Annotated in this window: 55 protein-coding genes and 1 pseudogene (2 of these 56 running past the window's edge); 24 read left to right on the top strand and 32 right to left on the bottom strand. The window is 71.7% G+C overall.

The genetic code is table 11. The annotated features are described in order from the left end of the window. Positions 1-273: the 5' portion of a hypothetical protein gene (locus tag AB0367_RS18095; RefSeq protein ID WP_366227469.1), read on the bottom strand. Its footprint begins 102 nt before the window's first position; the window shows 273 of its 375 coding nt (coding positions 1-273); its start codon is at positions 271-273; the stop codon falls past the left edge of the window. A gap of 210 nt (positions 274-483) precedes the next feature. Between AB0367_RS18095 and AB0367_RS18090 the strand changes: the two genes are divergently transcribed. The 3 genes from AB0367_RS18090 (at position 484) to AB0367_RS18080 (ending at position 2,827) form a co-directional block, all read left to right on the top strand. After that, a complete protein-coding gene (locus AB0367_RS18090) occupies positions 484-984 on the top strand; it encodes a hemerythrin domain-containing protein (RefSeq protein ID WP_366227468.1) in 501 nt (166 codons plus the stop codon). Positions 985-1,086: 102 nt separating this feature from the next. Further along, on the top strand, positions 1,087-1,521 hold the full coding sequence (locus tag AB0367_RS18085) for a DUF6582 domain-containing protein (protein ID WP_366227467.1): 435 nt from the start codon (positions 1,087-1,089) through the stop codon (positions 1,519-1,521). 1 nt (position 1,522) lies between these two features. Then, positions 1,523-2,827, top strand: coding sequence for an NAD(P)/FAD-dependent oxidoreductase (locus AB0367_RS18080; protein ID WP_366227466.1), 1,305 nt, complete (start codon positions 1,523-1,525; stop codon positions 2,825-2,827). Positions 2,828-2,854: 27 nt separating this feature from the next. On the opposite strand, the gene AB0367_RS18075 is transcribed toward AB0367_RS18080, so the two are convergent. Further along, positions 2,855-3,262, bottom strand: coding sequence for a four-helix bundle copper-binding protein (locus AB0367_RS18075; protein WP_366227465.1), 408 nt, complete (start codon positions 3,260-3,262; stop codon positions 2,855-2,857). Positions 3,263-3,440: 178 nt separating this feature from the next. On the opposite strand from AB0367_RS18075, the gene AB0367_RS18070 reads away from it, so the two are divergent. The 4 genes from AB0367_RS18070 to AB0367_RS18055 all read left to right on the top strand — a co-directional run bounded on the left by AB0367_RS18070 (position 3,441) and on the right by AB0367_RS18055 (position 6,780). Next, positions 3,441-4,031 carry an RNA polymerase sigma factor gene (locus AB0367_RS18070; protein WP_366227464.1) on the top strand — a complete coding sequence of 197 codons (591 nt, stop codon included), beginning with the start codon at positions 3,441-3,443 and terminating at the stop codon, positions 4,029-4,031. Between the two features lie 2 nt (positions 4,032-4,033). Further along, positions 4,034-4,987, top strand: a complete 954-nt coding sequence (locus AB0367_RS18065) for a CU044_5270 family protein (protein WP_366227463.1) — start codon at positions 4,034-4,036, stop codon at positions 4,985-4,987. Between the two features lie 260 nt (positions 4,988-5,247). Next, positions 5,248-5,691, top strand: coding sequence for a PPOX class F420-dependent oxidoreductase (locus AB0367_RS18060; protein WP_366227462.1), 444 nt, complete (start codon positions 5,248-5,250; stop codon positions 5,689-5,691). A gap of 291 nt (positions 5,692-5,982) precedes the next feature. Then, positions 5,983-6,780: a class I SAM-dependent methyltransferase gene (locus tag AB0367_RS18055; protein ID WP_366227461.1), complete on the top strand. Its 798-nt coding sequence runs from the start codon at positions 5,983-5,985 to the stop codon at positions 6,778-6,780. Here AB0367_RS18055 and wrbA read toward each other — a convergent pair. Continuing rightward, complete coding sequence (gene wrbA, locus AB0367_RS18050) at positions 6,775-7,386, bottom strand: NAD(P)H:quinone oxidoreductase (RefSeq protein ID WP_366227460.1); 612 nt, start codon at positions 7,384-7,386, stop codon at positions 6,775-6,777. The genes AB0367_RS18055 and wrbA overlap by 6 nt on opposite strands. A 126-nt stretch (positions 7,387-7,512) precedes the next feature. Between wrbA and AB0367_RS18045 the strand changes: the two genes are divergently transcribed. Then, positions 7,513-7,977: a MarR family transcriptional regulator gene (locus tag AB0367_RS18045; RefSeq protein WP_366227459.1), complete on the top strand. Its 465-nt coding sequence runs from the start codon at positions 7,513-7,515 to the stop codon at positions 7,975-7,977. A 55-nt stretch (positions 7,978-8,032) separates the two neighbouring features. Here AB0367_RS18045 and AB0367_RS18040 read toward each other — a convergent pair whose 3' ends face one another. Then, positions 8,033-8,410 (bottom strand): VOC family protein, encoded by a 378-nt coding sequence (locus AB0367_RS18040; RefSeq protein WP_366227458.1) that lies wholly within the window; start codon positions 8,408-8,410, stop codon positions 8,033-8,035. Positions 8,411-8,508: 98 nt separating this feature from the next. On the opposite strand from AB0367_RS18040, the gene AB0367_RS18035 reads away from it, so the two are divergent. Together AB0367_RS18035 and AB0367_RS18030 are read left to right on the top strand one after the other, a co-directional pair. Beyond that, a complete protein-coding gene (locus tag AB0367_RS18035; RefSeq protein ID WP_366227561.1) occupies positions 8,509-9,171 on the top strand; it encodes a HEAT repeat domain-containing protein in 663 nt (220 codons plus the stop codon). 6 nt (positions 9,172-9,177) lie between these two features. Beyond that, the gene (locus AB0367_RS18030; RefSeq protein ID WP_366227457.1) at positions 9,178-10,182 is read left to right on the top strand and encodes a MerR family transcriptional regulator; all 1,005 of its coding nucleotides are present in this window, start codon (positions 9,178-9,180) and stop codon (positions 10,180-10,182) included. 9 nt (positions 10,183-10,191) lie between these two features. Here AB0367_RS18030 and AB0367_RS18025 read toward each other — a convergent pair whose 3' ends face one another. The 5 genes from AB0367_RS18025 to AB0367_RS18005 form a co-directional block, all read right to left on the bottom strand. After that, on the bottom strand, positions 10,192-11,649 hold the full coding sequence (locus AB0367_RS18025) for an oligopeptide:H+ symporter (RefSeq protein ID WP_366227456.1): 1,458 nt from the start codon (positions 11,647-11,649) through the stop codon (positions 10,192-10,194). Between the two features lie 100 nt (positions 11,650-11,749). Beyond that, on the bottom strand, positions 11,750-12,907 hold the full coding sequence (locus AB0367_RS18020; protein ID WP_366227455.1) for a ThuA domain-containing protein: 1,158 nt from the start codon (positions 12,905-12,907) through the stop codon (positions 11,750-11,752). Positions 12,908-12,942: 35 nt separating this feature from the next. Beyond that, positions 12,943-15,762, bottom strand: coding sequence for a PQQ-dependent sugar dehydrogenase (locus AB0367_RS18015; RefSeq protein WP_366227454.1), 2,820 nt, complete (start codon positions 15,760-15,762; stop codon positions 12,943-12,945). Between the two features lie 344 nt (positions 15,763-16,106). Then, on the bottom strand, positions 16,107-17,981 hold the full coding sequence (locus tag AB0367_RS18010; protein ID WP_366227453.1) for a hypothetical protein: 1,875 nt from the start codon (positions 17,979-17,981) through the stop codon (positions 16,107-16,109). Between the two features lie 264 nt (positions 17,982-18,245). After that, positions 18,246-18,578 (bottom strand): YnfA family protein, encoded by a 333-nt coding sequence (locus AB0367_RS18005; protein WP_366227452.1) that lies wholly within the window; start codon positions 18,576-18,578, stop codon positions 18,246-18,248. 156 nt (positions 18,579-18,734) lie between these two features. Here AB0367_RS18005 and AB0367_RS18000 point away from each other — a divergent pair, with 156 nt between their 5' ends. Next, positions 18,735-20,894 carry an MMPL family transporter gene (locus AB0367_RS18000; RefSeq protein WP_366227451.1) on the top strand — a complete coding sequence of 720 codons (2,160 nt, stop codon included), beginning with the start codon at positions 18,735-18,737 and terminating at the stop codon, positions 20,892-20,894. Here AB0367_RS18000 and AB0367_RS17995 read toward each other — a convergent pair. The 3 genes from AB0367_RS17995 to AB0367_RS17985 form a co-directional block, all read right to left on the bottom strand. Then, positions 20,853-21,407: a GNAT family protein gene (locus tag AB0367_RS17995; RefSeq protein WP_366227450.1), complete on the bottom strand. Its 555-nt coding sequence runs from the start codon at positions 21,405-21,407 to the stop codon at positions 20,853-20,855. The genes AB0367_RS18000 and AB0367_RS17995 overlap by 42 nt on opposite strands. Positions 21,408-21,510: 103 nt before the next feature. Then, the gene (gltX, locus tag AB0367_RS17990) at positions 21,511-22,965 is read right to left on the bottom strand and encodes a glutamate--tRNA ligase (protein WP_366227449.1); all 1,455 of its coding nucleotides are present in this window, start codon (positions 22,963-22,965) and stop codon (positions 21,511-21,513) included. Positions 22,966-23,156: 191 nt separating this feature from the next. After that, positions 23,157-23,591 carry a hypothetical protein gene (locus tag AB0367_RS17985; protein WP_366227564.1) on the bottom strand — a complete coding sequence of 145 codons (435 nt, stop codon included), beginning with the start codon at positions 23,589-23,591 and terminating at the stop codon, positions 23,157-23,159. Between AB0367_RS17985 and AB0367_RS17980 the strand changes: the two genes are divergently transcribed. Continuing rightward, complete coding sequence (locus AB0367_RS17980) at positions 23,479-24,747, top strand: helix-turn-helix transcriptional regulator (RefSeq protein WP_366227448.1); 1,269 nt, start codon at positions 23,479-23,481, stop codon at positions 24,745-24,747. The genes AB0367_RS17985 and AB0367_RS17980 overlap by 113 nt on opposite strands. Before the next feature lie 36 nt (positions 24,748-24,783). Beyond that, positions 24,784-24,987, top strand: a complete 204-nt coding sequence (locus tag AB0367_RS17975) for an SAM-dependent methyltransferase (protein ID WP_366227447.1) — start codon at positions 24,784-24,786, stop codon at positions 24,985-24,987. 43 nt (positions 24,988-25,030) lie between these two features. Here the strand turns inward: AB0367_RS17975 and AB0367_RS17970 are convergent, their stop codons facing one another. Further along, a complete protein-coding gene (locus AB0367_RS17970; protein ID WP_366227446.1) occupies positions 25,031-25,213 on the bottom strand; it encodes a DUF397 domain-containing protein in 183 nt (60 codons plus the stop codon). Positions 25,214-25,594: 381 nt separating this feature from the next. On the opposite strand from AB0367_RS17970, the gene AB0367_RS17965 reads away from it, so the two are divergent. Further along, on the top strand, positions 25,595-26,227 hold the full coding sequence (locus AB0367_RS17965; protein ID WP_366227445.1) for a GGDEF domain-containing protein: 633 nt from the start codon (positions 25,595-25,597) through the stop codon (positions 26,225-26,227). A gap of 40 nt (positions 26,228-26,267) precedes the next feature. Here the strand turns inward: AB0367_RS17965 and AB0367_RS17960 are convergent, their stop codons facing one another. Then, complete coding sequence (locus AB0367_RS17960) at positions 26,268-26,675, bottom strand: DUF3224 domain-containing protein (protein ID WP_366227444.1); 408 nt, start codon at positions 26,673-26,675, stop codon at positions 26,268-26,270. 182 nt (positions 26,676-26,857) lie between these two features. On the opposite strand from AB0367_RS17960, the gene AB0367_RS17955 reads away from it, so the two are divergent. Then, positions 26,858-29,713, top strand: coding sequence for an MXAN_6230/SCO0854 family RING domain-containing protein (locus AB0367_RS17955; protein WP_366227443.1), 2,856 nt, complete (start codon positions 26,858-26,860; stop codon positions 29,711-29,713). Positions 29,714-29,722: 9 nt separating this feature from the next. On the opposite strand, the gene AB0367_RS17950 is transcribed toward AB0367_RS17955, so the two are convergent. From AB0367_RS17950 to AB0367_RS17910, 9 genes are all read right to left on the bottom strand, one after another. After that, the gene (locus AB0367_RS17950; RefSeq protein WP_366227442.1) at positions 29,723-29,998 is read right to left on the bottom strand and encodes a hypothetical protein; all 276 of its coding nucleotides are present in this window, start codon (positions 29,996-29,998) and stop codon (positions 29,723-29,725) included. 95 nt (positions 29,999-30,093) lie between these two features. Further along, the gene (locus AB0367_RS17945; protein ID WP_366227441.1) at positions 30,094-30,909 is read right to left on the bottom strand and encodes a GNAT family N-acetyltransferase; all 816 of its coding nucleotides are present in this window, start codon (positions 30,907-30,909) and stop codon (positions 30,094-30,096) included. A 103-nt stretch (positions 30,910-31,012) separates the two neighbouring features. After that, positions 31,013-31,888 carry a glutathione S-transferase C-terminal domain-containing protein gene (locus tag AB0367_RS17940; protein ID WP_366227440.1) on the bottom strand — a complete coding sequence of 292 codons (876 nt, stop codon included), beginning with the start codon at positions 31,886-31,888 and terminating at the stop codon, positions 31,013-31,015. A 91-nt stretch (positions 31,889-31,979) separates the two neighbouring features. Then, complete coding sequence (locus AB0367_RS17935) at positions 31,980-32,432, bottom strand: hypothetical protein (RefSeq protein WP_366227439.1); 453 nt, start codon at positions 32,430-32,432, stop codon at positions 31,980-31,982. Between the two features lie 134 nt (positions 32,433-32,566). Further along, positions 32,567-34,087, bottom strand: coding sequence for an FtsX-like permease family protein (locus AB0367_RS17930; RefSeq protein ID WP_366227438.1), 1,521 nt, complete (start codon positions 34,085-34,087; stop codon positions 32,567-32,569). After that, positions 34,084-34,788, bottom strand: a complete 705-nt coding sequence (locus tag AB0367_RS17925) for an ABC transporter ATP-binding protein (protein WP_366227437.1) — start codon at positions 34,786-34,788, stop codon at positions 34,084-34,086. The genes AB0367_RS17930 and AB0367_RS17925 overlap by 4 nt, the downstream gene beginning before the upstream one ends. Next, positions 34,785-35,321 carry a PadR family transcriptional regulator gene (locus AB0367_RS17920; RefSeq protein WP_366227436.1) on the bottom strand — a complete coding sequence of 179 codons (537 nt, stop codon included), beginning with the start codon at positions 35,319-35,321 and terminating at the stop codon, positions 34,785-34,787. Before AB0367_RS17920 ends, AB0367_RS17925 begins: the two co-directional genes overlap by 4 nt. A gap of 156 nt (positions 35,322-35,477) precedes the next feature. Continuing rightward, a complete protein-coding gene (locus AB0367_RS17915) occupies positions 35,478-35,714 on the bottom strand; it encodes a hypothetical protein (RefSeq protein WP_366227435.1) in 237 nt (78 codons plus the stop codon). 26 nt (positions 35,715-35,740) lie between these two features. Continuing rightward, positions 35,741-36,505: an ATP-binding protein gene (locus tag AB0367_RS17910; RefSeq protein WP_366227434.1), complete on the bottom strand. Its 765-nt coding sequence runs from the start codon at positions 36,503-36,505 to the stop codon at positions 35,741-35,743. Positions 36,506-36,970: 465 nt separating this feature from the next. Here AB0367_RS17910 and AB0367_RS17905 point away from each other — a divergent pair, with 465 nt between their 5' ends. Both AB0367_RS17905 and crcB read left to right on the top strand, forming a co-directional pair. Beyond that, entirely contained in the window at positions 36,971-37,486 is a 516-nt protein-coding gene (locus AB0367_RS17905) for a CrcB family protein (protein WP_366227432.1), read from the top strand. Next, positions 37,483-37,842, top strand: a complete 360-nt coding sequence (gene crcB / locus AB0367_RS17900) for a fluoride efflux transporter CrcB (RefSeq protein ID WP_366227431.1) — start codon at positions 37,483-37,485, stop codon at positions 37,840-37,842. Before AB0367_RS17905 ends, crcB begins: the two co-directional genes overlap by 4 nt. Positions 37,843-37,857: 15 nt before the next feature. Here crcB and AB0367_RS17895 read toward each other — a convergent pair whose 3' ends face one another. Together AB0367_RS17895 and AB0367_RS17890 are read right to left on the bottom strand one after the other, a co-directional pair. Then, entirely contained in the window at positions 37,858-38,277 is a 420-nt protein-coding gene (locus AB0367_RS17895) for a PPOX class F420-dependent oxidoreductase (protein ID WP_366227430.1), read from the bottom strand. A gap of 81 nt (positions 38,278-38,358) precedes the next feature. Beyond that, the gene (locus tag AB0367_RS17890; RefSeq protein ID WP_366227429.1) at positions 38,359-41,211 is read right to left on the bottom strand and encodes an FAD-linked oxidase C-terminal domain-containing protein; all 2,853 of its coding nucleotides are present in this window, start codon (positions 41,209-41,211) and stop codon (positions 38,359-38,361) included. A 146-nt stretch (positions 41,212-41,357) separates the two neighbouring features. Between AB0367_RS17890 and AB0367_RS17885 the strand changes: the two genes are divergently transcribed. Continuing rightward, positions 41,358-43,220: a DUF4118 domain-containing protein gene (locus tag AB0367_RS17885; RefSeq protein WP_366227428.1), complete on the top strand. Its 1,863-nt coding sequence runs from the start codon at positions 41,358-41,360 to the stop codon at positions 43,218-43,220. Positions 43,221-43,288: 68 nt separating this feature from the next. On the opposite strand, the pseudogene AB0367_RS17880 reads toward AB0367_RS17885, so the two are convergent. The 4 genes and pseudogenes from AB0367_RS17880 to AB0367_RS17865 form a co-directional block, all read right to left on the bottom strand. Next, positions 43,289-44,194 (bottom strand): annotated as a pseudogene (locus tag AB0367_RS17880) (transposase); the annotation flags it as partial. Continuing rightward, on the bottom strand, positions 44,195-44,593 hold the full coding sequence (gene tnpA / locus AB0367_RS17875; protein ID WP_366227427.1) for an IS200/IS605 family transposase: 399 nt from the start codon (positions 44,591-44,593) through the stop codon (positions 44,195-44,197). It lies immediately after the preceding pseudogene. A 97-nt stretch (positions 44,594-44,690) separates the two neighbouring features. Next, complete coding sequence (locus tag AB0367_RS17870; protein ID WP_366227560.1) at positions 44,691-45,905, bottom strand: NAD(P)-binding domain-containing protein; 1,215 nt, start codon at positions 45,903-45,905, stop codon at positions 44,691-44,693. Between the two features lie 47 nt (positions 45,906-45,952). Then, the gene (locus AB0367_RS17865; RefSeq protein WP_366227426.1) at positions 45,953-46,501 is read right to left on the bottom strand and encodes an OsmC family protein; all 549 of its coding nucleotides are present in this window, start codon (positions 46,499-46,501) and stop codon (positions 45,953-45,955) included. 93 nt (positions 46,502-46,594) lie between these two features. Between AB0367_RS17865 and AB0367_RS17860 the strand changes: the two genes are divergently transcribed. From AB0367_RS17860 to AB0367_RS17845, 4 genes are all read left to right on the top strand, one after another. Next, positions 46,595-47,803 carry a homoserine O-acetyltransferase gene (locus AB0367_RS17860; protein WP_366227425.1) on the top strand — a complete coding sequence of 403 codons (1,209 nt, stop codon included), beginning with the start codon at positions 46,595-46,597 and terminating at the stop codon, positions 47,801-47,803. Positions 47,804-47,823: 20 nt separating this feature from the next. Continuing rightward, positions 47,824-49,149: an O-acetylhomoserine aminocarboxypropyltransferase/cysteine synthase family protein gene (locus AB0367_RS17855; protein WP_366227424.1), complete on the top strand. Its 1,326-nt coding sequence runs from the start codon at positions 47,824-47,826 to the stop codon at positions 49,147-49,149. A gap of 8 nt (positions 49,150-49,157) precedes the next feature. Then, positions 49,158-49,646: a CoA-binding protein gene (locus tag AB0367_RS17850; RefSeq protein WP_366227423.1), complete on the top strand. Its 489-nt coding sequence runs from the start codon at positions 49,158-49,160 to the stop codon at positions 49,644-49,646. 84 nt (positions 49,647-49,730) lie between these two features. Beyond that, on the top strand, positions 49,731-50,390 hold the full coding sequence (locus AB0367_RS17845) for a 4'-phosphopantetheinyl transferase superfamily protein (RefSeq protein WP_366227421.1): 660 nt from the start codon (positions 49,731-49,733) through the stop codon (positions 50,388-50,390). A gap of 28 nt (positions 50,391-50,418) precedes the next feature. Here the strand turns inward: AB0367_RS17845 and AB0367_RS17840 are convergent, their stop codons facing one another. Beyond that, entirely contained in the window at positions 50,419-50,673 is a 255-nt protein-coding gene (locus AB0367_RS17840) for a hypothetical protein (RefSeq protein WP_366227420.1), read from the bottom strand. A 219-nt stretch (positions 50,674-50,892) separates the two neighbouring features. Between AB0367_RS17840 and AB0367_RS17835 the strand changes: the two genes are divergently transcribed. Next, positions 50,893-52,755 (top strand): DUF4118 domain-containing protein, encoded by a 1,863-nt coding sequence (locus tag AB0367_RS17835; protein WP_366227419.1) that lies wholly within the window; start codon positions 50,893-50,895, stop codon positions 52,753-52,755. A gap of 30 nt (positions 52,756-52,785) precedes the next feature. Here AB0367_RS17835 and AB0367_RS17830 read toward each other — a convergent pair whose 3' ends face one another. Beyond that, positions 52,786-54,327: an alpha/beta hydrolase-fold protein gene (locus AB0367_RS17830; protein ID WP_366227418.1), complete on the bottom strand. Its 1,542-nt coding sequence runs from the start codon at positions 54,325-54,327 to the stop codon at positions 52,786-52,788. 80 nt (positions 54,328-54,407) lie between these two features. Continuing rightward, positions 54,408-55,022, bottom strand: coding sequence for a TMEM175 family protein (locus AB0367_RS17825; RefSeq protein WP_366227416.1), 615 nt, complete (start codon positions 55,020-55,022; stop codon positions 54,408-54,410). A gap of 149 nt (positions 55,023-55,171) precedes the next feature. Between AB0367_RS17825 and AB0367_RS17820 the strand changes: the two genes are divergently transcribed. Next, on the top strand, positions 55,172-55,216 hold the 5' end (the start) of the coding sequence (locus AB0367_RS17820) for a hypothetical protein (protein WP_366227415.1). 189 nt of this gene lie beyond the right edge of the window; the window shows 45 of its 234 coding nt (coding positions 1-45); its start codon is at positions 55,172-55,174; its stop codon lies beyond the right edge, outside the window.

Here is a 55,216-nt window from a genome sequence, read left to right as displayed (position 1 = left end):
CGCCGCGACCGTACCGCCGTCCGGATGGGTCATCCCGCGCAGCACCGCGACCGCGTGCGCGGCATCCCGGGCGACCTGTCCAGCATTGGCGCAGCGTTCGGTCCACGACCTGTCTCGGCGCCGGTGCGTCACCGACCGCCGAAGACCGAGTCCGCCGCGGAGGTCGAGGCTCACGTCGAGGACGGCCTCGCCGTCCACCGCCTCGACCTGTCGCAGCAGCAACGGCCCATGCGCATCGCCGGGGAGCGCCAGGGTGTCGCGGCACTGGATCACGCCGGTGCGGGTAACCCATCGCCGCCCACCGACGAACCTAACCACCGGTGGTCACCGATACCGACATCCCCCGTTTCCCGGCCCGTCGCAGGGGTACGCGTCCACGTATGGGCCTGCACCGTCGATCACCTCGGCCCGCGGCGGGCAGTCACCGCGGACGCCGCAGCATCCGGCCGGACCCGTCCGACCCCGACCCACCGAGGAGAGCCGATGTCCACCGACGCGATCGTACTGCTCAAGGAAGACCACAAGACCATCAAGCGACTGTTCAAGGAGTTCCAGGCGGCACAGGACGGCCCGCCGGCCCGCAAGGCGCAGTGCGTCGAACAGATCCTGCAGGCGCTGACCCTGCACACGTACCTCGAGAACGAGGTCATGTACCCGGAGGTCCGCCGGCTACTGCCCGCCCTTGAGGAGGACATCCTCGAGTCGTACGAGGAGCATCACATCGCCGACGTGCTGTGCCTGGAGCTGTTCACGATGGACCCCGGTGACGAACACTTCGACGCGAAGGTCACCGTGCTCATCGAGACCATCACGCGCCACATTCAGGAGGAGGAGAACGGCTGGTTCCCGAAGGTCCGCGCGGGCCTCGGCCGCAACCAGCTGCGGGATCTCGGCGCGAAGATGCTCGAACTGCGCCCGAAGGCGCCGACGAAGCCCATCGAGCCGGCCGCGCTCAAGAAGGCCCTCGACGCCGTCCGCGCCTGAGCGTGCCGCCAGCAAGGGGCCGGGGGTGTCCGCCGGCCCCTTGAGCTGAGGCGAGCAACGTCCTCCAGGCATGGATCACCTGGTGCGGGGTAACGAGAAAGCATGGCTGCACGCAGACAGAGCACGCACGATCTGGACGCCGCCGATCGCAACGCCATGCCGGACCGCGCGTTCGCGTTCCCCCGGCTGCGCAAGGAACCGCTGAACGACGCGACGCACGTCCGCAACGCGATCACCCGGTTCGATCAGGTCCGCGACGTCACCGACGCCGAGCGCGAGGAGGCGTTCCGCCGGATCAAGCGCGCCGCGAAACGGTACGGCGTCGACATGACCGAGCGGCGCTGGCAGGAGCTGGGCAAACCGACGGCCACGATGAGGTCCTCCGACAAGCCGCGGACCCCGGCGAAGGCCCGGCGCAACCAGCCGCGCGCCGAATGGTCGCGCGACGAGCTGTACGCCGAGGCGAAGCGCCGCAACGTCAGAGGCCGCTCCGCCATGACCAAGGTCGAGCTGGTCAACGCGCTCGAAGGCCGCTGAGGTGGCCCGGCCGCGGATCGTCATCGTCGGGGCGGGGTTCGCCGGCTATCAGGCGGCCCGCACGCTGCTGCGCCAGGCCCGCGGCAACGCCGACGTCGTTGTGGTCAACCCGACCGACTATTTCCTGTACCTGCCACTGCTGCCCGAGGTCGCCGGCGGCGCGCTCGACCCGCGGGCGATCAGCGTGCCGCTACAGGACACCCTGCCCGGGCTGCGGCTGGTGCTCGGCGAGGTCGACGCCATCGACACCCGGGCACGGACCGTCTCGTACACCGGGCCGGAGGACAACCGCGGCACCCTCGGCTACGACCGGCTGGTCCTCGCCGCCGGCAGCGTCACCAAGCTCCTGCCGATCCCGGGCGTCGCCGACCACGCCCACGGCTTCCGCGGCATCCCCGAGGCGCTGTACCTGCGCGACCACCTCATCCGCCAGATCGAACTGGCCGACGCCGCCGACGACCCGGCCGAACGGTCCGCCCGGATGACGTTCGTGGTCGTCGGCGCCGGATACACCGGCACCGAGGTCACCGCGCAGGGACAGCTGCTCACCGCCGACATCGCCGCCCGCCACCCACGGCTGCGCGACACGCCGCCACGGTGGCTGCTGCTGGACATCGCCGACCAGGTGCTGCCCGGCATGGCCAGGCGCATGGCCGCCGGCGCCGAGCGGGTGCTGCGGGGCCGCGGCGCCGAGGTCCGTCTCGGCACCTCCGTGCGGGAGGCCACCGCCGAGGGCGTGCGCCTGACCGACGGCAGCTTCGTGCCCTCGCGGACCCTCGTGTGGTGCGTCGGCGTCCAGCCAGACCCGATCGTCGAAAACGCCGGGCTGCCCACCGAGAAGGGCCGGGTCCGCGTCGACACATACCTGACCGTGCCCGGGCACCCCGAGGTCTACGCCTGCGGTGACGCGGCCGCCGTGCCCGATCTGCACCATCCTGGCCAGCACACGGCGATGACCGCCCAGCACGCCGTGCGGCAGGGCCGGCTCGTGGCGCACAACGTCGCGGCCTCGTACGGGATCGGGCGGCCTCGGCGGTACCGCCACCGCGACCTCGGCTTCGTCGTCGACCTCGGCGGCTGGCAGGCCACCGCCAACCCGCTGCACGTGCCGCTGTCCGGCCCGCTCGCCCGCGTCGTGACCCGCGGCTACCACCTCGCCGCCCTGCCCGCGAACAAGCTGCGCACCGCCACCGGCTGGCTGTTCACCGCGCTCGACTCCCGCCCCGGCGTCCAGCTCGACCTCGTCCGTGGCCGTGCCGTGCCCCTCGACACCGAAGCACCCGAGCTCGCCCGGCACCCCGGGTGAGGCGCGCGTTTCAAGTCGTGGGCGTGGTCAACCGTGCAGCCGGTGCAGGACCTCCCGGCATGCCTCCGCGCACCGCAGCGTCGCCTGAGAACACATCCGGCAGTGGTCGTGGTGGTGAGCGTGCTTGCCGCACAGCTCGGCGCTGTGCTCGCAGGCCATCACGCACGCCTCCAGCATCGAGCTCAGCAGCACGGCATCGGCGCCCCGGCTGACCAGCCGCCGGCCCGCCGCCACCACGTCGGCGCAGTTCAAGTCCCGCACGATCGCGTCCTGCAGCACGCGGACGTCCTCCTCCGCGACCATGGCGGCCGCGCAGGTGGTGACGGCCTCCTCGCACGCCGCCAGGGCGTCGATCACCGCCGCCAGCCGCTCGCTGCTCACCTCCGGGCGAAAACTCACGGCGAACGTGTCAAGGAGCTCCCGGGTCTGCGACATGGCCATCCTCCCGACGTCCGGCAATGACTGCACGCAAGTACCACGCAAGAAACGCCTGAAACCAGACCCCGCCAGGCGCCGGTGCCCTTCTGTGTGAACTCGCTGACCCGGAAGTGGCGAGTATGGGTGCGGGGTGTTCCTGCGGCGTCGGGGCGGATGCGATGGGGCGGGTTGACGGATGGGTGTGCTGAGCTGGCGGTCGGCGGGTGGGCTCGCTGACGGGCAGGCTGTGGAGGCCTCGCTGACCTCGGCGGAGGCGTTCGCTGTGCTGTACGAACGTCATGCCCTGGCGTTGTACAGCTATGCCTACCGGCGCATCGGGCCAGATGTCGCCGATGACGTGGTCGCTGAGACCTTCGCCGTGGCCTTCCGTCAGCGCGCCCGGTACGACCAGCGCCGCCCCGATGCTCGACCCTGGCTGTTCGGCATCCTCACGAAAGAGATCTCCCGGCATCGGCGCACCGAAGGTGCGCGGCTGCGCGCAATCGCCCGGCATGGCGAGCCGCCCGGCGAGGATGGCCACGCGGAGCGCGTGGCGGACGAGGTGACAGCCCGGGCCGCCAGGGCGGCGCTCGCTGCTGCTCTGCGTGGCCTGTCGGCCGGTGACCGCGATGTTCTGCTGCTGATCGCGTGGGGCGGGCTGAGCTACGACGAGGTTGCTGACGCCCTGAACATTCCAGCGGGAACGGTCCGGTCCCGGTTACATCGGGCGCGGCGACAGGTCAGGGCCACATTGGGTGACAATCCGCTACGAATCGGTGAGGAGTAGTCGTGGACCTGCAGAAGGCACTTGATGATCTCGGTGCACGACTTGGCCCGTCGCAGCCTGTGCTGCCAGCCTCGCTGCATGGCCGTGTGTTCGACCGGGCGAACGCGAGCCGGCGGCCCTTGTGGCTGCGTAGCCCTGGCGGGCGGATCGCTCTGGTGGCCGGCGGCGCCGCGGTGATGGTTGCCGCAACCTTGGTTCTGCAGACATCGCGTATCGGTGAACGAGGTCCGGCGGCCAGCGCCGAAGCCACGGAACTGTTACGGCACGCGGCCGCCGTCGCAGGGCAGGAGCCGGGACTGGCTGCCAGGCCCGAGCAGTTCGTTTTCGTCGAGACCAAGAGTTGGTCACCGACCACCAGCGGCCCGGTCGCCGGCCTCACACGTTCCTGGCTGTCGGTCGACGGCAGCCGCGACAACCTGATCTGGAAAGAGCAGGCCGACCCCGATGGACAGCATGAGATGACGCTCCCAGGTTGCCGCAACGGCCGGGCGGCCCAGTGGGGACCGGGGGGAACGCTCGATCGGACCCGAACCCGCCCATGCACACCCGACCCCGGCTACCGGGACCAGCTGCCGACGAGTCCCGAGGCAATGCTGGCCTATTTGCGCCGTTCGGCCGGCAGCGATGACCCTGGACAGGTTTTCGGGCAGGTCGTCACGCTGCTCGGCAGAGGATATGTGCCACCGAAATCACGTGCGGCCCTGTTCACCGCAGTAACTGCACTTCCCGGTGTCACCATCGCCCAGGACAGGGTTGACGCGGCGGGTCGGCGCGGTGTTGCCGTCACCCGCACTCAGGATGAGTTGCGCCAGGAGCTGTTGTTCGATCCCGGCACCTATCGGTTCTTAGGCACCCAGCTCAACAGCGACGATGATCGTGTCTCCATGCTGATGCTGCGTCCGACGGCACTCCTGCGGACGGCGATCGTGGACCAGGTGGGGCAACTGCCGAGCTGACTGGGCGAGCCTTCAATCCGCCGATCGTACGTCGCCGCGCCATCGGGCGTGATGCCCGCTCCAGCCGGCGGCGTCCACGCCGTCGACCGACACCGGCTCGTGAGCGGCATGAACCGCGAGTCCCAGCCGGGTGCGACGCCGAACCGCGGCAGGGGTGGCGGGTCGTCCTCGCACAGCCGGACGGACACGTCGAACGTCAGCCCGCCGGGCGGGTGCTCGATTCCGCCCCGGCTCACCCGGACCGCCGATACGATCCGCGCGTGACGGAGGATCGAGCCATGACCGCACTGCCCGAATCGCTGCGCGACCTTGTCGCGTCCGGTCCGATGGCCCACGTGAGCACCGTCAACCCCGACGGCAGCCCGCACGTCACGGTCGTCTGGATCGGGCTGGACGGCGACGATCTCGTCAGCGGCCACCTCGGGTACTACCAGAAGCTGCGCAACATCCAACGCGACCCGCGCGTGGTGCTGTCCTTCGACGCCCCGCGGGTGCCTGGCAAGTTCTTGAACGACTACGCCGCGTTGCGCACACGCGCCGTCGTCGAGGCCACCGACGAGGCGTGGGACCTGCTCAACCGCCTGGCGAAGGTGTACGTCACGCCGGACACCGAATTTCCGGCGCCGCGCGGGCCCGGCTACATCGTGCGGTACTCCGTCGAGCACATCGGCGGCGTCGGCCCCTGGGCGCCGGCCGCACGCTGAGTCGCATCGCCGCCATCCGCTACGTCGCCAACCCCGACAAGCTCCGCGCGATCGCGGAGGGCTTTCGCCGCGGCCAATGATCGGACCGCGGCGGGCTCGGGGTACGGTTTCGGGCCGTGAGGGGTGGTCCGTTGAGCAAGCCGCTGTGTCAGGCGAAGGCCGAGTCCTTCGAGGCCCTGGCTCAGCTCGCCCGTATCCGGGTCCTGGAGCACGGAGGCCATCGCTTCGCGGGCCGGGCTGCTCGACGACCTGCGTGCGTGCACCCCATGGACCGATAGCCGCGCCGCCGCATTGATACCCAGAATCCTCAAGGTCGGCCGCGCGGCCGGGGCCCTGGCCGACGCCGCCCGGCAGGTGGTGACGGCGCCCGCCGGGCAGGACGCCGCCATCGCCTACGAACTCATCTACGTGACCGCGGCCGGCAAGGACTACCGGACGGAGGCCCACGAGGTCGCGGCGCTGATCCGCCGGCGCAATCCCACCGCCGACAGCCTGCTCGACGTGGCCTGCGGCACCGGCCTGCACCTGTCCCACCTGCGCACGATGTTCACCCACGTCGAAGGACTCGAGGTCTCCGACGCGATGCGTCAGGCCGCCGTCCGGCGACTCCCCGGGATCACGGTGCACGCCGGTGACATGCGCGACTTCCGGCTCGGCCGCACGTTCAGCGCGGTCACCTGCCTGTTCTCCGCCATCGGCTACGCGCAGTCGGTCGACGAGCTGAACCAGACCCTCGAACGCCTGGCGGCACACCTCGAACCGGGCGGCGTGGTGCTCCTCGAACCCTGGTACACCCCGCAGCAGTGGACTCCCGGCACGGTGCACCCGGGCATCGCGGGTGACGGCCATCGGCACGTCACGAGAATGTGCTACTCGCACCAGTCCGGCACCACCTCGACCATGACGATGCACTACATGCTCGGCGAACCCGGCGTCGGCATCCGGCACTGGACCGAGGAGCACGTCATGACCCTGTTCACCAACAGGCAGTACCGCCGGGCGATCGACCGGGCCGGCTTCGGCGACGTCGAGTGGCTGCCCGGCTGGCGCGACCAGCGCCCCCGGATCGTCGCCGTCAAGCGGTCATGATTCGGCCTTGATGCGGCGCGCGAAGCGCACCACCCGCTCGGCCTGCACCCGCGCCGACGCCCGGGTCACGTCGTGTACCGGCTGGGTGCCGTTGGCGTCGGTGTGCGAGGTGCCGTAGGGGTTGCCGTCGGCGAACTTCGCCGGGTCGGTGTACCCCGGCGCGACGATGACACCGCCGAAGTGGTGCACCGAGTTGTACAGGGCGATCAGCGTCGACTCGTGGCCTCCGTGATTGGTGCCGGTCGAGGTGAAGCCGCTGTACACCTTGTCCGCGAGCAGGCCCTGCGCATAGAGCGGGCCAAGGGTGTCCATGAACTGTTTGAGCTGCGCCGAGACGTTGCCGAACCGGGTCGGTGAACCGAAGATCACCGCGTCGGCCCAGCGGACGTCCTCCGGTTCGGCGAGCGAGATGTCCACAGTGGCCCGCACGTTGGCGGCCCAGGCCGGGTTCTGTTCGACGGCCGACTGCGGCGCAAGCTCGGCGACCTTGCGGAGCCGGACTTCGGCCCCTGCCTTCTCCGCCGCGACGGACATCTCCTTGGCGATCTCGGCGATCGTCCCCGTGGCCGAGTAGTAGATCACGGCAAGGTTGACGCTGGTGGGCATCCCCGCTCCTCATGCGTTAGAGCCGAACAATCCAGTGCGAGATATTTTGACACTGAACTACTAGCGCCCCAACCCTACGCGAGATTGTTCAGCGCTGGAAGGTTTAGCCGGTGCTACATTGACGAAATGGACGACCCCCGGTGGCTCACCGACCAGGAGCAGCACACCTGGCAGACCTACATGGTGGCCACCCGTCTGCTGATCGACCGGCTCGAGGAGGACCTGCGCAGCGAGGCTGGCATCGCGCCCGGCTACTACGAGCTGCTGGTCCTGCTCGCCGGTGCGCCGGGCAACGCGCTGCGGATGACAGAGCTGGCATCGCGGTCGACATCCAAGCCGAGCCGGATCTCACACGCCGTCAACCGACTGGAGGAAATGGGGTGGATCCGGCGGGAACACTGCGCGGCCGACCGACGCGGCTGGTCCGCCGTCCTCACCGACGAGGGCCGTCACGTCCTCGAGAAGACCGCGCCAGCACACGTGCGCAGCGTGCGGGCCAACCTCATCGACCTGCTGACCGCGGAGCAGGTCAGGCAGCTCGGCGAGATCAGCGACGTGCTACTCAAACACCTGTCCGCCGACGACACATGACAGTGACGCCACCAACCGGCGCCCGACGCGCTCAAGGCAGGAGAGAATCCGGCGCTCAGGCCCCGGCGTCCCACGCGTCGGCGACGAGCACGACCCGGAAGCCGTCCGGGTCGGCGATGGTGACGCCGACGCGGTCCCAGTACGGGTTGGTGCTGGCGACCGGGGTCGCGCCCGAGCGGGCGACGAGGTCGTCGACGGCGGCGCGGTCACCGAGATAGAGCACGATCAGCTGTTCCTCGTGCGGCTGGGGCGGCGCCAGGTGGGCTGTGGCGGTGAACTCCAGGTGCGCACCGGTGCCGGGCAGGGCGAGCATGACGCCGTCGTAACCGTCGTGACCGGCGAAGCGGCCGATCTCGGGCAGGCCGAGCCGGTCGCGATAGAACTCCACCACCTCGTCGAGCCGCGCCGTCTGCCGAGCGAAACGCACCTGCATGCTGAGACTCTACGTCGGGGCATCTCACAACACGGCCCGCTTGACCTTGACACAGTGACAAGGTCTTCACTGTCGCCGAGGAGGTGGTCCCGATGACCATGCCGAGGCAGGACACGGATACGATTCGAGCTCTCCACGGGCTGGAGCACAGCAGCTCGTCAGTGCGGTTGCGGGCAGCGTTGGCGGTCGGCACGACCCCAGACCCGCGGTTCATCGGCAAGCTCATCGAACGATGCGCGATCGAGCCCGAATTCTCCGTGCGCGAAGCACTGACGTGGGCACTCACCAGACACTCAGCCTCAATGACGGTTCCAAAGCTCATCGATGAACTCCGCTCGGAGCGTGCGCAGGCACGAAGCCAGGCGTTGCACACGCTGTCCAAGATCGGGGATCGACAGGCGTGGCCGGCGATCACCCGGGCGCTGCTGAGCGACGCTGACGACGAGGTGGCGCGCAGCGCCTGGCGAGCAGCGGTCGTGCTCGTGCCCGAAGGTGGAGAATCCGAGTTGGCCGGCGTGTTGGTGACACAGTTCGGGCGCGGCGGGCGTGAGACGCAGTTGAGCCTCAGCCGGGCGCTGATCGCGCTCGGTGAGATGATCATGCCGATCGTGCGCGCCGCGATGACGGATCTCGACCCTCGCGTGCGGCAGCACGCGATCGCCACGGAACGGCTGTCGCTCGACCCGGATGCTGGATTCGAGTTCGCGGTCGAGGAGGCGAAGCGCGTCGTGGCCCTCGGCAGGACCGGCCAGGAGGGATGACAGGCAGTGTTGATCGGTGATGTGGCACGACGGTCCGGGGTCAGCGCCCGCATGCTCAGGCATTACGACTCGCTCGGCCTGGTGCGGCCAACGGGTCGCACCGTCGCCGGCTATCGCGAGTACTCCAGCGAGGACATCCGGCGGATCTTCCATATCGAGAGCCTGCGGTCATTGGGGCTGTCGCTGCTCGAGGTCAGGCGCGCGCTCGAGGATCCCGGCTTCACGCCCGCGGAGCTCGTCGATGACCTCATCCGCCAGACGCGACAGCGCATCGCGGCTGAGACGGAGTTGCTCACTCGGCTCCGTCGGATCGATGCGGCGGAACCCACCGGCTGGGAGGACGTCCTGCAGATCGTCGCACTGCTCCAGGCGTTGGGGTCAGAGAGCGCCGGGAAGCGCCAGCGTGCGGCCTTGTCCTCCGTCACGGAGGTTCCGGTGCCGGTGGAGGCACTGGTCGAGGCAGCGCTGAGCGAGGCGGATCCGAACGTCGCCGGGGCCCTTCGTTGGGCTTTGGCGCAATCGGGCGATGGCGGATTGGCGCTGCTGGCGGAGGGCCTCGTCGCGCCGGCAGCCGAGGTGCGCAGACGTGCCGTCGAGTCCATCGCCGAGATTGCGAGCGGTGAGGCGACCGTACTGCTGCGGGATGCCCTCGCGAACCGCGACATCGTGGTCCGCAGGTATGCGGCTCTGGCGCTCGGGGCGCGTGGAGTGCCCGACGCGGTCCCGACGCTCATCGACATGGTCGTCGAGGGGACGAGCGACGTCGAGGCGGCCGATGCGCTGAGCGCGCTGGCGAGTGATCCCGCGTTGGCGGATCAGATCGCCACCAGGCTCGTTGATCGCCTCGCCCACGGCAGCGTCGCATCGTCCGCACGTCGGCGGCTGGCACAGGCGCTCGCGGATATCCCGGGGATCACAGCGTCGCGTGCCCTCGCGGATCTGTCACGTGACGAGGACCGTGCCGTCGCGCTTACCGCGGCATACATTCTCAAGCTGCGCGACGCACGATGACGTCCGGGCTCAGCGCACGCCGTGCATCAGGCGGCGGATCAGCGGGGTCAGCGCGGCGATGACGGCGCCGAGCAGGATCGCGGCGAGGCCGAGCACCGAGAAGTACGGGATCTCGTGGGCCGGGTCGTATTGGGCGGCGAGCGCGCCGGCGGCGGCGGTGCCGAGGGCCACGGACAGGAAGAAGAGCGCGACCATCTGGGTGTGGAAGGCGCCCGGGGCGAGCTTCGTCGACAGCGACAGGCCGACCGGCGACAGCAGCAGTTCGGCGATCGTGAGCACGAAGATGACCCCGACGAGGCCGGGCAGGGGCGCGCCGCCCCGCCCGGTGCCGGCCATCGGCAGGAACAGCAGGAACGCCACGCCCATGATGACGGTACCGGCGGCGAACTTCACTGGGGTGGAGGGCTGCCGGTCGCCCAGCCGCGTCCACAGCGCCGCGAACACGCCCGACAGGACGATGATGAAGACCGGGTTGATCGACTGCACCCAGGACACCGGCATCTGCCAGCCGAACAGGTCGCGGTTCAGGCGCTTGTCGGCGTAGACGGTCAGGACCGTGAACTGCTGCTGGTACAGCGACCAGAAGCCGGCGCTGGCCACGAACAGCGGGATGAACGCGAGCACCCGGTCGCGCTCGACCCGGTCGACGGCGCGGCCGGTGAGGATGACCGCGAAATAGGCGACGGCCGCCGCGGCGCTGAGCACGACCACGATGGCCGCCAGCCGGCTCGGGGCCAGCACGCCCGAGACGGCGAGCACCGCGACGAGGGCCGCCACGGCCGCGACGATCCCGGCCACCAGCGGCAGCCGGGTGCGCGGCAGCGGGTGCGGCACCTCGTTGGCCTGTTTGGGCAGCCGCTTGCGGCCGCGGGCGTACTGCGCGAGCCCGAGCCCCATGCCCAGGGCGGCGAGCGCGAAGCCGTAGTGGAAGCCCAGCTGCTGCTGCAGCAGCCCGGTCAGCAGGGGCCCGGCGAACGCGCCGACGTTGACGCCGAGGTAGAACAGCGAGAACCCGGCGTCGCGGCGGGGGTTCCGCTCGTCGTAGAGCGAGCCGACCAGCGAGGTGGCGTTGGCCTTGACGCCGCCGCTGCCCAGCGCGATGCTGACCAACCCGAGCCCGACGCCGGTCAGGCCCGGGACCAGGGCGAGGCAGACGTGCCCGATCATGACGAGCACGGCGCTGCCGAACAGGACGCGTTCGCTGCCGACGATCCGGTCGGCGAGCCAGGCCCCGCCGATCGTGGACAGGTAGACGAAGCCGCCGTACGCGCCGACGATGCTCGTCGCGGTCGTCTCGTCGATGCCGAGCCCGCCGCGGGCGGCGCTGTAGTACAGGTAGATCAGCAGGATGCCCTGCATGCCGTAGAACGAGAAGCGTTCCCACAGCTCGACCCCGAACAGGTTGGCCAGCACCCGCGGCTGACCGAAGAACGTGCGCTCGCGCGCCGGCGCGTCGGCTGGGGCCATGCCGGATGGCTACCCAGCTTCGCGCCGCCCACCCATGTCCGGGCCGGCGAGCCGCGGCCGGGACCGGCCCGGGAGCGGTGGCTCCCGGGCCGGGTCGGACTCAGGTGCCGTAGACCTGGAACTGGAACAGCGAGTAGCCCCACGCGGTGCCGCGGGCCGTGCCGTAGATGCGCACGTACCGCGCGGACGCGTTCAGGCCGGTGTTGTCGTCCACGCCGCCGTCACCGCCGGTGACGGACCGGACCGTGGTCCAGGTGGTGCCGTCGGCCGAGGTCTGGATCTGGTACGCCTTGCCGTATGCCGCCTCCCAGAGCAGCCGGACCCGGTTGACGGTGCGGGTGGCGCCGAGGTCGACCTGGATCCACTGCGGGTCGGAGAACGCGCTGGACCACCGCGTGGTCGCGGACGCGTCCACCGCGTTGGAGGCCGGGTAGGAGGCGTTCTCCACGCTGGAGGCCGTCGCCGGGCGGTTCAGCGCCAGGTCGGTCTGCTGCGGAGGCTGGCTGCTGACCGAGCAGTCACCGATGCCCTGCGCGGCGTAGCGGATGCCGCCGAGCAGCAGCGTGCGGATGCCCGCCTCGGAGTAGCTGGACTGGGTGTGCCCCAGACCGGTGTAGAAGGACCGGCCGCCGTCGTATGCCCGGCACCAGGTGTTGGGGTGGTCGGCGCCCATCGTGCCGCCGCTGTACGTGGACTCGTCCAGCGTGGTCAGCACGTGCACCTGGGAGCGGGGGTTGGTGCGGTAGTTGTACCACTCGTCGGTGCGCGACCAGGCGGCCGGCAGCCCGGCGGTGGCCGGGTGCGTGGTGTCGGCGATGCGGACCGTCGCGGTCTGGATCGCCGGGTGGCTGGAGAAGTAAGCCCCGACGAGGCCGCCGTACCAGGCCCAGTCGTACTCGGTGTCGGCCGCCGCGTGCACGCCGACGTAGCCGCCGCCGGCGCGGATGTAGTTCTCGAACGCCGTCTGCTGGGTGGCGTCGAGTACGTCACCGGTGGTGGACAGCCAGATGACCGCCTTGAACCGGGCCAGGTTGGTGGCGTTGAACTGGGTCGCGTCCTCCGTCGCCGTGACGGAGAAGTTGTTCGCCGCACCCAGTTGCTGGATCGCGGTGATGCCGGTCGGGATCGAGTCGTGCCGGAACCCGGCGGTCTTGCTGAAGACCAGCACCGAGAAGTCCGGCGCGGCGTGGGCCGGCACGGCGGTGAGGCCGAGCGCGGCGGTGACGATGGCGAGGCAGAAAGCCAGTCTGCGCAACATGATCGGTATCTCCCTTCCTGTTATGGCGGTACGGTTCAGGAGCCGTAGACCTCGAAGCTGAACAGCGAGTAGCCCCACGCGGTGCCGCGGGCCGTGCCGTAGATGCGCACGTACCGCGCCGGAGCGTTCAGGCCGGTGTTGTCGTCCTCGCCGCCGTCACCGTTGGTGATGGACCGGACCGTGGTCCAGGTGGTGCCGTTGGCCGAGGTCTGGATCTGATACGCCTTGCCGTATGCCGCCTCCCACAGCAGCCGCACCCGGCTGACGGTGTAGGTGGCGCCGAGGTCGACCTGGATCCACTGCGGGTCGGAGAACGCGCTGGCCCACCGCGTGGTCGCGGACGCGTCCACCGCGTTGGAGGCGGGGTAGTTGGCGTTCTCCACACTGGAGGCCGTCGCCGGCTTGTTCAGTGCCAGGTTGGTGGCGACGGGCGGCGCCGAGCCGGTCACGAACGTGAAGCTGTCCAGATCGAACAGGGCGGCCGTGCCGGTGCCGGCGAAGGTGAGGTACAGCGACGTGGTGCCCGCCGGCGCGCCGCTGATCGTGCCGCTCACGGTGGCGAACGTCTCCCACGAGCCGGTCGGCGTCACCGCCGCCGAGCCGATGATCGTGCCGGTCGGTGAGCCGGTGCGCACCTGCAGCGTGCCGCCCGTGCCGCCGGAGGAGACCCGGGCTGTGAACGAGGTGGCGTTGTTGAGCTTGTACGGGTCGAACTCGATCCAGTCACCGTTGTTGATGTCGCCGACGGTCATGCCGCCCTCGGCCGCCGTCTTGGTGTACTTGTTGACCCCGGACGACGTCTTGTAGTGCTCGGCCTGCCGGCGCTTGGGCGCCAGGATGTTCTGCGCGTGGGTCGTCAGGCCGCCGTTGTCGGTGTAGGAGGCGTCGAAGATCGGGAAGATGTTCGCCGCGTCGTCGTGCTCGCCGTCGACCGGGATGGTGATCGTGCCGGAGCAGCCGGTCTGCGAGGTGATCTGGTGCGCGTGCTGGTCGTGGCCGAGCACGTACGCCATCGTCACGCGCGAGCAGTCGATCGTGCCGTCCTCCGGGTCGGTGACGGTGACGCTCCACGGGACGCTGTCGCCGAAGGCCGTCAGCTGCCCGGCCGCCGGGCCGTTGATGATGACCGTCGGGGCCGTGTTGCCGACGCTGATCGGCACGCTGGCCGTGCCGGTGGCGCCCTGCGGGTCGCGCACCGTCAGGGTGGCGACGTAGTTGCCGTTGGTGGAGTACGTCTTGGCCGGGTTCGCCGCCGTCGACGTGGTGCCGTCGCCGAACGCCCACGAGTACGTCAGCGCACCGCCCTCGGGGTCGGACGAGCCGGCCGAGGAGAAGTTCACCGTCAGCGGGGCCGCGCCCGACGTCTTGTTGGCGCTCGCCACCGCGGTCGGGGCACGGTTGGCCCCGGCGCCGACGTAGTCGTAGCGGTAGATCGCCGAGAAGGCGTCACCGTTGAAGAAGCCGGTGCCGTAGTCCAGGACGTACAGCGACCCGTCGGGGCCGAACTGCATGTCCATGACCTGCTTGCCGTTCCACGGGAAGTTGTCGATCGCGCCCGGCGACCCGTCCGCGTTGACCGTGACCGGCTTGATCCAGCCGCGCCCGAACTCGCCGGCGAAGAACTGGCCGTCCAGCGCCTGCGGGAACTTCGTGGTCGACGGGTTGCTCGCGTTGTACCGGTAGACCGGGCCGGCCATCGGCGACTCGGATCCGCCGCCGAACGCGGGCGGGCTGCCGGCGTCGCCGGCGTAGCGGATCCAGGCGGGTTTCGCCGCGGGCAGCGTGGTCAGGCCGGTGTTGCGGAAGGAGTTGTTCGTCGGGCCGCCGGCACAGTTGAACTTCGGGCCGGTCGCGTTGGTCGCGAAGTTCCACTTGTTGTAGGTCTCGGTGGTGGTGTTCGCGCCGGTGCAGTAGGGCCAGCCGAAGAAGCCGGGCCCGGTGATCCGGTCGAACTCCACCTGGCCCTGCGGGCCACGGTTGGCGTCCGTCGTGCCCGCGTCCGGGCCGTAGTCGCCGACGTAGACGATGCCGGTCGCCTTGTCGACGCTCATCCGGAACGGGTTGCGGAAGCCCATCGCGTAGACCTCCGGCCGGGTGTTCGCGGTGCCGGGCGCGAACATGTTGCCGGCCGGGATCGAGTACGACCCGTCGGCGTTGACCTTGATCCGCAGAACCTTGCCGCGCAGGTCGTTGCTGTTGGCGGCGGTGCGCTGCGCGTCGTAGGCCGGGTTGCGGTTCGTCCGCTCGTCGAGCGGCGAGTAGCCGGCCGACTCGAACGGGTTGGAGTCGTCACCGGTGGACAGGTACAGGTTGCCCTGGGCGTCGAAGTCGATGTCCCCACCCACGTGGCAGCACATGCCGCGGCTGGTGGGGATCTCCAGGACGGTGACCTGGCTGGCCATGTTGACCGTGTAGTCGGCGTTGAGCGTGAAGCGTGACAGGCGGTTCACACCCGCCCAGGTCGCCCAGTCCGCGGCGGTACCGCTGGCCGGTGCGTCGCCCGCCGGGGTGTTCAGCGGTGGCGCGTAGTACAGGTAGATGTAGCGGTTGGACGCGAAGTTCGGGTCCGCCGCGACGCCTTGCAGCCCCTCCTCGTCGTGGGTGTACACGGGGATGTTGGCGATCACCGACGTGGTGCCGTTCGCGTCGGTGCGCCGCAGCGTGCCGGTGCGGGCGGTGTGCAGGACCGAACGGTCCGGCAGCACCGTGATGGCCATGGGCTCGCCCAGCGCGGCCACGCCCTTGGCCAGCGTGACCTGCTGGAAGTCCGCCGGGTTGATGGCCGCAGCGGCCGGGCCGGCCGGCGAGGCGAGGACGCCGAGTCCGGCGGCCACCGGGAGCAGCGCGACCGCCATTGGTCGCCATCGATTTCTTGCAGCGTTTTGGTTCACATCATCCCTTCCTGACTGAACTCGCCAGGCAGGGCGCGCGCCGCCGCGCCGTAGCCGGGGGTGGTCGCGAATCGACCTCCGTCGTGAACGCCTCCGCCTCCGCGCCGAGCGGATCATGCAGAGAGCGCGCCCTCGGGCCCGTGCGAGCCACACTAGGAGATCGAGATAGGTGTGTCTAGATGTTTCGACGGATCTGGCAAAAGTTCAGCCGACTCAACCAAAAGCCGAAGCCTCAACCGCACAATCGGCCATGACGTGGTTACGCCGGTCGATGCAGCGGGGCGGCGTCCGGCCCGGGATCGCCGGCCTCAGCCGCAGCCGCTGAAGCCACCGTCCACCGGCTCGTACCGCCACTCGACGCGGGCGAGCTCCTCGGACGTCAGCCGGGTTCGGGCATACGCACGGAACTTGTCCAGCACCTCCGGCTCGGCCGCGACGAAGCGAACCCTGGCGCCGGAAACGGTGCGGAGCTGGTCGAGCCGCCCGCGCAGCTCCCGGGTCAGCCCGTCGAGCCGCGCACGGGCCCGCTCGCCCCACCGCACGGCGGCACCGGACCCGTCATCGTCATCGACGTAGGTGAGCGTGCCCTGCTCGCCGACCCGAACGCCCCACAGCAGCCACGCGTTGCCGCCACCCTCGGCCACGACGAGCACGTGGGTGCCGCCCTCGTTGCGGTACCCGTGGAAGTCACGATCGCCGATCCGATACTCCCGGCCCCGCCGCACGCCGGTGACCTGCTCCTGGTAGGTCTGCCGGTCCCGGGCGGCGACGCGCTCGACGGGGTGCCACTTCCCGGGCCCGCCGTCGGCGCCGGTCGGCTCCAGGCACCGCGGCGCACCGGCCTCGCCGCTCGACGCCGGCGAGGCTCCCGGCCTGTTCGCCGCCGCCGGCCCGGCTTCCCGCCCGTTCGCCGCCGCCGCCCGGCCGAGCCGGCCGATCCGGTCGACGAGGTGTTGGACGTCGGCCTGGACGAACGCCCGGGAGACCGCCTGGGCCCGCGCCTCGATGTAGTAGCTGTGGCCGACCGTCGCGACCGGCAACGTGTAGGTGGCCGAGCATCGCGCGGTGGCCCGCCCGCCGACCGGCATCGACACCAGCTCGGTGCAGGTCTTCAGCGGCCCGCCGTCAATGGTCATGTCGATGGTGACCGCGGCGTGGGCTTGCCGGACCGGGTGGACGTGCGGCGAGCGCGCCGTCACCGTGTTGCTGACCGTGACCACGGCCAGGCACGACGTCTGCCCGCACGGCCCGACCGTGATCTGGCCATCGATGGCGAAGCCGACCTGCGGGTCGGGCGCGTCGACGAGCCCGGCGACGCGCCGCTGGACCGCCTGAAGAAACTCGCCGGTCTCGGCGCGGCTCAGCGGGGCGAGGTCGAGCCCTAGCCCGCCCGAAGGCGCCCGCGCGGGCACGAACGCGGCTCCCCCGCCGTGGTCGTGCCGGCCGCTGCGCGGTGACGGTGCCGCGGAACCGGACGGCGCCGGCACGGAAGGACCCGGCGACGCCGTCGCGGAAGGGGCGGACGCCGCCGGCGCGGATGGATCGGCGCCGGCCGGCTCGACGCGGACGATCCGGGCCGGCTCGGCCGTGCTGATCCAGATCGTGGCGTCGCCGGTGTGCACCCGCCGGGCCTCGACCCCGCCGATCGTGCCCACGTCGCCGAGCCGGGGCAGGTCCGCGGCGGCCGGCTCGGCCCGGTCGTCGACGCCGCCCGGCAGCAGGTCGGCGGCGAGCACCTGCGGGATCAGCGCCCGCGGGTCGAAGCCGAGCGTGTCGAAGTCGATCCGCACCCACGAGTCGCCGTAGGCCCCCGCGGAGCCGGGCGTGCGCGCCGCGGACCAGAACACGGCGTCGCCGCGGCCGAAGGTGCCGTCGTCGCCGAGGTCGAGCAGCTCGCCGCGGCCGCCGCCGACGTCGACGGTGGCCGCGGTGATGCCGTCGCTGGTGACCCGGCCGTCGACCCGCGCCGCCTGCCCGCCCCGGGTGGTCACGGTGCCGCTGTAGTGCTGCGCCGGCGCGGCGCGCAGGTTGCCGGCGGCCTCCACGAGCAACCCGTATGCCAGGCGGCGGGCCGGGTCGACAGCGGACTTGCCCGCGCCCTCGCCCCGCTTGGCGCCGCCGGCCACCAGGTATGCGCCCACACCGATAGCCGTGGCGGCCACCACGACGAGCGCGGCGACCATGACCGGCCAGCGCCGGCCCGGACGCGACGACGGCGACGGCGTTACGGGCCGCGACGGCGGCGCCCACGCGAGCGGCTGCCACGGGTGCCACTGTGGCGGTGGTGCGGGCGGTTCCTCAGGTCCTTGCGGCGACGACATGCCGACCTCCCCCGTGTCTCGGCACGCGTCGATGCTATCCGAACCGGGCCAATCGTCCGGAAGCCGAAGGACTGGTGGCAATGTGACGGTTACGGATCGCCCGCCGGCCGGACCCCGGCATGACCGTCACGACCTCGGCGCGTACATGATGACCGCGACGCCGATCAGGCAGATGGCGGCCCCGAGCAGGTCGTAGCGGTCCGGCCGGAACCGGTCGACGAGCATCGCCCAGCCGAGCGAACCGGCGACGAACACCCCGCCGTACGCGGCGAGGATCCGGCCGAAGGCGGCGTCGGGCTGCAGGGTGGCGACGAAGCCGTACGCGCCGAGGGCCGCGACGCCGGCACCGATCCACAGCAGCCCCTTGTGCTCACGCACGCCCTGCCAGATCAGCCACGCGCCGCCGATCTCGGCGAGCGCGGCGAGCACGAACAGCAGTACGGACCGGATCGTCGTCATGCGTGTATCGCACCATGCCGCCGCAGCCGCAGGTCACACCGGCCGCGAGGTTCGCGGAGCCTGACGGCCGCCCGCGTCGATTCTTGCATCGATGCGACGCAGGCGGTACCAATGGGAAACCTTTCCATCATCGAAAGATTTCCCGAAGGGTGCGTCATGGGATCTCGGATCGCGGCGGCGATCACCGGCCGGGCCGGGGCGGTCCTGGTCCTGCTGGTGGCGGCCGGTCTGACCGCGCTGGCGTTCCTCGCCTCGCCGGCCCAGCCGGCCGCCCGGCCCACCGACGGGCTACCGGCCGGCAAGCAGTCCACCCGGGTCACCGAGCTCGCCGGCCGCTTCCCGAGCGGTCGCACCCAGACCGCCCTCGTGGTGTACGAGCGGGCCGGCGCGGCGCTGACCGACGGCGACCGCGCGGCGATCGAGGCGGCCCGCACCGCGCTGGCCGGGATCGCGCCCGGGGGCCGGGTGGCGCCCGCGGTGCCGTCCGGCGACGGCCAGGCCGCGCTCGTCGCCGTGCCGCTGCCCGACGGCGGCGGCACGGCGACCTCCGACGTGGTCGATCGGGTCCGGGCCACGGTGCGCGCCGGCGCGGCCGCGCCGCCGGACGGGCTGACCGTCCAGGTGACCGGCGGGCCCGCGTTCGGCCGGGACATCGCGGCGGCCTTCGACGGTGCCGACCTCACCCTGCTGGTCGCGACGGCGATCGTGGTCGCGGTACTGCTGCTGGTCACCTACCGCAGCCCGGTGCTGTGGCTGGTCCCGCTGCTCGTGATCGGCGTCGCCGACCAGGTCGTGGCCAAGCTGCTGCCCTGGGTCGCCCGGGTCGCCGGGCAGCCCACCACGGGGCAGGTCAGCGGCATCGTCTCGGTGCTGGTCTTCGGCGCCGGGACCGACTACGCGCTGCTGCTCATCGCCCGGTACCGCGAGGAACTGCGCCGCACCGGCGACCGGCGCCAAGCGATGGCGGCCGCCCTGCGCGGCGCCGCGCCCGCCATCGTCGGCAGCGCCACCACCGTCGTCCTGGCGCTGCTCACGCTGCTCGCCGCGGTGCTGACCACCAACCGCACGCTCGGCGCGGCGGCCGCGCTCGGCGTCGTGGTGGCCCTGCTCTTCGGCCTGGTCGTGCTGCCCGCCGCGCTGGTGTGCCTGCCCCGCGGCGTGTTCTGGCCGTTCGTGCCGCGCGCCGGCTCGCCCGACCCGGCCGAGAGCGGGGTGTGGGCCCGCGTCGCCGGCGGCGTGCGGCGCCGCCCCCGGCTGGTCCTCACCGGTGCGGTGCTGCTGCTGGCCGGTCTCTGCGCCGGCCTGGCCGGCACGTCCATCGGGCTGTCGCAGACCGAACAGTTCCGCGCGAAGGTCGAGTCGGTCACCGGCGCGGAAGCCCTGGCCCGGCACTACCCGGCCGGCGCCGCCCAGCCGGTCACCGTGATCGTCGACGGCGCCGCCGCCGGCCCGGCCGCGACCGCCGCCCGCGGGGTCGAGGGAGTCGCCCGCGTCGGCAATCCCGAACGCTCCGACGACGGCGCGCTGGTCACGTTCGACGTGGACCTCACCGCCGGGTCCGGCACGCCCGCCGCCGACCGGACCGTCCGCGGCCTGCGGGCCGCCCTCTCGGCGCTGCCGGGCGCGAACGCGCTCGTCGGCGGCGCGCCGGCGGCCGACCTGGACGAGCGCGACGCCAACCTGCGCGATGACCGGGTGGTGGTACCGCTGGTGCTCGCCGTCGTCCTGCTCGTCCTCGTGGTGCTGCTGCGCTCCCTGGTCGCGCCGCTGCTGCTGCTCGCCACGGTGGTGGTGAGCTTCGCGGCCAGCCTCGGCGCGGCGAGCCTGGTGCTGCGCCACGTGCTCGGCATCCCGGCGCTGGGCACCGCCGTACCGCTGCTGGCCTTCCTGTTCCTCGTGGCGCTCGGCGTCGACTACAACATCTTCCTGGTCACCCGGGCCCGAGAGGAGGCCGCCCACGCAGGCACGCGGGCCGGCACGATCCGCGCGCTGGCCACCACCGGCGGGGTCATCACCTCGGCGGGCATCCTGCTCGCCGCCGTCTTCGCCGTGCTCGGCGTGCTGCCGGTGATCGTGCTCACCCAGATCGGCGTCATCGTCGGCATCGGCGTCGTCCTCGACACGCTCGTCGTGCGCACGCTGGTCGTCCCCGCCCTGGCGCTGCTGCTCGGTGAGGCGTTCTGGTGGCCGGCCCGGCCCTCGGCCCACGCCGCGCCCGAGTCGCCAGCGCCCGCAACGCCGGCCGACGGGTCGGCCGGCGTTGCGGCGCCCGAGCTACCCGGCGGGGGCCTCGACCACGTCGGTCGCGAGCAGTGACCAGACCTCGGTGTCGTGGCGGACGCCGGCGTACGGGTACGTCTCGCGCAGCACCCCGTCGAGGCGCATGCCCAGCCGGCGTGCCACGTTGGAGCTCGCGGCGTTGTCCGGCCGGCACCGCCACTCGACGCGATGCAGGCCCCGGGTGCGCAGCGCCCAGTCGACGAGCACCCGGGCCGCGCCGGTGACCAGGCCGCGGCCCTGCCCGGCCGGCTCCAGCCAGCAGCCGATCTCGCACACGCCCGCGGCGGCGTCGAACCCGACGAACATCGTGCCGCCGACGAGCGTGCCGTCGAGCCAGATGCCGAAGAGGCGGCCGGCGTCGCGAGCGGCCAGGTCGGCGTAGCGCTGCAGCGTGGCACGGGCCGAGGCGAGGTCGGTGCTGACGGACGCCCACGGGATCCACGGGTCGACGGTGGCCCGGGCGCGGTCGATGTGCCGCAGGAACTCCTCGGCCTGCCACGGCTCCAGCGGGCGCAGCTGCGCCCCGCAGCCGATTTGGACGCTGAACATGATCCTCACCGTACCCAGGTCTACGGGCGTGACCGGTGTGGCGGGGGCGGCCGGTGTGGCGGGGGCTCGGTGACCAGCACCGCCCGCCACACCAGCAGCGTCGTCAGGCTTCCAGCGCGGCGGCGGCCTGGCGCAGGCGGTGGACGGTGCGCTGAGCGCCCAGGGCGATCATGGTGTCGTCCAGCGGCGGCGAGACCGGCTTGCCGACCAATGCCAGGCGGGCCGTCATGAACGAGCGGCGGCGGTTGAGGCCGAGCTCGGCGACGACCCGATCCAGGGTCGCGGTGATCTGGGCTCCCTCGAACGGGTCGAGCTCCTCCAGGTTCTTCGCGAACGCCTCCAGCGCGGTGCGGGCGTCGGGGGCGGGCAGGCCGTGCTTGGCCAGGTCGGCCGGGCGCACCTCGACGGTGTCCGTGGCCAGCCAGTCCAGCTGCTCGGCAAGCTCGGAGAGCTTCTTGGTGCGCTCGCGCAGCGGCACGACCAGCGTGCGGATGTCCTCGGGGGTGAGGTCACCGGGCAGGAACGGCTCGGCGGCGCGCAGGAAGGCGTCGTCGTCCAGCGAGCGCAGGTAGTGCCCGTTGAGCCAGTTCAGCTTGTCGATGTCGAACACCGGGCCGACCGGGTTGATACGGGCGAAGTCGAAGGACTCGACGACCTCGTCGAAGGTGAAGATCTCCTTGCCCTCGGGCATGGAGTAGCCCATCAGGGCGAGGAAGTTGACCAGCGCCTCGGGCAGGTAGCCCTCCTCCTGGAACCACTTGAGGCGGGCGGCCGGGTTCTTGCGCTTGCTGATCTTGGAGCGGTCGACGTTGCGCAGCAGCGGCATGTGCGCGTACCGCGGCTCCTGCCAGCCCAGCCACCGGTACAGCAGCAGGTGCTTGGCGGTGGAGCTGATCCACTCCTCGCCGCGGATGACGTGCGTGACGCCCATCGCGTTGTCGTCGACGACGACGGCCAGGTGGTAGGTCGGAAAGCCGTCCGCCTTCAGCAGGACCTGGTCGTCGGGCTGCGGCGGGGTGATCTCGCCGCGGATGAGGTCGGTGAAGGAGATCCGCGCCTCGTCGGGCACGAGCATGCGCACGACCGGAACCTCGGTGAACCCGGGCAGCTCGGCCCGCTCCTCACGGGTCTTTCCGTAGCACGTGCGGTCGTATCCGGTCGGCATCTTGAGCTGCTGCTGGCGCTCCCGCATCTGGGTCAGCCGCTCCGCGGAGCACCAGCACTGGTAGGCGTGCCCCTCCGCGAGCAGGCGCTCGGCCACCACCCGGTAGGTGGGCAGCCGCTCCGACTGCCGATACGGCGCGGCCGGGCCGCCGATGTCCGGCCCCTGGTCCCAGCTGAACCCGAGCCACCGCAGCGTGTCGAAGACCTGCTGCTCGCTGCCCTCGACGTAGCGCGTGCGGTCGGTGTCCTCCACCCGTAGGATGAACTGCCCGCCGTGCTTGCGCGCGAACGCCAGGTTGAACAGGGCGGCATACGCGGTCCCGACGTGCGGATCGCCGGTCGGCGACGGCGCGACACGGGTGCGTACGGGTGCCTCGGTTCCAGGAGTGCTCACCATCGTGACGATACGACACGGGCGGTGACGATCCGGCGCCGGGCTACGGCCGGTGATCGCGGTCGCGCCAAGCACCGCAACGGCGTGCCCGCGGACCGGCTCCGCACGGTGGTGCGCACGTCGAAACCGCATTCCAGCGGCTCGACGACGCACCACCACCGGCGGCATGTGGCCGGTTTTGCGGCGCGGTCCTACACCGCGGTGAAGAGCACCTTGGTCCAGCTGAGCACCTGCTGGCCGCGCTTGTTGACGGTCGCGCGCAGGTAGTCGTTGGCGTTGCTGGAGCCGTCGACGGTGATCCGGGTCAGGTTGGCGGCCGGCTGGGTGACGCCGTAGAACGTGAGCCAGGTCGAGCCGGCCGCGAGCGGCTGGTCGACGTGGAACACGTGGCTGTCCCCGTTGAACAGGTACACCTGGCCCTTGAAGGCGGCGGCCTCGCGCGCGATCGCGGCGACGATCGTCTGGAAGCCGAAGTAGTCGGCGTAGGACGGGTTGGCCACCGTCGGGTCGAACATGTCGGCCTGGGTCAGCAGCACGACGGCGCGCTGGTGCTCACGGCGGGCGTCGGCGAACGTCTCGTGGATGTGCGCGATGGCGCCGGCGGTACGGTTGAGCACCCTCTTCATAGATGACTCCCGAATCGCTCGGCTGTGCCGGCATCAGCGCTCGGTGCGCCGGCGCGGCATGTGCCCGACCATCCAAGTAGTGCCTGTGAGTCGCGCCCCGTCGTCCGGCTTACGGGCGGTTGACGGCTGCGTGAATGACGGCATCCGTCCGCAACGGACATCGCATTTCGCCCTTTTCCGCCGGTACCGCGCGAACTTCGGCCCGGATAGCCGACCTCAAGGTGTCTGTGCGATGGATATTCGTCTACGGGGTGTTGTCTTCGGCCGATCTGTCGGGGGTATGGTGTGGGCCGGCAGTGCCGGTTCGGTTTCGCAGCGTGCATACAGGGGTGAGAGCGTGCCGGTCACTGGTCAGCGTGTCGTACGCCGCGCCTTGGGCCGCAGGCTGACACGACTACGGTCGGCGACCGGCAGGAGCCGGCGCGAGGTGGCCGAGGCGAAGCTCGGCATCTCCGAGCCGACCCTGCACCGGATCGAGACGGGCAAGGTGCCGGTCACGGTCGCGAACGTCCGGGCGCTGTGCTGGCTCTACGGCGTCGACGAGAGCATCACCGACGCCCTGTCGGACCTGGCGCTCGGCACCTCCCAGGAGGAGTGGTGGGACGCCAACCCCGTCATCCCGGAATGGTTCAAGCTCTACGTCGGGCTGGAGGCCAGCGCCAAGCGGATCTGCACCTATGAGGGTGAGGTCGTTCCCGGCGAGTTGCAGACCGAGCAGTATGCGCGCGCCGTCTACGGCGCCGAGCAGGCGGTGGAGGCCGAGGCGGCCGACCGGCACGTGAAGCTGCGGATGCAGCGGCAGGCCGCGCTCGCCGCGCGCAACCCGAAGCCGCGGCTGATGACGGTCCTCGGCGAAGGGGTGTTCAGCCGCCAGGTCGGCGGCCCGGCGGTGCTGGCAGCGCAGATCGAGCACCTTCGCGAGGCGGCGCTGCAGGAGCACATGGAGATCATGGTGATGCCGTGGTCGGCCGGTGCGCACGCGGCCATGGCCGGGGCGTTTCGGATCATGGACTTCGAGGACCCCGAGGACCCGGACGTGGTCTATCTCGAGTCGCACATCGGCGCCCTGTACCTCGAGGAAGCCGCCGAGGTGGCGGAGTATCGGCGCATCTTCGAGCTGATCTGCCAGGCCGCGGTGCCGATCGCGGATTTCTGACGAACCGGCGCGGTCACCGCCGAACCGGTCTCGGCGGTGACGCCGGGCAGCCAGAACACGCTCGCGGAGGACGCCTACCAGCGGCGCACCGCGACGCCCGGGACGGTGCGCACCCGGGAGGAGGTCGAGCGGCTGTTCACCGGCCTCGACATCCTCGACCCCGGCGTGGTGCGGGCGCAGCCGGCCGGTCCGGACGGCATCCGGGCGGGCACCTGGGCGGGCATCGGCGGCACGCCGTGACCACCCCCGGCCTAGCTTTGGCCGGCTGCTGACCGGCCGCGACTCAGTCGGTCAGCAGCCGGTCGAACTCACCCTTCTTCGCACCGTCGAGGAACGAGTCCCACTCCTCGACGGTGAAGCGCACGGTGCTCTCGCCGGGTCGCTTGCTGTTGCGCACCTCGATCTGCCCGTCGTGCCGGCGCGCCTCCACGCAGCTGCCGCCGTTGCCCGTCGACCGGCTCGACATGATCCATCCACTATCGCCGTGCATTCGTGCTGCTCTCCTTCAACGGGGGCGTCCGACGCCTGCCCCGCACCCCGGAATCCGAAGCACGGATGCACAAAAACATCACGCTCAGTAATGGATTTCGCCATCTTTGGTGGACAATATCGGACAACCTGGCGCATAGAACTGCGTGTGATCATTGTTCTTCGTTCTTGGTGAAATTTTCGCGCACTCAGCGTAAGCGATCAAGATCTATCTTGAAAATTCGCCCAGAAGTCTTCCTCTGTGAAATCTTGCACGGTGGAAGCTGCCGCGCGATGATTGCCACGGCGATGCGGGACGGCAGCCGGCCCGCATATCTCCGTTTACCGTGCCGCCCTGCTGTGGTCAGAGAGGCTATCGATGGATCTCCTCAGCCAGGGCGACTGCAGCACCATGACCCCACCGGACGGCACCGAGGCTGCGAGCACACCGGCCGACGCCGAGCTGGCGCGGCTGCGCGCGCAGGTGGCGCTGCTGGAGGCCGAGCGCGCCGCGCTGTGGTGGGAGACCAACCACGACGAGCTGACCGGCCTGGCCAACCGCCGGCACCTCAACACCGTCGGGCCCGGGCTGCTCGGCCGGACCGGGCAGTGCGCGGCGGTGGTCCTCGACCTCAACGGCTTCAAGCCGATCAACGACCGCTACGGCCACGCCGTCGGCGACGAGGTGCTGCGCACCGTGGCCGCGCGCCTGTCCCGCTGCGTCGGCGACGACCTCGCCGTCCGCCTCAGCGGCGACGAGTTCGCCGCGATCCTCACCGATTCCCCGCCGGCCGGACCCGGCACGCAGTGGTCGGCCGCGGTCGACGCCATCGCCGCCGCCATCACCGAGCCGATGGCGATCGACGGCAGCCAGCTCACGGTCACCGCGTCGATCGGCGTGGCCACCGTGGACGGCGCCCCCACGACGATCGCGGAGCTCATCCGCCGGGCCGACCTCGCGATGTATCGCGCCAAGGCCAACCGATACTGCTCCTACGTCGTCTGGGCCTGACCCGCACGACGCCACGACTGATCCCCCGCAGGCCGGCCGGCTACCCGAGGTCGTAGTCGAACCAGATGCGGTGGATGCCGTCCGCATCGATCATCAGGCCGCCGCCACCGCGGATGCCGGTCAGCTCACCCGTGCCGCTGCCCGGAACGATCGCGAAATACTCCCCCGTCCGGTCACTGCCCGACGTCGACGCCGAGTGCACGAAGTTGAACGTGCCCGCGCGCCCGGCGACGGTGCCCTCGAACGACTCCATCGCGATGTAGGTGCCCGCGCCGGAGGCCTGGTCGAAGGCGGCCGTGAACAGGGTGGCCGACCGGCCGGTGATGTCCCCGTCGAAGGTCTTCTCCATCAGCGAGATGCCGACCGGCAGGGCGGTCGCGATCGCCGGCTCGGGCACGACGGCCGTCGGGACGAAGCTCTTCACGCTGAAGGTGCCGCTCGCTCGCATGCCCGCAGCCTACCCAGAAACCGGCATGCGCGCAGGAACCCCGTGGCCGTAACATCGAACCGGCCGGGGCGGCTCCCAGGTGCGCTTCCTTCTCACCTCTTCTGCAAAAGATCCAGCGTTCCGACTCTCCGCCCCGGCTTTCGCCTGCCCGCCATCCCATCGCCCACCGAGGACACCGTCGCATGGACGCGCTCGCCACAGTTCTCCTGCGCCGGGCCGGCGCTGCGCCGCTGCCCGCGCCCGAGGGGCCGCCACCGGCCGACGGGGAGGCCTGGGTCGGGGCCGTCGAGGCCGACCTGGCCGCCCGCGGCTGGCTGCTGGACCCGCCCCTGCGGCAGCGCTTCGCCGGCCTCGACCCGGCCGCCCGGCTACGCTGGGCCGACTGGGTCTGCGCCGTCGCCGACGAGAGCACCGGCGCCGACCGGGACCACGTGCCGCTGTTCCGCGGATTCCCGGACACGCCCACCGACCCGGGTCGGCTGTACGTGGAGCGGCTCATCGTGCACCTGCTGCAGGCCGACGCCGCGCCGTGCCTGCTGTGCGGCACCGTCGGCAGCGTCCACCCGCTGGACCCGTGCGGCCACCCGGTGTGCGAGGTGTGCTTCGACCCTCAGGCGTACTCGGCCTGCCCGATCTGCGGGCGGCGCCTCACCGCCGGCAACGCGTACCTGCCCGTGGTCGCACCATCGGGCGCCGGTGCGGGCGCCACCCGGCCGGTGCGGCTGAGGCGGCTGCACCTCGAACCTGACCCGGCCGCGGCCGCCGTGCGCCTGCGCGACGACCTCGTCGCCCGCCCGGCCGCGCTCGGCGAGGCCGACCTGGCGGACCTGCGCACGCTCGTCGCCGCCACCGCCCCCGACCGGCTCGACTGGCTGCCAGCGGTGGTGCCGGCCCGCGAAACCCTCGCCGCGGTCATCGCCTGGGCCCTGCACGCGACCGCGCTGCAGCCGTCGTTCGCCCCGGTCGTCGACGCCGCGACCGCCCGCTGGGGCACGGTCACCGACGTGGCGCGGACCCTGTGGGCGTACTCGGGCGGCGACCCTGGCCTCGTCCTGCCCCGCCGGCGGGAGCCGGACGGGCCCAACGAGGCCTGGCGACCGGCCGACGAGCCACGCGTCACGGTCACGGCGCCACGCGTACGCGCGCTGCCCCGCCCGCTGCGCGGCGCCACGCTCGCATTCATCGACGCGCTCGACTGCGCCACCGCGGCCGAGGACGTCGCACGCCACCCGACCGTGTGGAAGCGCCTGGCGGAGCGGCTGCACCCCTTCGAGCGGATCGCCGCGCATCCCAGCGCCGCGGTCGTCTTCGCCGCCCTGCGGGGCACCCGCGCGCCGGCCGGCGGCCCGCTGGGCCGGGCCATGACCGCCGCGAGCCGCCGCGACCCGGACCGGATCGTGCTCATCGAGCACGCCGGCGACATCGTCTCCGTCCGGGTCCGCACGTTCGCCGCCCTGGTCGAGGACGCCGTCGCGGACGGCGACCCGGCGGCCGCCGCCGACCTGCTCGGCCGGCGCCCAGGTGACCTGTGGCGGCGCCTCGACCACCTGCTGCGGCTCGCCGGCGACGACGACGGCGCCCGGGGCCGGGTGCTCGACGCCGCCGCGCGGGTCGCGCCGCGGGTCGCCCCCGGCGTGCTGGCGGCCGCCGCGGCCGAGCTCACCGGTCGCGACGCCACGGTCGCCGTGCCCAAGACGAGCGCCGAGGCTGTCGCCGTGCCCGCGGCGGCGCCCCTCGCCGAGTCCGCCGCCGTGCCGGCGACACGGATCGGCGCCGTCGGCGACGCGATGCGCCGCGTGCTCGGCCTGCGCCCGCCGCCGGTGGCCCAGAGACCGCGTCCTGCCAAGAGCTTCGGGCCGGCGCCCGGCACACCCCGTCGCACGTTCTTCCCGAAGGGCGACGTGGTCCGCACCTGGACCGAGCCCGAGCGCCGCGCCGCGCTGCCGGCCGCCGCGATCGCGGCGATCCGGTCCACCGTGGACGCCGAGCTGGCCGGCCGCGCCGCGCGGCTCGAGCGGTTCGACGTCGCCGTGCTCGACGCGGCGCTCGCCGGGGTGCCCGCACCCACCCGCGAGCGGGCCGGCTCGGAGCAGCTCGCCGGGTGGCCGCGCGGCAGCATCCGGCGACTGGACGCCGCGCCGGTGCTGCGCCTGTTCCTGCACTGGGTCGACAGCGAGCACGACCGGGTCGACCTCGACCTGTCCTGCGCCTTCTACAACGCGGCGTGGGCGCCGGCCGGACACTGCGACTACACGCGCCTGCGGTTCAAGGGCGACGCGGCGATCCACTCCGGCGACCTGACCTCGGCGCCGCCCCCGCTCGGCGCGACCGAGTTCCTCGACCTCGACCGCGACCTGCTGCGCGCCGCCGGCGTGACCTGGGCGGTGCCGGTCGTGCTGAGCTACAACGACGTGCCGTTCGAGGCGCTGACCGCGGCGTTCGCCGGGTTCTCCCTCCCGCAGGAGCGCGGCGCCGCGTTCGACGCCGCCCGGGTCATGCAGCGCTTCGGGCTGCGCGGCGACGCCAGGTCGCTGGCGCCGATGGTGCTGCACGTGCCCACCGGCGCCCTGATGTGGATCGACGCCAGCCTCACCACGAAGGGATACGGACACAACGTCGGGCAGCACGGGGCGCGGCTGGGCCGGGTCGCCGCCGACCTGTGGGAGCACTTCGCCGCCCGCAACCGGGCCACGCTGCTGGACGTCGCCGCCTGGCACGCCGCCGCCCGTGCGGACCGGGTCGTCATCGCCCACGCCGACGGCTCGGCGACCACGATGCCGGCCGCCGCGCCGGCCGAGGTCGTCGCCGCCGTGCGCGCCGCGGCGAGCTCGGGCCGCCGCAGTACCGCGGCAATCCCCGCCTCGGCCCGCGCGTTCGCGGCGGCGGCCGACCCGGACCGGCTCGCCGCCATCGCCGGCGGCGACGTCGCGGAGGGCTCGGTGGCGCTGCTCGCCGATGGCGCCGCCGGCGCGCCGTGGACCCCGGTGTCGGCCGCGGACCTGCTGGCCGGGCTGGTGCCGGTGGACGCGTCCCGGTAGGCGGCCGGCTCAGTCAGAAGTGACCGGCCGTGGCCAGGTTCGGCCGTTCTGCCAGTACTCGTGGATCTCCTCAAGGGTGCGCCCGCGCGTCTCCGGGGCCTGCCGGAACAGGTACAGCCACGACGCGACCGTGACGGCCAGCAGCGCGGCGAACGTGGTCGCGCCGCCGAGCGTGCTCATCCCTCGGTACCCCATGCCCTCGAAGATCCGCGGCGAGAAGTTGCCGACGGCGCTGACCCCGGTCAACTGGACCAGCGCGCCGAGCACGACGACGAAGCCGGTCACGACGCGGTACCGCGGCCCAAACAGCTCCGCGACCACCCCCGGACCGCGCTCGCGCCGCGCGCCGAGCCCGTACCGCCCGCCATTTCCGCTGGGTTTCAGGGAACGATGGCGTACTCGGTGAAGCGGCCGCAAGGTTGGAACCCGAGCCGGCGATAGACGGGTTCGCCATCGGAAGAGGCTTGCAGGACCACCGTGCGGTAGCCCGCGCCGTAGGCGGTGTGCAAGGTCGCCAGGGTGATGGCGCTGCCGTAGCCGCGCCGGCGGTCGCTCGCCAGGGTGGCGATGTTGTAGATCCCAGCGACTCCCGCGTGCAGGAAGACCTCGGCCGAGCAGACGGGACGGCCGTCGACGTAGCCGACGAGGTAGCGAGCGGGGCAGTCGGGGGCGAGGGCCCAGTCGGCGGCATCGGCGAGGAAGCGACGCACCGTGGCGGCCGGTGGGTTCCAGTTCGCCGCCAGGACGGCCGAGTAGTCGGCGAGTTGCCCGGGCGTCCGAACCCGGTGGATGACCAGGTCCACAGCAGGCTGCTGGGGTGGGGCCTCACGGAGGTCCTGCCACATGCCGGTCTCGGTCTCGGACGCCTGGAGACCGGCGCTTTCCAGGAGCGCGGCGAGATCCGCCGGCGTGGAGGCCGGGCCCACCCACCACGAGAAGGGACGCCCGGTGGTGGCCAGCGCCTGAAGGGTCTGCGTGATCCGGGTCGGGGCGGTGCCCGGCGTGAGACGCGCCGCCGCGACGATGTTGAAGGTGTCGTCGTCCAGGCCGCTGTCGGCGATCAAGAGGTCGTTGGTTTCAATGACGGTCGAGCCCGCCACATGCCGGTGCAAGTGACAGGCATGTTCGGCGAGGTTCCGCTCCATGGCGATCATCAGGTCTGAGCGACCGCCGAGGGGCTGCTTTCCTTCCTCCACAGCGGTCCATCACATCATGCCTGTTCGCCTTCGCGCACGGCGGCGGACCCTGACCGTGCGCGGCCGGGGCGAATCCGGCCGCGCTCGCGGAGTCGGTGGCCGGTCAGGTGTAGGCGGGCCGGCGCACCGGCTCGCTCCAGTCGGGCAGCTCGGTGCCCGGCGGGGTGAACGTGGTGAAGTCGGTGCTGTCGCGAAACGCCGGGACCGTGTACAGGTCGCGGGCGTACGCCCACAGGTCGGGGTACCGCGTGATGCCGGTGCCGAGGCGCACCAGCGTGACGAACAGCCGGACGTCGGCCTCGGTGATGTCCGGGCCGAGCAGATACCGGCGCCTGGCCAGGCGTTCGTCAAGGGCGGCGAGCGCCTCGTGGAGCGCGGCGCGGGCCCGCTCGCCGTCGGGGCCGGGCTGTTCGGCGGCCAGCGCGCCGCGGTTGACCGCCGGGTTGAGCCACGCGTCGAGCTCCTCGATCTCCGCACGGTGGGCCTCGGGGTAGGCGTCCACGATCGGCGTCGCGAGGTGCTGGAAGCGAGTGGCGAGGTCGATCCCGATGCCCTTGAAGTCATTGCTGACCACGCGGGCGGTGGCGCGGTCCCACAGCGTCGGCACGCTGACGTGGCCGTCGAAGGCCTCCTCCGTCGCGTCGTACGCCTGGCGCAGCAACGTGAACCCGTTGACCGGGTCCGGCCCGTAGCGCTCGCGGAATGCCCAGCCGCGCCCGTCGCGGGCGTTGTCGACGTACGAAACCGTGACGATGCCCTGGAGGCCGGCGAGGGCGTGGGTGATGATCACGCGCTGCGACCACGGGCAGAACCAGCCCGCGTAGATGTGGTAGCGGCCGGGCTGTGGCTTGTCGACGACGTGGTCGTTGAACCGGTACAACGGCCGGGGGTCGTCCGGTCGCCGGACGATGCGGTACTTCCCGTGGGCCGTGGTGTCGACGGGGCTGGCCAGTCGGCTGGAGCGCGGCAGTTTCGGCATGGGGCCTCCCCCCGGACGGGACACAGTTACCCACTAAGCCTATCTGCGAGATAGGAATTCGTCCACCCGTACGGCGAGCCCGCCGAACCGGCTAGCCCGGGCGGCTCTCCTCGCCCTCGGCGGCCCGCGCCGCCGACTCCTCGCAGAAGCGCTTGAAGCCCTTGAGGTCTGTGCGCAGCCGGGACCGCAACGTGACCTCGAGGACCTCGCCGTACAGCGACAGCTGGCTGTCGTCCACCTCCGTCATGCAGACCACGTCGGTCTGCTCATCCGCGACGGCCTCCAGCCAGAACGACTCGACGATCTCCGAGTGGTCGCGCGCCCGCCACCGCACGAACCGGCCCGGTTCGGCATCCGCGACGACGGCGTCGAACTCGACGCGCCTGCCGCCGATGTCGAGCACGAGACGCGCGGTCTTGCTGTCCAGCGGGGTCAGGCTCAACACCCCGGAGAGGTACTGCGGGAATTCGATGAACCGCACCAGATGTTCGTATGCCGACATGGGTGGCACGCCCACCCTGATCGAGTCTCGCGTGACGATCATGATGCCTCCGTACAGCGCGCACACCTACCGGTGCGTCGTGTGAGCTACGGAGCTCGCGTCGCTTGCTGCGTCGATTCTGATCGTACGCCGCCCGCCGACGCTGCGGAACGCGGCGACGGACGGCGGTGGCGGCCTCACGTCGCCCGGATCTCCTCCAGGTCGGTGCTGCGGCGCAGGAACAGCAGGCCGGCGCCGGTGGTGGCGAGCACCGCGAGAACGGCGACGCCCCCGTCGCGGGACAGCTCCGCCCAGGGCACCGGGACCGCCCGGACCACCTTGGGGTGTTCGGTGGCCTGGCAGTTCTGGCCCGTCGCGTCGCACGTCATCGACACGCCGCCGCCGGCGATGGCCTCGCCGCCGATGGTGCGGATCAGCGCCACGCCGACGACGAGCGCGACGAGGATCGCCGGGACCGCCGGCAGCAGTGCCTGCCACAGCATCGAGCGGCCCAGCGTCGCGCGGGGCACGCCGGCGGCGACCAGCGACGCGTACTCCCGCCGCCGGGTGACCACGCCCTCCGCGACGACGACGAGCATCGCGATCGCGGTCAGCGCCACCGCGGTCAGCAGCGCGGCGTCGACGAGGTCCAGCGTGCGCAGGTAGAACGAGTCGTCGACGCCGCTGGTCGCGGCGAAGCCTGGGTTCTCGATCGCATCGAGCGCGCGCTGGGCTTCCGCGCCGGCGGCGAACTGCGCGCGCAGCGCCGCCGCGCCCCCGCCGAACAACACGCAGACCAGCAGCACCGCGAGGGTCCGGCTGCCGCTCCACGGGTCGGCCACGAGCCGGGCCGCGGCCAGCACGGTCGAGGCGCGGCGGGCACGGCGGTGCAGCAGCCGCCCGGCCGCGTAGGTGACCCAGCCGGTGCCGATGACGATCCCGAGCCCGGCGCACGCGACGCCGACGAGCAACATCGTGGGCACGAACCACTCCGGGACGTGGAGACGCAGGTGTACCCGTAGCGGCGAGGCGGACCCGACCGCGGCGAACGCGAGCAGGCCGAGCACGATGAGCACGCCCGACCAGGGGCGCGGGCCGCGGGTGCGGCGCACTCGCCGTACGACTCCGAACGGCCCGACCGTCACGCGCCGCATGACCACCGCGGCCGCGAGCGCGGCGAGCGCCGGGATGGCGAGCACCGCGACCGCCACGAACCAGGCGGGCGGGGAGACGTCGGTCGGCAGCGGCAGGCGCCCCTCGGCGTCGGGCCGGTGGAGCAATTCGTGCCCGACCAGGAAGACCGCGAGCCCGCTCAACGACCCGGCCAGCGACGCGACGCCGGTCTCGGCGGCGGCGACGGCGACGGCCTGCGCCGGGGTCGCCCCGGCCAGGCGGAAGGCGGCGAGGCGCCGGTCGCGGGCCGGCGCGCCGAGCCGCGCGCACTGCCCGGCCAGGGCGAAGACCGGCACGGTGAGCAGCAGCAGCGTCATGACCACGCCGGGGCGCAGGCCGGGCTCGCGCAGCAGCGCGTTGCTGTACTGCTCGGCCCACTCGTCCGCTCCGACGCCGTGGAGCGTGAGCTGGCCGATCGCGACGACGTTCGCCGCGGTGAGCACGGCGAGGGTGGCCAGGGCGGTGCTCAGCGCGGTCAGCACGACCCGCATGGTGTCGGTGCGGGACCCGGCCAGGCCGAGCCGCAACAGCGTGCCGGTCCTCACCGGCCGTGCCGTCCGGTCGGCAGAGCGATACCGAGCCCGCTCTCGTCGACGGCGCCGTCGCGAAGCACGATCTCGCGGTCGGCGTATCCGGCGACCCGCGCGTCGTGCGTCACCAGCACGACGGTGGTGTGCTGCTCGTGCGCGACCCGGACGAGCTGGCCGAGGACCTGCTCGCCGGTGAGGGTGTCCAGCGCGCCGGTCGGCTCGTCGGCGAAGATCAGCCGCGGCTCGGTGACCAGCGCCCGGGCCATCGCGCAGCGCTGCTGCTGGCCGCCGGACATCTCGCCGGGCCGGCTGTTGGCGACGTCGGCGACGCCGAAGCGCTCCAGCCAGGCCAGCGCCGCGGTGCGCGCCTCGCGCCGCCCGGTGCCGGCGAGCAGCAGCGGCAGGGCCACGTTCTGCGCCGCGGTCAGCTCGGCGACCAGCTGCCCGAACTGGAAGAGCACGCCGAACTCGGTGCGCCGCAGCCGCGAGCGGGCCGCCTCGGACAGTGTGTCGATGCGGGTACCGCGGTAGGCGACCTCGCCGGAGTCGGGCCGCATGATCCCGGCGAGGCAGTGCAGCAGCGTCGACTTGCCGCAGCCACTGGGCCCGGTGATCGCGAGGATCTCCCCCTCGGCGACGTCGAGCGTGACGCCGCGCAGCGCGGGCGTCGCGCCGTATGCGCGGACCACCGCCCTGGCCTGCAGAATGTCTCTCATTCGTGCACCCCCGAGTGCAGGTCGGCGACGCGGGCCAGGGTGGTACGCAGCCACACCAGGTCGGCGTCGAGGTGAGTGATGGCGTAGTCGGCGGCGATGACGTCGCCGAACGTCGCGGCCGGGTTGGTCTTCGCGGCGGTGAGCTCGCGCAGCCGGTCGGTGTGCGCCTTGCGCTGAGCGGCGAGGTATGCCACGGCCCGCTCGGCGTCCGGCCACATCAGCGCCACCATGACCTTGGCCAGCAGCACCCCGCCGACGTGCGGCGCGGGCGGCTCGACGGTGGCGACCCAGCACTCGAGATCGCCGCGCCCGGCGTCGGTGATGGCGAACGTGGTGCGGTCCGGCCCGCCGGCCCGGTCGTGGCCGGCCTGCGCCACCAGGCCGTCCCGCTCCAGGCGGCCAAGCGTGGCGTACACCTGGCCGAACCCGAGCGGTTTGGCGCGGGGCAAGGTGCGGTCGTAGGCGTGCTTGAGGTCGTAGCCGTGCTTCGGCCCACCCCAGAGCAGCCCGAGCAGCACATACGGCGCGGACATGAGAATCACTATTCACCGGATGAATAGCCGCCGTCAAGCCATCCCGTTGTACGGCCGCCGCGCGGGGGGCCGCCCGGTGAGCCGGTCCGGCCGGGCCCGACGTCAGCGCGTGACCGGCAACAGCCCGATGCAGCCGTGGCAGGCGCGGACCAGCCGCTACTGGGCGCCGTCACCAGCCCGATCCTGGTCGAGGGCCGGGTCCGGGGCGCCGAACTGGTCAGTGCCGGAGCCCACGAGCAGCCCGGCCGGGCAGGTGACGAGCACGCCGACACCGACGCCCGGGCTGCGGGTCGGGTTCCACGGCAGCGCGGCGCCAGTCAGTCCGAAGCACGCCAGGGGCGCACTCGCCACGCCCGCGCCGGTGAGCGCGGAACGCAGGTCAGTCCGATGCATGCCAGGGGCGCGCCCTGGGTCGCATCTCAACCTCGGGGCGGGTCCAGGGTGCCCAATGTGGCCCAGACCACCTTGCCAGCCGCGGTCGGCGCCGTCCCCCACGCGCTCGCCGCGCTGGCGACGAGGCGCAGCCCGGCACCCCGCGGCGCGAGTGACGGGCCTTCGCCGGCCCACGGCAGCGTGCGCGGCAGCGCCGGGTCGCCGTCCTCCACCGCCAGGTGCAGCAGGTGGTCCCGGCGCGACACCGTCACGGTGAACGGCGTGCCCGCGTGCTCGACGGCGTTCGTCGCCAGCTCGGACACGATCGCGCGGGCCGGGTGGAGCAGGTGGACGAGGCCCCAGGCCAGGCAGGCGTCGGCCACGTGGTTGCGTGCCGCGCACGGTGACAGCACGTCGGGTTGCAGCTGCAGCGCGGTCCGCTGCGGCGGTGGCAGGTCGTCGGCCAGGGCGGCGAGTGCCTCGGCGAGGTTCGCGTAGATCGCCACCCGCTCGGCGACGCCCCCGGTCCGCAGTCGCTCGTGGATGCCGCCGGAGGCTACCGCGACGATCGGCACCGGCGGATCGAGCCCGGTCCCCCGCCGCTCGGCCAGCATCACCGAGGCGGCCATGGCGCTGTCCGCGTCGGCGAAGCGCTCGAGGTCGAGCAGTATCGCCCGTGGCCGCTCGATCAGCGCCTTGCGCACAGCCGCGACGAGGTCGACTCGCAACCGCCGGGTCCAGGCGCCGACCGCGACGATCTGAACCAGCGCAAGATCGACATCAACGCGCACCGCGATCGCCGACTCGACCATGCAAGCATCCTCCAGCGCACCAGCAAATATTTGCAATATGCCACAGGAAGGCGATGTACTGCGGGAAAAGCGGCCAGGTTTCCTGCGATGTTCGCGGGATGTTGCCCGACAGCCCAGGTCATCGCCCGGTCGGGGAACTCCACCATCACCACCAGCGATACGGCCGTCACCGTCGGGTGGACAGCGCTGCTTGAGCAGCGTGCACGCGCCGCCGTCGGATGCCGGGGGGCCGGCCCGGCCCGGATTGTCGCGAGCCGCGCCGGGAGCGCCAGAGACGCGTCGACAGTTGACGGACACCGCCCGCTGCGGGGCCGGTGCCGGCGGCGTCCGTTACGCTGGTCGCGGCGCCGCGCATGGGCGCCGCCGGCGGTGGGGCCCGCCGACCCTCGGATGCGGGGGTGAACCGCGACGCCGCCAACGGTCCCTGCCAGTGAGCTGCCGTATGCCCTGGTAGGGAGGGAATCGATGGTCGAGCGCGACCCCACACCGGTGGACTCCGATATCGACCTGCACGTGCCCGCGGAACGGGCGGAGTTGCGCCCGAGCCCGGTGCCGGTGCTGGCGGCGATCTCGGCCGGCGGCGTGTGCGGGACGCTGGCCCGCTACGGGCTGTCCACGGCCTGGCCGCATCCGCGCGGCGGATTCCCCTGGGCGACGCTGGTGATCAACGTGTCCGGATGCCTGCTCATCGGCGTGCTGATGGTGATCGTGACCGAGGTGGCCACCGAGCGGCGGCTGCTGCGCCCGTTCGTCGGCGTCGGCGTGCTCGGTGGCTACACCACGTTCTCCACGTACGTGATGGACATCCATCAGACCGCGGGGGCGGGCGCGCCCTGGGCGGCGCTGGCGTATCTGGCCGTGACGGTCGTCGGTGCGCTGCTGGCGGTGTGGGCCGGGGCGGCGGCGACCGGCGCGGTGGTGTCGCGATGGGCCGGGCGGGCGAGCGAGCGGGCGATCGCGAAGGCGGGTGCCGCGCGGTGATGCTGCTGCTGGTCCTGGCGGGCGCAGCGGTCGGGGCGCCGCTTCGGTACCTGACGGACCGGGCGATCCAGGCCCGGCACGACTCGGTGTTCCCGTGGGGCACGATGACGGTCAACGTCGCCGGCTCGCTGCTGCTGGGCCTGGTCACCGGCTTGCCGGCCGACCCGGCGGTGACCGCGCTGCTGGGCACGGGCTTCTGCGGCGCGCTGAGCACCTACTCGACGTTCAGCTACGAGACGCTGCGGCTCGTGCAGATCGGCGCCCGGTTCTACGCGGTCATGAACGTGCTCGCCTCGGTGGTCGCCGGCCTCGGCGCCGGCGCGGTCGGGCTGCTGCTGGCCCAGGCAGTACGGTGACTGGCCTGGCCGCCGCTACAGCAGCGCGATGTCGCGGACCCCGGTCACTCTGTCCATGTGCAGCCGGCACAGTAGGCTGCCGGGGGTGCTGTTGACCTCGCCGTAGCGCTCCGCCTCTTCTTCCGGCACATACCGCCGGGCGATCTTGGTAGTCCAGTCGACCAGGTCCGGCGGGTCCTCGGCGACCTCGACCTGGCCGCGAACGGCGGCGAAGTGGTACGGGAACTGTTCCACGTCCACGGTGAGCGCCGCCCTCGGGTTCTCCCGCAGGTGACGGCCCTTCACCGAGTCCCGGCCGGTGCTGAAGACGAGCTCGCGGCCCTCGACGACGAACCAGATCGGCGCCGTGTGCGGGTCGCCGGACGGGCCGGCCGTGGCGAGCTTGCCGGTGTGCGTCCCCTGCGACAGGAACGCGATCGCCTCGTTGTCGGTCATCGTTGGCACACGTGAAGTCTGGCGCGCCGCCGGGCCCGCGCCGGAGGAGCCCCGGGGTGACCCGGCCGGGCTCGATCCGACCTAGGTCCGCGGGCGCTCCGGCAGGGCCTCGGCGAGCAGCTGGACGAGGTGCTTGCCGGGCACGCCGGCGAGGTCGGCGGCCTGGGTGCGGCACGAGAACCCGTCGGCGAGGAACACGTCGTCCTCCCCCGCGTCCCGCAGGGCTGGCAGCAGCTGCTGCTCGGCGACCTGCACCGAGACGTCGTAGTGGCCCCGCTCGACGCCGAAGTTTCCGGCCAGGCCGCAGCAGCCGCCGAGCCGTCGCACGGTGGCCCCGGCCGCCTTGAGCAGCTTGGCGTCGGCGTCCCAGCCCATGACCGCGTGGTGGTGGCAGTGTGGCTGGGCGACGACCCGCACATCGGCCAGCGACGGCGGCGACCAGTCCGGGGTGCGCGCCAGCAGCTCGGCCACCGTCACGGTCGCCGCGCTGACCTTGCGGGCGTCCTCGGTGTCGACCAACTCGACCAGGTCGCTGCGCAGCACGCCGGTGCACGACGGCTCCAGGCCGACGATCGGCACGCCGCGCTCGGCCGCGTCGCGCAGCTGCTCGACGGTCGCCCCGAGGATGCGGCGGGCCGCGTCCAGCTGGCCGGTGCTGATCCAGGTCAGGCCGCAGCACGCGGACTCGGTGGTGATCTCGGGCGCGTATCCGGCGGCGGTCAGTACCTCGACCGCGGCCTTGGCGATCTCCGGGGCGAAGTGGTCGGTGAAGCTGTCGACGAACAGCACGACCGGCCGGCCCGTGGCGGGCCGCTGCGGCGCGCTGGTGCGGAACCACCGGCGGAAGGTCTGGTGGGCGAACTCCGGGATCGAGCGGCGCTTGTCGACCCCGGCCAGGTACAGCGCGATGGTGCGCACGCCCGGCAGCGAGGTGAGCCGGTTGGCCAGCCGCGGCATCCGGGCGGCCAGGCGCGACCAGCGCGGCAGCCGTCCCAGGGAATAGTGCGAACGGGGCCGGAGCCGCCCCTTGTAGCTCTGGTGCAGCACCTCGGCCTTGTACGCGGCCATGTCGATGCCGGTCGGGCAGTCCGAGGCGCAGCCCTTGCAGGACAGGCACAGGTCCAGGGCATCGTGCACGGCGGGGGCGCGCCAGTCGGGGGCGAGGTCGCCGTCGAGCATCTCCTGCAATACCCGGGCGCGGCCGCGGGTCGAGTCCTTCTCGGTGCGGGTGGCCAGGAACGACGGGCACATGACGCCGCCGAGGACGGTCGTGTCGGCGCGGCACTTGCCCACACCCGTGCAGCGGTGCACGGCCTGGTTGAAGTCCCCGCCGTCGCTGTGGTAGGCCAGGGCCAGCTTCGCCCGGACCGGGCGGGCCGACGCGACGCGGATGTCCGCGTCGACCGGGTCGGGATCGACGAGCACGCCGGGGTTGAGCAGGTTTTCCGGGTCGAAGGCCTGCTTGACCGAGCGGAACAGGTCCATCGCCGCCGGGGAGTACATCCGCGGCAGCAGCTCGCTGCGGGCCCGGCCGTCGCCATGCTCCCCCGACAGCGACCCGCCGTAGCGCACGACGAGGTCAGCGGCGTCCTCCAGGAACGCGCGGAACTTCCCCGGTCCGCCCGGCTTGTCGAGCGGGAAGTCGAGCCGGACGTGGACACAGCCGTCGCCGAGGTGCCCGTAGGGCATGGCGCTCAGCCCGTGCTGCTCGGTCAGGGCGTCGAAGTCGCGCAGGTAGTCGCCGATGCGCTGGGGCGGTACGGCGGCGTCCTCCCACCCGGCGTGCGCGGGCAGGCCGGAGGGGGCACGCCCGGCGAGCCCGGCGCCGTCCTCGCGGATGCGCCACAGCGGCGCGGCCTCGGCGGTGTCCTCGACTACCCTCGCGCCGACCGCGCCGGCCGCCGCCACCAGCCGCCGCGCGCGCTCCCGCGCCTCGCCGAGGTCGTCGCCGGCGATCTCGACGAACAGCCATGACCGGCCGTCCGGCAGTGGCGGTACCGCATCCGGACCCCGCCGGCTGCGGACCACCTCGACGATGCGGGAGTCGATGCCCTCACAGGCCGTCGGGGCGAACTCCAGCACGGTGGGGACGGCGTCGCCAGCCGAGCCGAAGTCCGGGTAGCCCAGGACGACCAGCAGGCGGTGCGCGGGGTCGGCGACGAGCCGTACCGTCGCCTCGGTGACCACCGCCAGGGTGCCCTCGCTGCCGACCAGCAGGCCGCTCAGGTCGAAGCCCCGCTCGGGCAGCAGGTGCTCGACGGCGTAGCCGGAGACCTGCCGGCCGAAGCTGGCGAATTCGGTGCGGGCGACCGCCAGGTTGGCCCGGGTGATCGCCTGCAGCGACTCGGCGATCGCCTTGGCGCCCTCCAGGGTGGGTCGCCCCTGGTCGTCCCGCCCGGTGGACAGCCGCTCGCCGTCGATGGTGAGTGCGTCGAGGCCGAGCACGTTGTCCGAGGTCCGGCCGTAGCCGAGGGTCCGCGACCCGCACGAGTTGTTGCCGATCATGCCGCCGATGGTGCAGCGGGTGTGCGTCGACGGATCGGGGCCGAAGCGCAGGCCCAGCGGCCGTGCGACGGCCTGCAGGGTGGCGTGCACGGTGCCGGCCTGCACCCGCGCGGTGCTGGCATCGGCGTCGACGTCCAGCACGCGGTTCATGTGCCGACTGAAGTCGAGCACGACGCCGCGGCCGATGGCGTTGCCGGCCACCGACGTCCCGGCTCCGCGGGCCGTGATCGGCACGCCGAGGTCGCGGCAGACCTCGAGGGTGGCGGCGACGTCGTCGTCGGAGCGGGGCCGGACCACCGCCCGGGGCACGACCCGGTACAGCGAGGCGTCGCTGGAATACGCCGCCCGATGCGCCGCGTCGGCCAGCACGTCACCCACGCCCGCCCGGCTGAGGCGACCGACGAGATCATCTCCAGTGCCGCCGGTCATGTCCCTCTTCCCACTCGCGCCGTGTCGACGGCGATCTTATACCGCCCGGGCCGTGGCACTCTCGCCGCGCCGGATGGCGCCCTCCACATCCGTATCACGATCACGTAAGAACCGAGGAAACGCCTGAACACGGATAAAATGGCACTGTGGGTGCGAGTCCACTGTTGCTGCTGGTGCGCCCGAGGCAGCCGCGTCGCGCGTGGGGGATCGCGGTCGCCGTCTTCATGATCGTGGTTGAGACCCTCCTCGTGTACCCCCTGCTCGCGGTCACGACGACAGCCGCCGTGGATGTGATCTATCTGCTCGGTGTGCTGGTGGTCTCGACGCTGTGGGGACTCTGGCTGGGCGTGGCGACGGCGGTGGCCAGCACCCTCGCGTACGCGTTCTTTCACACCTCCCCGGCCGGGCGTTTCACTGCCACCGACAGCCGGGACTGGGTCCAGCTCGCGATCTTCCTTGTCGTCGCCGTGCTGACCAGCGCCTTGGCGGACATGTCCCGATCGAGGGCTGTCGAGGCGCAGGAGTCCGATCTCACGGCCGAGATGGCCAGCCTGCTGCTGAACGTCGACGACGTCGCCGCGGCGGTGCCCACGGTCGCGCACCGCATCGCGCACGCCCTCGATCTGCCGGCCGCCGCGGTTGAGGTCGAAACGCTCTTCGAGGGAGAACCTCCCCCCGGCGGCGCTTCGCGCGATGTGCGACACACGTTTGCGCTGTACGACGGTGGCACCGCGCTCGGCACCCTGCAAGTGCGTGCTGTGGTGTCCGCCGAGCAGTTGCAGCGTCTGCGGCAGCGCGTCGTGCCGTCGCTGGCGTCGCTGCTGCGCGCCGCGCGGGAACGCGGGGCCATGCTCAACGCGCTGGAACTCAGAGGGGAAGCATTCCAGCGGCTGGCACGGCAGCAGGCCGCGTTGCGACGGGTGGCGACGCTCGTCGCGCGTGGCGCCAGTCCTGCGGAGGTCTTCGACGCGGTCATGACGGAGGTCAGCCGGCTCCTGGACAACCGTCCCACGACACTGGTGCGCTACGAGTCCGACGACAGGTTCACGATCCTCGCGACCAACCAGCCCGGCCTGCCGAAACTGATCGGCAGTGGCCGGCCGATCGAGGACGCCGCCACCGTTGCACGGGTGTGGCACACCGGCGGCGCTGCCCGGATCGATGACTACGCCGAAATCCCCGGCACAAGCGGCGCCCTCGGGCGCGTGTTGGGCGTCCACGCCGCGGTCGGCGTGCCGATCGTGGTCGAGGGCCGGCTGTGGGGTGCGGTGGCCGTCGCGTCCATGCGGCCGGAGCCCCTGCCCTCCGACGCGGAGGCGAGCATCAAGGACTTCACCGACCTCGCCTCCACCGCGATCTCCAACGCCGACAACCGCGCCCAGCTCTTCGCCTCCCGCGCCCGCATCGCCACCGCCGCCGACGAGGAACGCCAACGCATCGAGCACGAACTGCACGCCGGCGCACAACAACAACTCGTCGCCATCTACCTCGAGCTGGGCGCGTTGGGCGCGGCCGAACAGGCCGACACGATACCCCCGCCGGTGCGGGCACAGCTGGCACGAGCAACGGGAGAGCTCAAAGAGGTCGTGCAGCACCTACGGGAGTTCGCACAGAGCATTCATCCCGCGGTCCTCACCACCGGCGGCCTGAAGCCGGCCCTCAACGCCCTCGCCCGCCGGTGCCCGGTCCCGGTCGACCTGCGCATCCACGCTGAGCACCCGCTGCCCGCGGGAGTCGAAACGACCGCCTATCACGTCGTGTCGGAATCCCTGAAGAACGCGGCCAAGCACGCGCACGGGTCGGTCGTGCACGTCGAGGTGACAACACAGCACAAGACACTGCGGCTCGCCATCCACGACGACGGGGTCGGAGGCGCCGACCCCGAGCGAGGAGTCGGACTCATCGGCCTCAAGGACCGTGTCGAGACACTCGGCGGGCACATGACGATCACGAGCCCTCCCGGCGCAGGGACATCGCTACTGGCCACCATCCCGATCGACCACGAATGACCAGCGTCGGCCGGCTTCAGCGTCAGGGCGGCGCGGCGCCTTCGGCAGGGTGATCCGCTTGACTTCCGGTTCAGCCCCGACTTCTGGCGGACGTTGCGGCCGGGCCGCTCGACGGTGCCCTTCGCGCTGGCCGTCATGTTCTTGACCCGCAGGTCTTCCACGGCGACCAGGCCGTGGCTGCGGACGAGCGCCACGGCGGTCTGCGCGGCGAAGTCGGCTCGGCGTGCCCGGATGCGCGCGTTGAGTCGGCCAAGCTGGGCGCGGGTCGCATCGCGGCGCTTCGACCGACGGTTACGTCCGTGAGTGCACAGGGACCGGGACAAGCGTTGCTGCAACCGCTGCAGCCGGCCCACCTCGCCAGGGGTGTTGAAGGCACGGTCGTGCAGGTCGCCATCGGAGGTGGCGACCGCAACGGCCACGCCTCGGTCAATGCCGACCGGCGGCTTCCCGCTGGGGGCGACCTCGGTGATGCCGTCCTGGACGCAGAACGAGACGTACCAGCATCCGCCTTCGCGCAGCACCGTGGCGTTGCGGATCGTGCCGCCGATGGCGCGCGTCCAGCGGAACCGGACTGGGCCGAACTTCGGCAGGCGCACCTCGCCCCAACGCCGGTTCAGGCGCCGCACCGTGATGTGCTTCGGGTCGGGAAACCGGAACGACGGCACCGTGCGCGTCCTGGACCGCCACCGCACCTTCCAGGTGCCGTGCTCGCGGCATGCCCGGTCCAGGTCGCGCAGGGTCTGCTGGAGCGTGTGGGACGGGGCGTCGGCCAGCCACGCGCAGGCCGGGTCCTTCTTGGCCTCGGCCATCTGCCGGGCCTGCTCCACATAGGAGATGTACGCGCCGCGGCGGCGGTACTCGCGGCGCTGCTCCAGGCCGGTGTTCCACACCGCCCGACAGGCTGCGCCGACCTGCTCGGCGTAGGCGGCCTGCTCCGGCATGAAGGCAAGGAGGTAACGGCGACCAGTCAGCATTCAGCGGCTCTTCTGCTGCTCGACGTACCGCTTGACCGCCGCGAGCGGTGCGCCGCCCGTGGTGGCCACGAAGTACGAGTTCGTCCACAGCGTCGGCAGCCGGGACTTCAGCGAGGGGAACTCCTCGCGCAGGACACGCGACGTGCGGCCCTTGATCGCCTTGACCAGCTTGTGGACGCCGTACTGCGGGTCGACCTCGACGAGCAGGTGGACGTGATCGGGCATGACCTCCAGGGCTGCCAGCCACGCCCCTCTCTCCTCGACAACTTCGCGGACGAGCTGCTTGAGTCGTTCCTCGATCCGGCCGCCGAGTACCCGACGCCGGTACTTCGGGCACCACACCACGTGGAAGGCGCACTGGAAGACGACGTTGCCGTTCGACCGCAGCGAAACGGACATATGGACACTTAACAGCAGGCGGCTATCTACTGTTCATGCGGGGTTGATGCGCTAACCCCACGGCTAAAGCCGGGGGTCTGCGCGCTACGCACTTCGATCAGCGCCCGGCCAGGTGCCGGGCGAGATGATCGACCACCTCGCGCGCGTCGTCCTCGATGCCGTGGATGAACGTGGACTTGCGGCGCCGCAGGACGGGCAGTCCCAGCGCATACAGTCCGGGGCTGTCCACGACCACGCCACCCTCGTGGTTCAGCCGGCCCTTCGCATCGACCACGGGCACGTCGAGCCACCCGTAGTCCGGCCGGAAGCCGGTCGCCCACACGATCGCCCGGATCTCGCCGCTGCCCAGGTCGAGCTGCAGCCGGTTCGGTTCGGGTGCCCGCGTCGGGGCGAACGGCTCGGGATCGCCGACCTCGGCGTCACGGCCGTCGCCGCGCGCCCACGCGTCGAACGTCTCCAGCAGGCGCTGCATCTTGAGGTCCGCAAGCGAGAACACGTTACGCAGGCCGCCGGAGAACAAGGCGCGGCCGTCACGCACGGCCGCCAGCCGGCCCACCAGTCCAACGCCCAGCTCGGTGAGGGCATTGAGGTCGAGCGTCGTGCGCTGCGGGGTGCCGACCAGCTGGGGCGAGGGCAGCCGCCGTGCGCGGGTGAGATCGTCGATCTGGTCGTAACGCTGGTCCCACACGCCTGACGCGTGCATCCACCACAGCACGTCCCGTCCGCGATACGTGCGCGGCAGCCGCACGTGCTCACCGACCGAGAGGGTCACGGGCCGGCCCGACCGCTGCAGCTCGGCCGCCAGCTGCACGCCGGTCGCCGAGGCCCCCACGACGAGTACGCCGCCGTCCGGGAGTTTGGCGGGTCCGCGGTAGTCGAACGGCGTAAACTGCTCGATCGACCCCGGTATCGCGCCGGGGAACGGCGGCGGCGCGGGCCGGTTGCAGGCGCCGCTGGCGATGATGACCGCCCGGCAGTGAATCTCGCCGTGGTTGGTCGTCACGTGGTAGCCGTCGTCGGTGCGTCGGACCGACGTGACGTTCGTGCCGGTCCGGACGGGAGCCTGGGACAGCAGGGCGAAGCGCTCGATGAACTCGACCACTTCGCCCATCGTCATGTAACCGTCGGGATCTGGGCCCTCGTAGTGATGGCCCGGCAGGCGGCTCAGCCAGTTGGGCGTGAGCAGCCGCAGGGAATCCCAGCGTTCGCGGCGCCAGGAGTTGGCCACCTCGCCGCGCTCCAGCACGACGTGGTCGATCGACCGGTCGCCGAGAAAGCGGCTCGCCGCGAGGCCCGCATGGCCCGCGCCGATGACGACCGCGGTAGCGCGCTCGATGGCCTTGATGGCTCTGCCTCCGCTCAGGCGACTTCGACGGTGACGTTCGTGGGATTCGTGAGCGCGTCGAACACGGCCGAGCGCTTCTGCGACTGGGCCACCAACGCTTCGATGTCCTGCTTCGAGGCGTCGGCGTCGATGTTGAACGTCACCTTGATGTCGTTGAAGCCGTTGCGGACGTCGCTGTCGGCGCCGAGGATTCCGCGGATGTCGTGGTTGCCCTCGACGACCGACTCGACCGAGCGCAGCTGGATGCCGCGGTTCTGCGCGACGGAGGCCACACCGGCCGTCAGGCAGCTCGCCAGGCCGACGAGCAGATACTCGATCGGCGTGACGCCGTTGTCCTGCGCCGCGAAGACCTCGGGGTGGTCGGCGTCGAACACAGCCTCCGTCTTGTGGCTCTGCTCCTGTCCGAGACCGAAGAACTTCTGGATCGTCGTGGTGCTGTGAACGCCGTGCTGCCACTTGGACGATGCCCGCCAGGTGAACTGGGCGGCCTCGGGCGCGTCCTTGAGCGCCGCGCGCGCGTCGAGCAGTGCCTGGACGTTGACCCCGTTTTCGACCGTCGTCATGTCGCGTAATACCCCTTCAGCCAGCTCCCATATACACCCGGTAGGGATGGTTGACAGTACACCGAGCTGGCGGATCAGGCTATGATCATGCGCATGGGACCCGCCTCGACACGCTCAGCCGGCTCCGTCGGTCGTGTCGAGACACGATACGCCGACCTGCCGGAGCCGATTCAGCTCGACTGCGGACGGGAGCTGCGCGACGTCAGAGTCGCCTACGAGACGTATGGCACCCTCTCCCCGGATCGGGACAACGTCATCCTGGTGTGCCACGCGCTGAGCGGTGACGCCCACGCGGCCGGCGTGTCGGCGGCGTCCGCGCAGAGCACCCGCGACGGGTTCGGGGCGGAGGACCGCGACGGCGCGACCGGCAAGGGTCTTGGTTGGTGGGACGGCATGATCGGTCCCGGCAAGGCGTTCGACACGGACCGGTTCTTCGTGGTCTCCACGAACCTGCTCGGCGGCTGCCGGGGCACGACCGGGCCGTCCTCGATCAACCCGGCGACCGGGGCGCCGTACGGGTCGGACTTTCCCGTCATCACGGTGGCGGACATGGTGCGCACCGAGCGGGCGTTCCTGGACGTCCTCGGCATCGAGCGGCTGGCGGCGGTGGCCGGCGGCTCGCTCGGCGGGATGCAGGCGCTGGAATGGGCGATTCTCTATCCCGATCGGGTCGATGCTGTCGTGGTGATCGCCAGCACGCACGCCCTCCACGCGCAGGGCGTGGCCTGGAACGCGATCGCGCGCGACGCGATCATGCGCGACCCGGCCTGGCAGGGCGGCCACTACCACGGCACGGGCCGCTCCCCCGAGGCCGGTATGGGCGTGGCGCGGATGGTCGGCCACGTCACCTACCTGTCCGCGCCCGGGATGACCGACCGGTTCGGCCGGCGGCTGCAGTTCGCCGACGACATCCGGCACACGATCACGGAACCGGAGTTCCAGGTCGAGAGCTACCTGCGTCATCAGGCCGATTCGTTCGTCAAGCGATTCGACGCCAACACCTACCTCTACACCTCGCGGGCGCTGACGTATTTCGACCTGGCGCGCCAGCACGGCGGTGGATCGCTCGACCGGGCGCTTCGGGACGTCTCGGCACGCACACTGCTGATCGCGTTCAGCTCCGACTGGCTGTATCCGCCGACGGCGTCGCGGGAGATCGAGGACGCCCTGCGCACTCTCGGCAAGCCGGTCGAATGCCATGTGATCGACGCGCCGTACGGCCACGACTGCTTCCTGCTCGAGGAGGCGCGGCAAACGCCGATCATCCAACGATTCCTGGCCGAGGGCGAGGCCGGCGCGTGACGTCGAGAAATGAGGGTTTCGTGACCGAACAGCCGCCGCGGGCCGAGGAGGCCCGCGCCTTCGGGTTCGAGACACGGCAGTTGCATGCCGGGCAACGGCCCGATCCGAACACGGGCGCACGCGCCGTACCGATCTTCCAGACCACCAGCTACGTGTTCGAAGACCCGGAGTCGGCGGCGGCGTATTTCAACCTGCAGGAGTACGGGAACACGTACTCGCGGATCATGAACCCGACCGTCGCGGTGTTCGAGGAGCGGGTGGCCAACCTCGAGGGCGGCTGCGGCGGGGTGGCGTTCGCCAGTGGGATCGCCGCGCAGGCGGCCGCGCTCTTCACGCTGCTGCAGCCGGGTGACCACGTCGTGTCGTCCTCGGCGCTGTACGGCGGGACGGTGAACCAGCTCAAGCACCTGCTGCGGAAGATGAACGTCGAGCTGACCTGGGTCGATCCCGACGATCCGGACGCGTGGCGGCGGGCGGTCCGCGCCAACACGAAGGCGTTCTTCGGCGAGACGATCGGCAACCCCGCCGGCAACGTGCTGGACATCGAGACCGTCGCGGCCATCGCCCACGAGCATGAGCTGCCACTGATCGTGGACAACACGTTCGCGACGCCGTATCTGTGCCGCCCGATCGAATGGGGCGCCGACATCGTGATCCACTCGGCGACCAAGTTCATCGGCGGCCACGGCACGAGCATCGGCGGCATCGTCGTCGAGGCCGGCACGTTCAACTGGTCCAACGGGCGGTTTCCCGTGATCGCCGATCCGTCGCCGGCCTACCACGGCCTACAGTTCCACGAGACGTTCGGCACCTACGGCTACCTGATGAAGCTGCGGGCCGAGACCCTGCGCGACCTCGGCGGGGCGCTCTCGCCGTTCAACGCGTTCCTGTTCCTGCAGGGACTCGAGACGTTGTCACTGCGGATGGATCGCCACGTCGCCAACGCGCGGGCGGTCGCGGCGTTCCTCGAGTCGCACGAACTCGCGGCCAATGTGACCTACGCCGGCCTGCCGGCGAGCAGATACCAGCCGCTGGTGGAGAAGTATCTGCCCCGCGGCGCGGGCGCGGTGTTCTCGTTCGAGTGCGCCGGCGGGCGGACCGGCGGGCAGGACCTCATCCGCGGCGTGACGCTCTGGTCCCACCTGGCCAACGTCGGCGACGCGAAGAGCCTGATCATCCACCCGGCCAGCACGACGCATCGCCAGCTCAGCGACGACGAGCTCCGGGCGGCTGGCGTCGCACCGGGCACGGTGCGGCTGTCGGTCGGCACCGAGTCCGTCGAGGATCTGATCTGGGACCTCGAGCAGGGTTTCGCCCAGGTCGCCGCAGCGGCGGGAAGAGGGTAGCGACGGACATGACCGACCTCGATCTCACGCTGTACCAGGACCCGCTGACGATCCAGCAGGTGCTCCACGGCGCACGGACCATCGCGATCGTGGGCCTGTCGAACAACGAGCTGCGGGCCAGCTACTTCGTCGGCTACTACCTCAAACGGCACGGCTTCCGCGTGATCCCCGTGAATCCCCGCGAGACGGAGATCCTCGGCGAGACGTGCTACGCGAGCCTGCTGGACGTACCGGTGCCGGTGGACGTCGTGAACGTCTTCCGCGCGCCGGATGCGCTGCCGGGCATCGCGCGCGACGCCGTGGCGATCCGCGCCGGCGCCCTCTGGTGCCAGTTCGGCGTGATCAACGCGGAGGGCACGCGGATCGCCGAGGAAGCCGGCCTGCGAGTGATCAAGGATCGCTGCATCAAGATCGAGCACGCCCGCTATGTGGGCCGGATGCACTGGCTCGGCTTCAACACGCAGCGCATCACGTCCGTCCGCAGCGGCCTGCAGTAGGCCGGCCCCTGCCGCGAGGCGCCGGACCTTCCGACTTGCCATCGGGCCGATCGCCAAGCATGCTCCGATCGTGGAGTACCAGCGATGATTGAGCAGATCCTCCCGGACCGGTCGGTCGGCGTCGACGTCTTCGAGGACCCGCCCGAGGCGAAGCTGTGGCCGGAGGAGGAGGCCCTGGTCGCCGGGTCGGTCGAGAAGCGGCGCCTCGAATTCACCACCGCCCGGCACTGCGCCCGCCAGGCCCTCGCCGGCCTCGGGGCGCCGCCGGCGGCACTGCTGTCGGGCCCGAAGCGCGAGCCGCTCTGGCCGTCCGGGATCGTCGGCAGCATCACCCACTGCACCGGCTACCGGGCGGCCGTCGTCGCGTGGGACCGCGACATCGCGTCGCTCGGCGTCGACGCCGAGCCCAACGGGCCCCTGCCCACCGGCGTGCTCGCCTCGATCGCCCTCGACGCGGAGCGGGACCGGGTGGAGGAGCTGCTCACCCAGCGGCCCGAGGTGCGCTGGGACCGGCTGCTGTTCAGCGCGAAGGAGTCTGTCTACAAGACGTGGTACCCGCTGGCTCGCCGCTGGCTCGACTTCGACGAGGCCGACATCACGTTCGACCCGGACCGCGGAACGTTCGACGTGCGGCTGCTGGTGCCCGGGCCCGTGCTGCCCGGCCGGGGAATGCTGACCCAGATGACCGGCCGATGGCTGGCGCAGTCCAGTCTGGTCGTCACGGCCATCACGATCGATCGATAGCTCGTCGCCGGGTGGTCGCGCTACCCGGTCATCGATCAGGCGGGGTGACCAGTGGATGACGGCGCGCGTCCCGCGCGGCGAGGACGGCCATGTCCCGCCGATACTGTTCGGCCGACAGGTAACCGGCGAGCAGCCACTCGGCCAGCACGGCCTCGTCACGCTCGCCGCGCGGCGTCACCTCGCCGGTCGCCGGGTCTGCGCTTCGGCGCCTGGCTATCCACGCACCGGCGGACGACAGCACCGCCACTGCCACCAGCGCGATCAAGAAGGCGGTGAACTCCACTGCGATCACCTCGCCGACATCCGGGCCCATGTCCAACTGTTGCTCAGCCAGTTTGCGGCGGCAAGCGCCGCAGGTCGTTCAACGGCACGGCATCCCCGGCGAAGTCTCAGTAAGATCGAACGGATGGCATAAGCGGCGTCGCGACAGCGAGGACAACGGCCAGTTGGCAGTGCGCGACCTTCATCCCTGGTGACGCGACGCGGGAAGGGGCGGCCGCCCATGCGGGCACGGCTGCTGTCGCTGCTGCTGCGTGCGAAGACACCGCCACTCGCGCTCGGGATCGCGGTCGCGGTGGCGCTCATCGGCGCGGAGACCCTGGCGTTGTTCCCGTTCCACGCCGCTGTGCAGGACGCCAGAGGCGCGGTCTACCTCGTCGGCGTCCTGGTGGTCTCGATCGTGTGGGGCGCCGCGCTCGGCGTGGCGACATCGCTGGCCAGCGCCATCGCCTTCAACTACTTCCACGTCCTGCCGTACGGGGTGCTGAACCTCTCCGCCCGCGGGGATCTGGCGGACCTGGCGCTCTTCATCGTCACCGCGCTCCTGGTCAGCGGCCTTGCCGACCTGGCCCGCGCGTTCGCACTGGAGACGACCGAACGCCGCCGGGAGGCCGATCTCGCCGCCGAACTGGCCCGCCTCATGCTCAGAGCCGGCGATCTGCGCTCGGCGCTGGACATGACGGCCCGGCGGATCGCACACTCGCTCGACCTGCCAGGAACATCGATCGATCTCGACGCGGTGGCGGGGGACGAACACCGCGTGGCGTTCCCGCTGCGCGACGGCACGACGATCCTGGGCACCCTGCTGGTCCCGGCGGACCTGCCCGAACACACGCTGGAACGCCTCCGGCAGCGGATGGTTCCGTCCCTGGAGCCGCTGCTGCGGGCGGCACGCGACCGGGAGGCGATCACCAACTCGCTGCAGGTGAGCCGCCAGAAGGCCAGCTCGCTCGCCGAGCAACAGGCCGCGTTGCGACGAGTGGCGACGCTGGTCGCGCACGGCGCGGCACCGGCCGAGGTGTTCGACGCGGTGATCGAGGAACTGGGCCGGGTCCTCGACCAGGAGGCCACGGCGCTACTGCGCTACGAGCCGGACGGCACGGCCACCAGACTCGCCGGTCGCAACATGCTCAGCAAAAGGGAGACGTTCCGGGTCGAGGGCGACAGCCTGATGGTGATGGTGCGCCATACCCGCCGCGCCGCCCGGATAGACGACTACGACAATGCCGTGGGCCCCAGCGCCAAGCTCGCACGGGACATAGGCTTTCATTCCGGAGTGGGAGCGCCGATCATCGTTGAGGGCCGCGTCTGGGGCGTGGCCGTCGTATTGTCCAAGGACCCCGAGCCCCTGCCGGCCGAGGCCGAAACACGCATCGCCGACTTCACGGAGCTCGTCGCGACCGCGATCGCCAACGCCGACAGCCACGCACAGCTCACCGCCTCCCGCGCCCGCATCGTCGCCGCCGGCGACAACGCCCGCCGCCGCATCGAGCAGGACCTGCACGACGGCGCACAGCAGCGGCTCATCGCACTCGGCCTCCAGCTCCGCATGATGGAGACCTCGGTGCCGGCCGGACTCGGCGCCTTCAGGCAACAGCTCTCACAGGTGGCGAACGGTCTGAACTGCGCCTTCCAGGACCTGCAGGAGATCTCACGGGGCATCCACCCCGCGATCCTGTCCAAGGGCGGACTCGGCCCGGCGATCAAGACCCTCGCCCGGCGCAGTCCCATCCCGGTCGACCTCACGCTGAGCATCGATCGACAGTTGCCCGAACAGGTCGCGGTGGGCGCGTACTACATCGTGTCGGAGGCGATCACGAACACCGCCAAGCACGCCCGGGCGACCCTCGTACACATCGACGTCAAGGCGGACGACGCGACCCTCGAACTCTCCATCCAGGACGACGGCATCGGAGGGGCCAAGACCGGCAAGGGCTCCGGCCTGATCGGCCTTCAGGACCGCGTCGAAACGCTCGGCGGCCACATCGACATCAGCAGCCCCGCCGGGCACGGCACGGCGCTCGTCGTGCGCATCCCGATCCGCGACGCGTCGGCGATGGACACCTGTCACCAGGTCGATGACTGAGTGGCGCGGGGGCCCGCCGAGGCGCTCCGGTCACCCGGTGGCGTCGTGGCCCGCAGCACCCGACCGACGGAGGTGGCTCTGGGCGGGTGCCGGACCGCTGGCGAGCATCTCGTCGCACAGCTGCGGCAGGACCCGCGCGAAGCCGACGCTGGCGAACTGCCAGTTGTGCCCGCCCGTGTCGACGAACCGGTGGGTGACGACCCCGGCCCGGGTGGCGTCGTCGGCCAGTTGCCGCCCGACGGCGATGCCGCGGGCGTCGTCGGCGCCGGCGCCGAACCACAGCGTCACGCCGGGGTACCGGCGGGTGCTCAGCAGGCGCGCGGGGTCGTGCGCCTGCTGGGCGGCGACGTCGCCGCCGAACAGCGCGCTCAGGGTGTGCGCGGGGTTGCCGAGGTTCGGCCGCGCGTCGCCGCCGAAGTCGACGACGTGCCGGTAGATGTCCGGATGGCCGAGGACGAGGTCCAGGGCGCAGGTGCCGCCCTCGGAGAACCCGGCGATGCCCCAGCTCGACGCGGCGTGCTCGATGTGCAGGGTGCCGGTGACGAACGCGGGCACGTCGGCGGTCAGGTAGGTCTCAGCGTTGCCCTGGGGGCTGTCGACGCACTCGGTGTCGCCGGTCGCGGAGCCGTTCTGGTCGACCACCACCAGCACCGGCGCCCGCCCGTTGTGCTCCGCGGCATACGCGTCGTCGGTGTCCTGGGCGTGCCCGGACTTGAGCCAGTTGATCGGGGTGCCGGGCGAGCCGACGAGCATGACGAGCACCGGCAGCGTCGCGCGGCCGGGGCCGAAGTACGCGGGCGGCAGGAACACCACGCCGGGGCGGTGCGGGAAGTGTGACCGGGTGGCCGGGGCGTCCAGGCTGACGATCACCCCGTGTGCGGGTGGGGCGCCACCTGGGCTGCTGACGGCGCCGCCGATCAGGTCGTGCGCCTGCTGGCCGTCGATGGCCCCCGAGTGGCCGAGCACGTCGCCGATCTGCGGCCAGATGCCGTACTGCTGGTCGATGAGCATGAACGCGCCCGCGAGCGTCAACGGCACCGCGGTCACGGCCGCGGCCTTACGCCAGGCGACGGCAAGCCCGGTGAGGCGGCGGCGCAGGATCAGCGGGCATCCCGCGAGTGCGGCGAACCCGGCGCCGACCCAGAGCGCGAACGTCGGCGGGTAGGCGTCGGTCACCGTGCCGGTCATCCACAGGGTGAGCGCGATCAGGCCGACGAGCACGGCGACGGACAGCAGCAGGAGGGGGAGCGTGCGGGTGACCCACCGCCGTTCCCGGCCCCACCACGCGGCGAGCAGCAGCGCGCAGCCCGCCACCTCGAGGCCCCCGGCCACGGCGCGATTGAGCAGCGGCACGTGGTCGACCGCCCCGGCCCAGGCCGCCCAGGTCAGCCCAGCCGCCGCGATCGCCCCGGCGGCCCACGCGACGGCCCACCGGCCGCGGGGCCGTCTGCGCCGCGGGCGCTCGGGTGCCGCGGAAAGCTCGCGTGTGATCTCTTCCGCGTGGTCGATCCCCATGATCTCCAGCTCCCCGCCCGAGACGCCACCATCGCAGACGAGCGGAAAGCTATCCACCCACCCGCGTCCGCGGCAACAGCGGACCGTGACCGGACGGTAGCGCCCTGAGGTGGCCGCCGCCCGCGGGCACCTCGCCGTCAGTCCGGAGTCTCGTGCTGACGGACGACCCGGTCGATGCGGCGGTCGGGGATGATCCACATGATCGCCACACAGACGAAGCATGCCAGGGCGATCGAAACTCCTGCATGGCCGCTCCGGTCGATCGCCAGGGCGCCGAGGATCCCGGCGAGGTAGAGCACCGGGGAGACCTTGCCTTTGACGTCTTTGCCGACGGCCTGCCGCAGCGGCGACTCCGGCCCTTGCTGCCGGATGATCACCGTCTGGAGCCCGAAGTACGCGATGGCCGCGATGAGCAGGTTCAGGCCGTACAGGACGACCGGAGTCCGCGCGAACCGCGAATCGTCCATCCAGGCTGTCGTGAACGGGAACAGCGACAGGCAGAACAACAGCGCCAGGTTCACCCACAGCACCCCGCCAGTGACCCGCCGTACCAGGTGAAACATGTGGTGATGGTTGTTCCAGTAGATGCCGACGTAGACGAAGCTGAGCAGATATGTCAGCAGGCCGACGCCGCTGGTGTGAATGAGGTCGGGGAGGCGGTGTCCGTCCGGCACCTTGAGCTCCAGCACCATGATCGTGATGATGATGGCAAGCACTCCGTCACTGAACGCCTCGAGTCGAGTGGTCCTCACCGCGCACCACCGCCCTTCTCCCTCCGGTGATCCCTGTATCGAACTCCGCCCACCAGCGCCGCGGGAGTCGTTTCGCCAGGGCAGACAGCGCAGCCGCGGGATCTGTGACAGGCACGTCTTCGCTGCCATCGCCGCCGCACGAGGCGATCATGACCCGGCTGGCCCGCTGGGGCGTGCTGGTCCACGGCGTCGAC

Origin of the sequence: Dactylosporangium sp. NPDC051484 (assembly GCF_040689395.1) — a bacterium.
Classification (GTDB): Bacteria; Actinomycetota; Actinomycetes; order Mycobacteriales; family Micromonosporaceae; genus Dactylosporangium.
The sequence above is the reverse complement of the archived record's forward strand: the minus strand, read 5'-3'. Positions and strand labels throughout refer to the sequence as shown.

What these genes read in the sequence shown, in the direction of transcription:
- AB0367_RS18020 (WP_366227455.1), bottom strand. Translation starts at nt 12,907, where the DNA reads ATGTTGCGCAGACTGGCTTTCTGCCTCGCCATCGTCACCGCCGCGCTC.
- AB0367_RS18085 (WP_366227467.1), top strand. Translation starts at nt 1,087, where the DNA reads ATGGCTGCACGCAGACAGAGCACGCACGATCTGGACGCCGCCGATCGC.
- AB0367_RS17915 (WP_366227435.1), bottom strand. Translation starts at nt 35,714, where the DNA reads ATGCATCGGACTGACCTGCGTTCCGCGCTCACCGGCGCGGGCGTGGCG.
- AB0367_RS18035 (WP_366227561.1), top strand. Translation starts at nt 8,509, where the DNA reads ATGCCGAGGCAGGACACGGATACGATTCGAGCTCTCCACGGGCTGGAG.
- AB0367_RS17940 (WP_366227440.1), bottom strand. Translation starts at nt 31,888, where the DNA reads ATGCCGAAACTGCCGCGCTCCAGCCGACTGGCCAGCCCCGTCGACACC.
- AB0367_RS18040 (WP_366227458.1), bottom strand. Translation starts at nt 8,410, where the DNA reads ATGCAGGTGCGTTTCGCTCGGCAGACGGCGCGGCTCGACGAGGTGGTG.
- AB0367_RS17965 (WP_366227445.1), top strand. Translation starts at nt 25,595, where the DNA reads ATGGATCTCCTCAGCCAGGGCGACTGCAGCACCATGACCCCACCGGAC.
- wrbA (WP_366227460.1), bottom strand. Translation starts at nt 7,386, where the DNA reads ATGCCCACCAGCGTCAACCTTGCCGTGATCTACTACTCGGCCACGGGG.
- tnpA (WP_366227427.1), bottom strand. Translation starts at nt 44,593, where the DNA reads ATGTCCGTTTCGCTGCGGTCGAACGGCAACGTCGTCTTCCAGTGCGCC.
- AB0367_RS17865 (WP_366227426.1), bottom strand. Translation starts at nt 46,501, where the DNA reads ATGACGACGGTCGAAAACGGGGTCAACGTCCAGGCACTGCTCGACGCG.
- AB0367_RS17985 (WP_366227564.1), bottom strand. Translation starts at nt 23,591, where the DNA reads ATGAAGAGGGTGCTCAACCGTACCGCCGGCGCCATCGCGCACATCCAC.
- AB0367_RS18075 (WP_366227465.1), bottom strand. Translation starts at nt 3,262, where the DNA reads ATGTCGCAGACCCGGGAGCTCCTTGACACGTTCGCCGTGAGTTTTCGC.
- AB0367_RS17860 (WP_366227425.1), top strand. Translation starts at nt 46,595, where the DNA reads ATGGGACCCGCCTCGACACGCTCAGCCGGCTCCGTCGGTCGTGTCGAG.
- AB0367_RS17905 (WP_366227432.1), top strand. Translation starts at nt 36,971, where the DNA reads ATGGTCGAGCGCGACCCCACACCGGTGGACTCCGATATCGACCTGCAC.
- AB0367_RS18025 (WP_366227456.1), bottom strand. Translation starts at nt 11,649, where the DNA reads ATGGCCCCAGCCGACGCGCCGGCGCGCGAGCGCACGTTCTTCGGTCAG.
- AB0367_RS17995 (WP_366227450.1), bottom strand. Translation starts at nt 21,407, where the DNA reads ATGTTCAGCGTCCAAATCGGCTGCGGGGCGCAGCTGCGCCCGCTGGAG.
- AB0367_RS17980 (WP_366227448.1), top strand. Translation starts at nt 23,479, where the DNA reads ATGTCGGCCTGGGTCAGCAGCACGACGGCGCGCTGGTGCTCACGGCGG.
- AB0367_RS18045 (WP_366227459.1), top strand. Translation starts at nt 7,513, where the DNA reads ATGGACGACCCCCGGTGGCTCACCGACCAGGAGCAGCACACCTGGCAG.
- AB0367_RS17835 (WP_366227419.1), top strand. Translation starts at nt 50,893, where the DNA reads ATGCGGGCACGGCTGCTGTCGCTGCTGCTGCGTGCGAAGACACCGCCA.
- AB0367_RS17895 (WP_366227430.1), bottom strand. Translation starts at nt 38,277, where the DNA reads ATGACCGACAACGAGGCGATCGCGTTCCTGTCGCAGGGGACGCACACC.
- AB0367_RS17890 (WP_366227429.1), bottom strand. Translation starts at nt 41,211, where the DNA reads ATGACCGGCGGCACTGGAGATGATCTCGTCGGTCGCCTCAGCCGGGCG.
- AB0367_RS17920 (WP_366227436.1), bottom strand. Translation starts at nt 35,321, where the DNA reads ATGTCCGCGCCGTATGTGCTGCTCGGGCTGCTCTGGGGTGGGCCGAAG.
- AB0367_RS18090 (WP_366227468.1), top strand. Translation starts at nt 484, where the DNA reads ATGTCCACCGACGCGATCGTACTGCTCAAGGAAGACCACAAGACCATC.
- AB0367_RS17970 (WP_366227446.1), bottom strand. Translation starts at nt 25,213, where the DNA reads ATGTCGAGCCGGTCGACGGGCAACGGCGGCAGCTGCGTGGAGGCGCGC.
- AB0367_RS17850 (WP_366227423.1), top strand. Translation starts at nt 49,158, where the DNA reads ATGACCGACCTCGATCTCACGCTGTACCAGGACCCGCTGACGATCCAG.
- AB0367_RS17935 (WP_366227439.1), bottom strand. Translation starts at nt 32,432, where the DNA reads ATGATCGTCACGCGAGACTCGATCAGGGTGGGCGTGCCACCCATGTCG.
- AB0367_RS17910 (WP_366227434.1), bottom strand. Translation starts at nt 36,505, where the DNA reads ATGGTCGAGTCGGCGATCGCGGTGCGCGTTGATGTCGATCTTGCGCTG.
- AB0367_RS18070 (WP_366227464.1), top strand. Translation starts at nt 3,441, where the DNA reads ATGGGTGTGCTGAGCTGGCGGTCGGCGGGTGGGCTCGCTGACGGGCAG.
- AB0367_RS17955 (WP_366227443.1), top strand. Translation starts at nt 26,858, where the DNA reads ATGGACGCGCTCGCCACAGTTCTCCTGCGCCGGGCCGGCGCTGCGCCG.
- AB0367_RS18010 (WP_366227453.1), bottom strand. Translation starts at nt 17,981, where the DNA reads ATGGTCGCCGCGCTCGTCGTGGTGGCCGCCACGGCTATCGGTGTGGGC.
- AB0367_RS17925 (WP_366227437.1), bottom strand. Translation starts at nt 34,788, where the DNA reads ATGAGAGACATTCTGCAGGCCAGGGCGGTGGTCCGCGCATACGGCGCG.
- AB0367_RS18005 (WP_366227452.1), bottom strand. Translation starts at nt 18,578, where the DNA reads ATGACGACGATCCGGTCCGTACTGCTGTTCGTGCTCGCCGCGCTCGCC.
- AB0367_RS18015 (WP_366227454.1), bottom strand. Translation starts at nt 15,762, where the DNA reads ATGGCGGTCGCGCTGCTCCCGGTGGCCGCCGGACTCGGCGTCCTCGCC.
- AB0367_RS17960 (WP_366227444.1), bottom strand. Translation starts at nt 26,675, where the DNA reads ATGCGAGCGAGCGGCACCTTCAGCGTGAAGAGCTTCGTCCCGACGGCC.
- AB0367_RS17845 (WP_366227421.1), top strand. Translation starts at nt 49,731, where the DNA reads ATGATTGAGCAGATCCTCCCGGACCGGTCGGTCGGCGTCGACGTCTTC.
- AB0367_RS18000 (WP_366227451.1), top strand. Translation starts at nt 18,735, where the DNA reads ATGGGATCTCGGATCGCGGCGGCGATCACCGGCCGGGCCGGGGCGGTC.